General features: G+C 29.0%; 64 protein-coding genes and 4 tRNA genes (1 of these 68 running past the window's edge). 30 read left to right on the forward strand and 38 right to left on the reverse strand.

The features are described from left to right. From J4403_01070 to J4403_01130, 13 genes are all read right to left on the reverse strand, one after another. Positions 1 to 316: hypothetical protein (locus J4403_01070; GenBank protein MBS3166783.1), on the reverse strand; the 316-nt coding region annotated here is incomplete at its 3' end. A 114-nt stretch (positions 317 to 430) separates the two neighbouring features. After that, positions 431 to 4,198 (reverse strand): fibronectin type III domain-containing protein, encoded by a 3,768-nt coding sequence (locus tag J4403_01075; GenBank protein MBS3166784.1) that lies wholly within the window; start codon positions 4,196 to 4,198, stop codon positions 431 to 433. 154 nt (positions 4,199 to 4,352) lie between these two features. After that, positions 4,353 to 5,615 carry a hypothetical protein gene (locus J4403_01080; GenBank protein MBS3166785.1) on the reverse strand — a complete coding sequence of 421 codons (1,263 nt, stop codon included), beginning with the start codon at positions 5,613 to 5,615 and terminating at the stop codon, positions 4,353 to 4,355. 37 nt (positions 5,616 to 5,652) lie between these two features. Further along, entirely contained in the window at positions 5,653 to 6,873 is a 1,221-nt protein-coding gene (locus J4403_01085; protein MBS3166786.1) for a hypothetical protein, read from the reverse strand. A gap of 15 nt (positions 6,874 to 6,888) precedes the next feature. Beyond that, a complete protein-coding gene (locus tag J4403_01090) occupies positions 6,889 to 8,808 on the reverse strand; it encodes a hypothetical protein (protein MBS3166787.1) in 1,920 nt (639 codons plus the stop codon). Between the two features lie 310 nt (positions 8,809 to 9,118). After that, positions 9,119 to 9,226, reverse strand: a tRNA-Trp gene (locus tag J4403_01095). A gap of 168 nt (positions 9,227 to 9,394) precedes the next feature. Then, positions 9,395 to 10,702, reverse strand: a complete 1,308-nt coding sequence (locus J4403_01100) for an AAA family ATPase (protein ID MBS3166788.1) — start codon at positions 10,700 to 10,702, stop codon at positions 9,395 to 9,397. Positions 10,703 to 10,720: 18 nt separating this feature from the next. After that, the gene (locus J4403_01105) at positions 10,721 to 11,623 is read right to left on the reverse strand and encodes a hypothetical protein (protein MBS3166789.1); all 903 of its coding nucleotides are present in this window, start codon (positions 11,621 to 11,623) and stop codon (positions 10,721 to 10,723) included. Between the two features lie 114 nt (positions 11,624 to 11,737). Beyond that, on the reverse strand, positions 11,738 to 12,658 hold the full coding sequence (locus J4403_01110) for a tRNA-dihydrouridine synthase family protein (GenBank protein MBS3166790.1): 921 nt from the start codon (positions 12,656 to 12,658) through the stop codon (positions 11,738 to 11,740). A gap of 99 nt (positions 12,659 to 12,757) precedes the next feature. Further along, positions 12,758 to 12,958 carry a cold shock domain-containing protein gene (locus J4403_01115; GenBank protein MBS3166791.1) on the reverse strand — a complete coding sequence of 67 codons (201 nt, stop codon included), beginning with the start codon at positions 12,956 to 12,958 and terminating at the stop codon, positions 12,758 to 12,760. Positions 12,959 to 13,146: 188 nt separating this feature from the next. Continuing rightward, positions 13,147 to 13,276 (reverse strand) — tRNA-Ser (locus tag J4403_01120). A gap of 9 nt (positions 13,277 to 13,285) precedes the next feature. Beyond that, entirely contained in the window at positions 13,286 to 13,606 is a 321-nt protein-coding gene (locus J4403_01125; GenBank protein ID MBS3166792.1) for an LAGLIDADG family homing endonuclease, read from the reverse strand. Positions 13,607 to 13,702: 96 nt separating this feature from the next. Next, positions 13,703 to 13,960 (reverse strand): hypothetical protein, encoded by a 258-nt coding sequence (locus tag J4403_01130; protein ID MBS3166793.1) that lies wholly within the window; start codon positions 13,958 to 13,960, stop codon positions 13,703 to 13,705. A 122-nt stretch (positions 13,961 to 14,082) separates the two neighbouring features. Here J4403_01130 and J4403_01135 point away from each other — a divergent pair, with 122 nt between their 5' ends. Both J4403_01135 and J4403_01140 read left to right on the forward strand, forming a co-directional pair. After that, positions 14,083 to 15,768, forward strand: a complete 1,686-nt coding sequence (locus J4403_01135) for a cation:proton antiporter (protein ID MBS3166794.1) — start codon at positions 14,083 to 14,085, stop codon at positions 15,766 to 15,768. A 13-nt stretch (positions 15,769 to 15,781) separates the two neighbouring features. Further along, positions 15,782 to 16,708, forward strand: coding sequence for a hypothetical protein (locus J4403_01140; GenBank protein MBS3166795.1), 927 nt, complete (start codon positions 15,782 to 15,784; stop codon positions 16,706 to 16,708). Between the two features lie 5 nt (positions 16,709 to 16,713). Here J4403_01140 and J4403_01145 read toward each other — a convergent pair whose 3' ends face one another. Next, the gene (locus J4403_01145; protein MBS3166796.1) at positions 16,714 to 17,085 is read right to left on the reverse strand and encodes a hypothetical protein; all 372 of its coding nucleotides are present in this window, start codon (positions 17,083 to 17,085) and stop codon (positions 16,714 to 16,716) included. Between the two features lie 104 nt (positions 17,086 to 17,189). Between J4403_01145 and J4403_01150 the strand changes: the two genes are divergently transcribed. Then, positions 17,190 to 17,792, forward strand: a complete 603-nt coding sequence (locus J4403_01150; protein MBS3166797.1) for a L,D-transpeptidase — start codon at positions 17,190 to 17,192, stop codon at positions 17,790 to 17,792. Here the strand turns inward: J4403_01150 and J4403_01155 are convergent, their stop codons facing one another. The 4 genes from J4403_01155 to tuf are packed head-to-tail and all read right to left on the reverse strand — an operon-like array spanning position 17,793 to position 21,679. Further along, complete coding sequence (locus tag J4403_01155; GenBank protein MBS3166798.1) at positions 17,793 to 19,577, reverse strand: hypothetical protein; 1,785 nt, start codon at positions 19,575 to 19,577, stop codon at positions 17,793 to 17,795. Positions 19,578 to 19,612: 35 nt separating this feature from the next. Next, positions 19,613 to 19,921 carry a 30S ribosomal protein S10 gene (gene rpsJ / locus J4403_01160; GenBank protein MBS3166799.1) on the reverse strand — a complete coding sequence of 103 codons (309 nt, stop codon included), beginning with the start codon at positions 19,919 to 19,921 and terminating at the stop codon, positions 19,613 to 19,615. A 25-nt stretch (positions 19,922 to 19,946) separates the two neighbouring features. Further along, positions 19,947 to 20,372, reverse strand: coding sequence for a hypothetical protein (locus J4403_01165; protein ID MBS3166800.1), 426 nt, complete (start codon positions 20,370 to 20,372; stop codon positions 19,947 to 19,949). Between the two features lie 23 nt (positions 20,373 to 20,395). Continuing rightward, the gene (gene tuf, locus J4403_01170; protein ID MBS3166801.1) at positions 20,396 to 21,679 is read right to left on the reverse strand and encodes a translation elongation factor EF-1 subunit alpha; all 1,284 of its coding nucleotides are present in this window, start codon (positions 21,677 to 21,679) and stop codon (positions 20,396 to 20,398) included. Between the two features lie 290 nt (positions 21,680 to 21,969). Here tuf and J4403_01175 point away from each other — a divergent pair, with 290 nt between their 5' ends. Beyond that, positions 21,970 to 22,554: a hypothetical protein gene (locus J4403_01175; protein MBS3166802.1), complete on the forward strand. Its 585-nt coding sequence runs from the start codon at positions 21,970 to 21,972 to the stop codon at positions 22,552 to 22,554. A gap of 53 nt (positions 22,555 to 22,607) precedes the next feature. On the opposite strand, the gene J4403_01180 is transcribed toward J4403_01175, so the two are convergent. From J4403_01180 to J4403_01190, 3 genes are all read right to left on the reverse strand, one after another. Further along, a complete protein-coding gene (locus J4403_01180) occupies positions 22,608 to 24,794 on the reverse strand; it encodes an elongation factor EF-2 (protein MBS3166803.1) in 2,187 nt (728 codons plus the stop codon). Positions 24,795 to 24,847: 53 nt separating this feature from the next. Further along, a complete protein-coding gene (locus tag J4403_01185) occupies positions 24,848 to 25,498 on the reverse strand; it encodes a 30S ribosomal protein S7 (protein MBS3166804.1) in 651 nt (216 codons plus the stop codon). Between the two features lie 142 nt (positions 25,499 to 25,640). After that, positions 25,641 to 26,078, reverse strand: a complete 438-nt coding sequence (locus J4403_01190; protein MBS3166805.1) for a 30S ribosomal protein S12 — start codon at positions 26,076 to 26,078, stop codon at positions 25,641 to 25,643. Positions 26,079 to 27,394: 1,316 nt separating this feature from the next. On the opposite strand from J4403_01190, the gene J4403_01195 reads away from it, so the two are divergent. The 3 genes from J4403_01195 (at position 27,395) to J4403_01205 (ending at position 29,307) form a co-directional block, all read left to right on the forward strand. Further along, positions 27,395 to 27,724 (forward strand): hypothetical protein, encoded by a 330-nt coding sequence (locus tag J4403_01195; GenBank protein MBS3166806.1) that lies wholly within the window; start codon positions 27,395 to 27,397, stop codon positions 27,722 to 27,724. 262 nt (positions 27,725 to 27,986) lie between these two features. Continuing rightward, a tRNA-His gene (locus J4403_01200) sits at positions 27,987 to 28,057 on the forward strand. 8 nt (positions 28,058 to 28,065) lie between these two features. Continuing rightward, the gene (locus J4403_01205; GenBank protein MBS3166807.1) at positions 28,066 to 29,307 is read left to right on the forward strand and encodes a histidine--tRNA ligase; all 1,242 of its coding nucleotides are present in this window, start codon (positions 28,066 to 28,068) and stop codon (positions 29,305 to 29,307) included. Here J4403_01205 and J4403_01210 read toward each other — a convergent pair whose 3' ends face one another. Genes J4403_01210 through J4403_01235 form a run of 6 tightly spaced genes read right to left on the reverse strand, consistent with a single transcriptional unit; the run spans position 29,308 to position 31,880 of the window. Then, complete coding sequence (locus J4403_01210) at positions 29,308 to 30,018, reverse strand: segregation/condensation protein A (GenBank protein ID MBS3166808.1); 711 nt, start codon at positions 30,016 to 30,018, stop codon at positions 29,308 to 29,310. 38 nt (positions 30,019 to 30,056) lie between these two features. Beyond that, positions 30,057 to 30,386, reverse strand: a complete 330-nt coding sequence (locus J4403_01215) for a 30S ribosomal protein S27ae (GenBank protein ID MBS3166809.1) — start codon at positions 30,384 to 30,386, stop codon at positions 30,057 to 30,059. 10 nt (positions 30,387 to 30,396) lie between these two features. Continuing rightward, a complete protein-coding gene (locus J4403_01220) occupies positions 30,397 to 30,735 on the reverse strand; it encodes a hypothetical protein (GenBank protein MBS3166810.1) in 339 nt (112 codons plus the stop codon). A gap of 1 nt (position 30,736) precedes the next feature. Then, the gene (locus J4403_01225; protein MBS3166811.1) at positions 30,737 to 30,922 is read right to left on the reverse strand and encodes a DNA-directed RNA polymerase subunit E''; all 186 of its coding nucleotides are present in this window, start codon (positions 30,920 to 30,922) and stop codon (positions 30,737 to 30,739) included. Positions 30,923 to 30,926: 4 nt separating this feature from the next. Further along, positions 30,927 to 31,499: a DNA-directed RNA polymerase gene (locus tag J4403_01230; protein ID MBS3166812.1), complete on the reverse strand. Its 573-nt coding sequence runs from the start codon at positions 31,497 to 31,499 to the stop codon at positions 30,927 to 30,929. Between the two features lie 3 nt (positions 31,500 to 31,502). Then, a complete protein-coding gene (locus tag J4403_01235; protein MBS3166813.1) occupies positions 31,503 to 31,880 on the reverse strand; it encodes a hypothetical protein in 378 nt (125 codons plus the stop codon). Between the two features lie 100 nt (positions 31,881 to 31,980). Between J4403_01235 and J4403_01240 the strand changes: the two genes are divergently transcribed. Further along, complete coding sequence (locus J4403_01240) at positions 31,981 to 32,397, forward strand: archease (protein ID MBS3166814.1); 417 nt, start codon at positions 31,981 to 31,983, stop codon at positions 32,395 to 32,397. Between the two features lies 1 nt (position 32,398). Next, positions 32,399 to 33,853, forward strand: a complete 1,455-nt coding sequence (locus tag J4403_01245; GenBank protein MBS3166815.1) for an RtcB family protein — start codon at positions 32,399 to 32,401, stop codon at positions 33,851 to 33,853. A 581-nt stretch (positions 33,854 to 34,434) separates the two neighbouring features. On the opposite strand, the gene alaE is transcribed toward J4403_01245, so the two are convergent. Beyond that, on the reverse strand, positions 34,435 to 34,881 hold the full coding sequence (gene alaE, locus J4403_01250) for an L-alanine exporter AlaE (GenBank protein MBS3166816.1): 447 nt from the start codon (positions 34,879 to 34,881) through the stop codon (positions 34,435 to 34,437). Between the two features lie 189 nt (positions 34,882 to 35,070). Here alaE and J4403_01255 point away from each other — a divergent pair, with 189 nt between their 5' ends. Beyond that, positions 35,071 to 36,030, forward strand: a complete 960-nt coding sequence (locus tag J4403_01255) for an Lrp/AsnC family transcriptional regulator (protein ID MBS3166817.1) — start codon at positions 35,071 to 35,073, stop codon at positions 36,028 to 36,030. A gap of 104 nt (positions 36,031 to 36,134) precedes the next feature. After that, on the forward strand, positions 36,135 to 36,830 hold the full coding sequence (locus J4403_01260) for a chorismate mutase (GenBank protein ID MBS3166818.1): 696 nt from the start codon (positions 36,135 to 36,137) through the stop codon (positions 36,828 to 36,830). Positions 36,831 to 36,832: 2 nt separating this feature from the next. Here the strand turns inward: J4403_01260 and J4403_01265 are convergent, their stop codons facing one another. From J4403_01265 to J4403_01290, 6 genes are all read right to left on the reverse strand, one after another. Then, positions 36,833 to 37,555, reverse strand: a complete 723-nt coding sequence (locus J4403_01265) for a succinylglutamate desuccinylase/aspartoacylase family protein (protein MBS3166819.1) — start codon at positions 37,553 to 37,555, stop codon at positions 36,833 to 36,835. After that, on the reverse strand, positions 37,555 to 38,256 hold the full coding sequence (locus J4403_01270; GenBank protein MBS3166820.1) for a hypothetical protein: 702 nt from the start codon (positions 38,254 to 38,256) through the stop codon (positions 37,555 to 37,557). The genes J4403_01265 and J4403_01270 overlap by 1 nt, the downstream gene beginning before the upstream one ends. A 40-nt stretch (positions 38,257 to 38,296) precedes the next feature. Next, complete coding sequence (locus J4403_01275; GenBank protein ID MBS3166821.1) at positions 38,297 to 38,893, reverse strand: hypothetical protein; 597 nt, start codon at positions 38,891 to 38,893, stop codon at positions 38,297 to 38,299. Further along, positions 38,890 to 39,951, reverse strand: a complete 1,062-nt coding sequence (gene trpS / locus J4403_01280) for a tryptophan--tRNA ligase (GenBank protein ID MBS3166822.1) — start codon at positions 39,949 to 39,951, stop codon at positions 38,890 to 38,892. Before trpS ends, J4403_01275 begins: the two co-directional genes overlap by 4 nt. A gap of 81 nt (positions 39,952 to 40,032) precedes the next feature. Continuing rightward, the gene (locus tag J4403_01285) at positions 40,033 to 40,650 is read right to left on the reverse strand and encodes a hypothetical protein (GenBank protein MBS3166823.1); all 618 of its coding nucleotides are present in this window, start codon (positions 40,648 to 40,650) and stop codon (positions 40,033 to 40,035) included. Then, on the reverse strand, positions 40,647 to 41,312 hold the full coding sequence (locus J4403_01290; GenBank protein MBS3166824.1) for a hypothetical protein: 666 nt from the start codon (positions 41,310 to 41,312) through the stop codon (positions 40,647 to 40,649). The genes J4403_01285 and J4403_01290 overlap by 4 nt, the downstream gene beginning before the upstream one ends. Before the next feature lie 97 nt (positions 41,313 to 41,409). Between J4403_01290 and J4403_01295 the strand changes: the two genes are divergently transcribed. Further along, positions 41,410 to 41,541 (forward strand) — tRNA-Tyr (locus J4403_01295). A 43-nt stretch (positions 41,542 to 41,584) separates the two neighbouring features. Here J4403_01295 and J4403_01300 read toward each other — a convergent pair. Then, positions 41,585 to 41,884, reverse strand: a complete 300-nt coding sequence (locus J4403_01300; protein ID MBS3166825.1) for a cupin domain-containing protein — start codon at positions 41,882 to 41,884, stop codon at positions 41,585 to 41,587. Positions 41,885 to 41,927: 43 nt separating this feature from the next. Next, on the reverse strand, positions 41,928 to 42,443 hold the full coding sequence (locus J4403_01305; GenBank protein MBS3166826.1) for a hemerythrin domain-containing protein: 516 nt from the start codon (positions 42,441 to 42,443) through the stop codon (positions 41,928 to 41,930). An 86-nt stretch (positions 42,444 to 42,529) separates the two neighbouring features. Here J4403_01305 and J4403_01310 point away from each other — a divergent pair, with 86 nt between their 5' ends. The 13 genes from J4403_01310 (at position 42,530) to J4403_01370 (ending at position 50,850) form a co-directional block, all read left to right on the forward strand. Beyond that, a complete protein-coding gene (locus tag J4403_01310; GenBank protein ID MBS3166827.1) occupies positions 42,530 to 42,889 on the forward strand; it encodes a helix-turn-helix transcriptional regulator in 360 nt (119 codons plus the stop codon). A gap of 355 nt (positions 42,890 to 43,244) precedes the next feature. Beyond that, positions 43,245 to 43,532, forward strand: a complete 288-nt coding sequence (locus tag J4403_01315) for a hypothetical protein (GenBank protein MBS3166828.1) — start codon at positions 43,245 to 43,247, stop codon at positions 43,530 to 43,532. After that, the gene (locus J4403_01320; protein ID MBS3166829.1) at positions 43,529 to 43,861 is read left to right on the forward strand and encodes a hypothetical protein; all 333 of its coding nucleotides are present in this window, start codon (positions 43,529 to 43,531) and stop codon (positions 43,859 to 43,861) included. Before J4403_01315 ends, J4403_01320 begins: the two co-directional genes overlap by 4 nt. A gap of 54 nt (positions 43,862 to 43,915) precedes the next feature. Next, positions 43,916 to 44,275 carry a hypothetical protein gene (locus J4403_01325; protein MBS3166830.1) on the forward strand — a complete coding sequence of 120 codons (360 nt, stop codon included), beginning with the start codon at positions 43,916 to 43,918 and terminating at the stop codon, positions 44,273 to 44,275. A gap of 586 nt (positions 44,276 to 44,861) precedes the next feature. After that, complete coding sequence (locus J4403_01330) at positions 44,862 to 45,230, forward strand: hypothetical protein (protein ID MBS3166831.1); 369 nt, start codon at positions 44,862 to 44,864, stop codon at positions 45,228 to 45,230. A 248-nt stretch (positions 45,231 to 45,478) separates the two neighbouring features. Further along, on the forward strand, positions 45,479 to 46,201 hold the full coding sequence (locus tag J4403_01335) for a hypothetical protein (protein ID MBS3166832.1): 723 nt from the start codon (positions 45,479 to 45,481) through the stop codon (positions 46,199 to 46,201). A 129-nt stretch (positions 46,202 to 46,330) separates the two neighbouring features. Further along, positions 46,331 to 47,047 carry a hypothetical protein gene (locus J4403_01340; protein MBS3166833.1) on the forward strand — a complete coding sequence of 239 codons (717 nt, stop codon included), beginning with the start codon at positions 46,331 to 46,333 and terminating at the stop codon, positions 47,045 to 47,047. A gap of 85 nt (positions 47,048 to 47,132) precedes the next feature. Further along, the gene (locus J4403_01345) at positions 47,133 to 47,573 is read left to right on the forward strand and encodes a hypothetical protein (protein ID MBS3166834.1); all 441 of its coding nucleotides are present in this window, start codon (positions 47,133 to 47,135) and stop codon (positions 47,571 to 47,573) included. Between the two features lie 305 nt (positions 47,574 to 47,878). Continuing rightward, on the forward strand, positions 47,879 to 48,226 hold the full coding sequence (gene rpl7ae, locus J4403_01350) for a 50S ribosomal protein L7Ae (protein MBS3166835.1): 348 nt from the start codon (positions 47,879 to 47,881) through the stop codon (positions 48,224 to 48,226). Position 48,227: 1 nt separating this feature from the next. Continuing rightward, entirely contained in the window at positions 48,228 to 48,515 is a 288-nt protein-coding gene (locus tag J4403_01355) for a 30S ribosomal protein S28e (protein MBS3166836.1), read from the forward strand. Then, positions 48,512 to 48,679: a 50S ribosomal protein L24e gene (locus tag J4403_01360; GenBank protein ID MBS3166837.1), complete on the forward strand. Its 168-nt coding sequence runs from the start codon at positions 48,512 to 48,514 to the stop codon at positions 48,677 to 48,679. Before J4403_01355 ends, J4403_01360 begins: the two co-directional genes overlap by 4 nt. Positions 48,680 to 48,694: 15 nt before the next feature. Further along, the gene (locus J4403_01365; protein ID MBS3166838.1) at positions 48,695 to 49,192 is read left to right on the forward strand and encodes a nucleoside-diphosphate kinase; all 498 of its coding nucleotides are present in this window, start codon (positions 48,695 to 48,697) and stop codon (positions 49,190 to 49,192) included. 53 nt (positions 49,193 to 49,245) lie between these two features. Further along, entirely contained in the window at positions 49,246 to 50,850 is a 1,605-nt protein-coding gene (locus J4403_01370; GenBank protein ID MBS3166839.1) for a TCP-1/cpn60 chaperonin family protein, read from the forward strand. A gap of 3 nt (positions 50,851 to 50,853) precedes the next feature. Here J4403_01370 and J4403_01375 read toward each other — a convergent pair whose 3' ends face one another. Together J4403_01375 and J4403_01380 are read right to left on the reverse strand one after the other, a co-directional pair. After that, a complete protein-coding gene (locus J4403_01375) occupies positions 50,854 to 51,966 on the reverse strand; it encodes a GDP-mannose 4,6-dehydratase (protein MBS3166840.1) in 1,113 nt (370 codons plus the stop codon). Positions 51,967 to 51,993: 27 nt separating this feature from the next. Continuing rightward, positions 51,994 to 53,100, reverse strand: coding sequence for an NAD-dependent epimerase/dehydratase family protein (locus J4403_01380; protein MBS3166841.1), 1,107 nt, complete (start codon positions 53,098 to 53,100; stop codon positions 51,994 to 51,996). A 233-nt stretch (positions 53,101 to 53,333) separates the two neighbouring features. Here J4403_01380 and J4403_01385 point away from each other — a divergent pair, with 233 nt between their 5' ends. The 5 genes in view from J4403_01385 to J4403_01405 are tightly spaced (at most 51 nt apart) and all read left to right on the forward strand, a layout consistent with a single transcriptional unit that may run on beyond the window. Further along, positions 53,334 to 53,873, forward strand: coding sequence for a 2-oxoacid:acceptor oxidoreductase family protein (locus J4403_01385; protein MBS3166842.1), 540 nt, complete (start codon positions 53,334 to 53,336; stop codon positions 53,871 to 53,873). A 5-nt stretch (positions 53,874 to 53,878) separates the two neighbouring features. Then, on the forward strand, positions 53,879 to 54,160 hold the full coding sequence (locus tag J4403_01390) for a 4Fe-4S binding protein (protein MBS3166843.1): 282 nt from the start codon (positions 53,879 to 53,881) through the stop codon (positions 54,158 to 54,160). Further along, positions 54,153 to 55,283 carry a pyruvate ferredoxin oxidoreductase gene (gene porA, locus J4403_01395; GenBank protein ID MBS3166844.1) on the forward strand — a complete coding sequence of 377 codons (1,131 nt, stop codon included), beginning with the start codon at positions 54,153 to 54,155 and terminating at the stop codon, positions 55,281 to 55,283. Before J4403_01390 ends, porA begins: the two co-directional genes overlap by 8 nt. Beyond that, complete coding sequence (locus J4403_01400) at positions 55,280 to 57,322, forward strand: hypothetical protein (GenBank protein MBS3166845.1); 2,043 nt, start codon at positions 55,280 to 55,282, stop codon at positions 57,320 to 57,322. The genes porA and J4403_01400 overlap by 4 nt, the downstream gene beginning before the upstream one ends. A 51-nt stretch (positions 57,323 to 57,373) precedes the next feature. Then, positions 57,374 to 57,671, forward strand: the 5' portion of a protein-coding gene (locus tag J4403_01405; GenBank protein ID MBS3166846.1) for a propanediol utilization protein. Its footprint extends 284 nt past the window's final position; the window shows 298 of its 582 coding nt (coding positions 1–298); the start codon lies at positions 57,374 to 57,376; its stop codon lies beyond the right edge, outside the window.

The following is a 57,671-nucleotide window of genomic DNA, read 5'->3' on the forward strand; positions in this document are numbered from 1 at the left end:
ACGAATTACTAAAGCCACCAAATGCAAAAAATCCTCCAACAAACAAGATTAAAAATGAAACAAGCAGATATGAAGATAAATTTGTTTTCAAATGTTTAAAAAATCTAAATAATTGATAATTTAAAATAATTTTTAATCTAGATTTTGGTTTAATTTTAAAATTTAGAGCATTTAATGAATTAAAATTTGATGCATTGGATTTTGCATCATGACCAATATATACACTTCTTACCTTGCCATCTTTTCCACGAACACTCTTATAGTAATAAGGACCTATTTTCTTTCCGTTCTTTGTAATATATTTGGTATAAACCACTCAAATCCCTCTTTTAAGCCTTTATTTTAGGTTACCCTACAATTCTTAATTACAAAGACTATTTTCCTTTATATATATTTCTATAAATTTTGGTTGAACTACATTTAAAAAAGACTATACTTTCTTTTCAGCCAAAACTTCTTTTACAGCCTGTTTAACAAATGGTTTGTAATAGCCTGCTTTTAACAAACTATTTTCAACATCTTCAATCAAGAAACCCCTACTTAAATTTTGTTTAATACTCTCTTTTATACTATCTATATGCTTTCTTTGTTTTTCTTCAGGAGTCATAATTTTAGGCTTGACTAATTTAGGCTCAACTTTCTTAAGTTTAGATTCTTCTATTAATAAAGTATTATTTTCTTTCTGTGTTATTTGGTTAACTAATTCAAGCAACTTATTCTGTTTAGCTTTGGATTTAGTTTTATTTTTAGAATAATATACTAAATAAATTATAATTCCAAATAATATCAAAGGACTTATTATTCCTAAAAGAATAAATTTAAATGAGTTTAAATTACTCTTAGGAATCTGATCCAAAATTTCTTTATTTTCAGGTAATAAATTTGCACCTAAAAGTTTAGTAATTTGAACATCTACTTTATTCCTATTATAAATTTCATTTAATTTAAATTGGATATCCGATATTTTATCGCTATTAATATCTATTTTTTTGGATTCACCTTTCTTTAAAGTAAAACTGATCGGTTCTGAATACAAAGTAAACGAAGCTTCTTCTTCACTAATTTTATTTATTTCAAAAATATGCTCTATATTTTCACTTAATTTAATTATATGCCTTCCACCTTCATAATCTAAAATTTGTCCTTTTTCTGTTTCTACCAAGTTTAATTCAGGTAATCTTTGTTTAATTGGTTCTGTAATTGGAATTATTATACTTGGTGTTGTAGATGCAGAACTTCCACCTCCTCCACCCCCACCAGAACTTCCACCACTAGATGGATTGTCCTGACTAGTTGCTGCAGAAGTTGTAAATGTTTCTTGCTCAGAAATATTACAATTTGAATCTATATCACAACTTGAAATATTATAATAATAAGTAGTACTTGCACTCAAACTAGACAATGCAACACTATGTGATATTTCTAAAGTTGCACTTCCAGTTTCAGTTGCTGTATCTACAGTCGTCCCATAATAAACTGTTGAATTTGAATCTTCATCTGTAGTCCAAGTTATTGTTGCTGAACTTGAAGTTATTGATGAATTTAAAAGATTTGTAATTATAGGCGGTAAATTATCTAAAGTCGTAAAATTCTCTTGTTCAGGTATTGCACAATTTGCACCGCCATCACAACTTGAAACATTATAATAATAAGTTGTATTTGCACTTAAACCCGATAAACCCACACTATGTGAAAATTCTAAAGTTGCACTTCCAGTTTCAGTTTCTGTATTTACTGTCGTTCCATAATAAACTGTTGAATTTGAATCTTCATCTGTAGTCCAAGTTATAGTTGCTGAACTTGAAGTAATTGATGAATTTAAAAGATTTGTAATCACGGGCTGTGAAGTATCATAAGTTGTAAAATTATATTGCTCAGAAATATTGCAATTTGCAGTCGCATCACAACTTGAAACATTATAATAATAAGTTGAATTTATATCCAAACTAGATAATGCAACGCTATGTGCCATTTCTAAAGTTGCACTTCCAGTTTCAGTTTCTGTATTTACTGTCGTTCCATAATAAACCGTTGAATTTGCATTTTCAGAAGTAATCCAAGTTATTGTTGCATCCGTTGGAGTAATTGAAGAACTTGCAACTGCTGAAACTAAAGGTGCAATTGCATCTGGCCCAGCAGCAGTTGTAAAGTTTTCTTGTTCAGAAATATTACAATTCTTCCATTTATCACAACTTGAAACATTATAATAATAGACTGTATCAGCACCTAAACTTGATAACACCACACTATGCGAAGTTTCTAAATTTGAACTTCCCACCTGGCTTATTACATCCACATCAGTTCCATAATAAACTGTTGAATTTGCATTTTCGTTAGTTGTCCAAGTTATAGTTACTGAACTTGAAGTTATTGAATCATTAACCAAATTTGTAATTATAGGAACCCCTGCATCAACCGAATACTGAACTGTGATTATTGGTCTCAAAGAAGCATTATATTCAGCAGAATAAAAACTTATGCTTCCTCTATTCCATTCATCACTCAATTTTATTAATATACCTTGGTCTAAATAAGTTCCATTCAAAAGATTATTTAAATATTCTAAAATAGTAAAGTTTACTTCCTCAAGAGCGTTTGTAATAGTAATATTACTCTGATTTATTAAGGAAGTATCCATAAAATCTCCACCAGGAACATCCCAATTTAAACCATAAAATCGTTCATCCCAAGTAGTACCATTAATAGAATTTGAATTCGGTGCGTTTACAGCCACCCCTTCTTCCCAAGATCTATTAATAGGATACAAACTTAATTCTAAATCTTCTGTAGGAAAATGAGATACATACGCAGACCACAAACTAAGAATGGCTTCATCCACCAAAACATTAACGGGTAAATAAGAAGTAATATTATATTTTAATAAAGTTCTATAAGTAATACTAGATCCATAATTGCCCCCTATATATAAATCATCCTCAATCCCCTTATTATAATTAAGAGAATCGTTATAAAAATAAGTATCATCAACTTCATCTGAAAAATTCTGATAAATTTTAACAAAAGTATCATTTGAACCCGGACCTTGTGCACATCCAAATCCAGTTACATTAGTTATCCAATCTGCATGAGTATGAATACATAAATCATCTGAATCTGTAATATTATCCAAATCATCATCTGGAATAATATATAATATTGTGAAGTTAGGTTCTTGTCCAGTAATATCACTAGTATAAATTGCAGAGACATCTGCCCCACCAGTAGCATTAATTCCAAGACCATAATTATCATAACTTTCATTAATCCATCCTTGTGCTATTCCCGCAATGTCTACAGAAAAATATTCATTACTCAAAGTAGGCATGATTATAGACTGAAATATATTTACATCTACATCACTACCATTATAATTCCAATCAGCAGGGTCATTTTCTGAAGTTAAATTATCTATGTTATCACCAAAATATTTTTCTATCCAAGTAGAACCATTTATAGAATCAGAATTAATACCTGAACCAGAACCTGCCCCCTCTTTCCAAAAAGAATCAATTTTGTAAATTGATAAAGTACTTGGTGCACCTACAACATTTAAACTAAGATTTGCATAAATTAATTCAGAATTAGAAGGCAAAGCAGTTAAATTAAATTCTAATAACATCAAGCAAGGGGTATTTCCTCCAGAAAGATATTGATTAGTTCCATAGTTATACTGAGATTCAGGATAATTAGAATCATCAGAACCATCATTATCATAAATAATAGTATCTTTTCCTGCTGCGGCACTTGGTTGAACTGAGTAAGTATCATTACTTCCGACGCTTATTGCACAGCCATCAACATTTACATTACTTATCCAATCAGCATGTGTTTCTGGACAATAATCATCTGCATTTAAAACCCCATCATTATCTAAATCAGTTTCAGAAGCAACTGCAACATCATGCCCAGTAATTAAATTATTATTAGATAAATTCTGCAAAGCAAAAAATCCAAATACAAAAAATAAAGTTAATAATAAAAAAATAAAGTGATGTGCTTTATGCTCATTAGTAAAAGAATTATGAATTTTGCTAATAAACTTTGTAGGAGAACCAAAATTTTTTATAGAAATTAAACTTTTTTTAGGATTTTTTCCAAGATATTTTGTTCTAATCTTACCATCTTTTCCACGCACACTTTCGTAATAATAAGGGCCTATCTTTTTTCCATTTTTTAGAACATATTTTGCAAAAACCAAATTTAACCCTCTTTTTTGTGTTTTAAGCAGGTTATCCTACGCTTAAATCAAAGAAATGCAAACTTTATTTATATATTTTACTAAGAAATTAAGGTTATCCTACTATATTTCTAACTAGAGACTAAAAATAAAAGAAAAAAAGAAAAAAATAGACTTAGTAATAAGTCTGACCAGTTGAACTCTCAGTCATTTCTTCTTCATCATCGCCTTTCAATTTGTTGAAAGCTATGATAAGTCCGATTATAACTAAGATTATTGCTAATACAGCAAATCCAATTTCAAGTCCAGTTTTAACACTGTCCCAGTTGCTTGAAGCTTTAACAACATTTGCAGTTAAGTTCATTTCCTTAGCTACTTTGCTGTCTGCTTTTATTTTAGCTGTGAAAGTTTTTTCACCTAAAGCTGCATCTGAGTTTGCTTTAACTGTAACTTTTATTTCTCCAACTTTTCCTGAAGCAACTTTTACACTTTGGCTAGTTACTGTTGACCATGCATCTGCACCAACAATTTCAACAGAATATTCTTTTTCAGAACTTCCAAAGTTTGTTATTGCAATTGCGTAAACAGCTTCAGTACCTTGTACAATTTCGTTTGAACTAGTTATTGCTGTGATAGCATCTTTTGCTATTGCTTTTGATTCAACTACTTTAACAGTTTGTTTTGAAACAATCTTGTCAAAATATTCGTTGTCATAATTATCACTTGAAACAGTAACAATTACATCGTAATCTTTAGCTTCAGCATCTGCACTTATTTTGAATTGGAACTCTTTCTTGAATTCTTCTCCAGCGTCTAATGCATCAACTTTTTCAGACTCTTTAATATTCAATTCAGGTATAGCAACTTGAACTACAACATCTTCTTCGTCTTCTCTACCATTGTTTTCAACCCATACTTTAGCTTGGAATGTTTTTCCTGCTTCAACAGTTTCTGAACCACTAGTTGAAACTATTTCAACATTTTTAACTTCTAAGTTGTATGCGTCTTTCATAATTTTTAATGGCATACTGAAAACTTTCATTTCACTGTAACCAGAATCAACTACTATATTTATTTCATAGTCTCCTTCTTTAACTTTATCTTCTGGTATTTCTAAGTTCAAAGTTATTTTTTCAACTACATTTTCATATAAGTTGAATGCCTTTGTTGAATCTTCTATATCTCTTTTAGTTCCGTCAATCCATGCTCTAACTTTAGCATCTTTGACATCTGCACTTGATCTTAATTGAAGTTCTATCTTCAAATTTTCACCAAGTCCAGCACCGTATATTCTGCTAGTGCTATATGAATCGATTAAATCACCATCAATTTTAATGCTGTCAACTGTAAATTTGTCTTCTGTAAAGACTGCAGCTTGAGCAACTGATGTGAATACCATCAATACTAATGCAAGCACTGCAAACATTGTTTTTTTCATTTTTCAAAATCCTCCTATAGGTTTTGTTCTATAACAGTTAACTATAAACCTCTAAGCTTGTAAAGTAAAGCTCTCCCTCATAATCTGAATTTGTAACACTTGCTACAACTCCATACTCACCTGGTTGTATATCACTAGGTAAGCTGATTACTAAGTTTATAATATCCGAATCACCTTTCTTCAATTCAGATATTTCAGCTTTTGCTTTAACAGCTAATTCTGGTATATTAACTGATATTTCCATTTCTTCTTCGTCCGCAAATTCGTTTCTAACAAATACTGCAACACTTAAGTCTTCGCCAACCATTGCACTATCTTCAATTCTTACACTATCAATTACAAAATAATGTGGCCTTTTTGCAACTACCCTTATATTTGCAGTTGTAACTGTTTGCCCACCAGCTTTATCTTCGGCTGTTACTGTTATTGCATATTCTCCTGCATCTCCAGCATGAGTTCTCCATCTTCCCTGTTTGTCTATATTTGCTGTTTTTCCTTTAGAATTTGCAACTGGTTTAAAGCTAATTATAACATCATTTGCATCTTCTGCATCAAATGTTCTAACTTTTAATACTGCTTCTTCACCTTCATACACTGTAACATCACTTACTTCTAAGCTTGGAAGTGTATTTTCAGCTGTAAACACTAATTTTTGTGCTCCAGTATTTCCTTTTGTATCCATTGCAACAGCTTCAACTGTATATGTCTTCTTTTCAGTCACTGTAAATTCAGTTTCTAAGACTGAACTTGTTGAACTTACGATTTTATTATTATCAACTTTAATTTCAAGACTTGATATTCCTGATTCATCACTTGCAACTGCTTTAATCTTAATTTTTTGATTTAAAACAGGATTGTTTGGTGATATTGTAAGCACAATTATAGGTGCTGTTTGATCTATTTCAAAAGTTGAAGGATCATCTTTTGTTCCTTCTTCAATGGGATCATTTTTTTCATCAGGTATTTCATCTTCAGCTTGATCACTATCAGTATCCCAGTTTGTACTATCTCCAGGATTTCCTAAATTATCTAATGGATCTAAATCTGTACTAATTGTTTCTCCTTCTTTAGGAAATAACCAATTAACAAGATTATCCCATATTTGACCAATGCTTATTCCTGAATCTGAACTTCCACTATCAGAACTTGAATCTGAATCAGAGTCAGAACCACCTAATGATTCTCCAATTGCTAAAGTACTAACTGTACTTAAGCTAATCATTAAGACTGCTAATATTGTAAATAATATTTTTTTCATTCTTTGAACCCCCACTTAAAACCTTTTTTGAATATTGAAGTTAAGACTACCTACTTTGTTTCCTTTTTTATCTTGTAGTCTGCTATATTTTAGCTTAGCTTCTGCATTCAATCCCTTAAAGCACTTTCCACCTTCAATTTGTATTTGGTTTTGGTAGTTTTTTCCTGTAGCTTCAAAACTTGCTCCAAGTCCACCCATCCAACCATTAGTTGTTTTATAAGCTAAGGCAGCTTGAATAAATCTTTTCTCACTTAGGTCTTGTCTACTTGCAACAGATTGTCTTCCTGCTGCAGCCATCCAAGTTAAACCATCCCACATATCTTGATAGGAATTAAATACATCTAATCCAACTCTATTTGTATAATTTTGAATAGTTTCTTTTATTACTTGATAAGGTATCTTTACTGTGTTTCCACCAACTTCAATAACTGCCTTATTGTCATCAGCTAAAACCAAAGTGTATAGGTTATTACCTAAAATACCTGCAGAAGTAGTTGGCATTTTTCCACCTTTACCATTCATATTTCTTACTGCCGATACAAAAGCATGCTTATCATTTCTTATATATTCTGCCCATCCTTTTAAGTCAACTCCATCTCCAGAAGTATTTATTCCTAAACCCAATCTTCCTTTTTTAAGATCTTTTGTATAACTTACTTTTGTCTTAGGAGCTTTTCTTTGATCAAATAAAACTGAGGCACCAATATTTCCTAATTTTCCCATATTAAACCAGGCACCTAAATCTCCACTTGCATCTTTACCATTTGTTTTAGCTAAAATCATAGCTTCAACTAGATCTTTAACAAATCCATGATAACCTGCATAAAGTGGAAGATTTGCATTTGCAATTCCATAAACTATATCTGCTGTCATTGTTTTTCCATCAGCATCAAGTTTTCCTGCTTTTCCTTCAATTATAGTAACTAAATCTTCTCTTCTATTTGGATATCCAAACAATTCAAGACTTATTCCATTATATCTTTCTATTGAAGTATCTACTTCATCAAATCCAGGTTTTTCTCTTATTGGTTCTACAACAACTGTATCTGATGTTTCTTTGATTTTATGTTTGAAAACATTTGCAATATAACTTTTTGCCTTGCTTAAAAATCCAGGTTGTGATATTTTTGGAGTTTCTGATATGGTTTCTCCAGAAGTATCCTCTACTCCACTTGCTACTGGAGCAATTGGATTTGCAGGTGAATCTGATTTAATATCTTCTTTCATCCTTTTACTTATATCATCTAATTCTTTTACTTTAGCATCAAGATCTTTTTGAGCTTGTTCTAATCTTAACTTTGTATCAGAATCACTATCATCGCTTGATTTTAAAGCTAGTGAATCTCCTTTATCATCATCTGTAGATTCTATTTTTACAACTTGACTTGAAACAAGTTCTGCAACATCTTCAGCATCTAAAACTAAATGATTCTTACCCATTATAATATGATAAGTATCCACTTTAACTGATTTTGATATTTCATCTACATCACCTGTAGCATAAATAGCATTTATTTTATTTGCATCTATAGCATATTTTTTTCCATTACTCAATACTTCTTGTTTGTCTAATTTACTTCTTAAATCATTATTTAAGTTAAATGAAAATACATATCCTTCTAAATTTCCTATTGGATTTTTAACAACAACACCCAAATTTCCATCAGTTATGTCTAAATAACTTATTTCAGAATTCTTTTTATTTTTGTCAGTAAGTGCACTCAAAGGTGATTTTATTTGAGTAAACACATCATTTATTGTTTGATAAACTGCTTGTGTTTTTTTATTGTTCTTAAGAGTATTCATATATTCTTTAACACTTTTTTGACCACTTAAAGTTCTTGCATCTGCAGTACCCTTCATTGATTGATATAAAAGTGCTAACTCTACTGCACCCAATAGAACTTTCTTAACTATTCCATTTTGTTTAATCATTTTAATTGTCCTCCAATTTTGTAAAAACACCCCTCGCTTAAACCTAAAAAAACTTTAAACTTTGTTTAAACAGCCTTTAAAGGTCATTATTAGGATTTTAACTCTAAAGTAATAGCTAAATATGTCCTTACATTTATAAACCTTTCCGTTTGTAATCATTATTGAATAGTAACTTTAACTAAATTCCAATTATTCCTACTCTTTTCAGCAAAACCCATATAAATACTTTTAGATGTTATTACTAAGGTTTACTACACATTTAGAAATCTGTTACCTCAAAACAAGATAACAAAAAAAGCGTTGTAAAAAATGGGAGCACCAGGATTTGAACCTGGATCAGTCGGTTTCTTCCTAATTACCATTAAGGTAACAATCTTAAACTGGAGCCGACGAGGATACCTGATTACCCCATACTCCCATAAATATTTCTTAGAAAGAGGTTATTTATAAAATGTACTGAAAATTAGAAAACTACCTAATTTAATTATATAATCTACTGTTATCTAATTAGTAAATGACTTAAGTAAATTATAAATTAAATGCTTTTAGATTAAGATATGAAAAGAATTAAGTCATTTACTCAATATTAACATACTTCAACGGGTTCTTTATCTGCTTTTAATCCAACAAACCTATGACCAAACATCTTAAGTCTATCTACTAAACTTACATCAGTTTTAGCACATAACTCGATTATTCTCTCAGCAAGAATTTCACTTTGCAAAGTAAGATAAGAATTAGGATATACAATTGAATAAAATTTATTTTGTCTACTTGCCAAAGGATATCTACTATCTTCTATTAATGGAGGTATATCTTCAAAAATTATATCCTTTAAACCACCAAATTTGTCTTCAATATCTTTTTTAACTGATTTTAGAGCTTCTAAATTTGAAGGTTCTTTATATGTCTCAGTTATAAAATCATCTTTATTATCTTTATTAATCTTGCCTTCTAAATCTTCATCTTTTATATCTTTAATAAGAACATAACTTTTAGAACCGAAAAGACTGGTTTTAATTGGAAATTTATAAGAAACTTCTTTACCAAAAGTAAGTTTATTTGTAATCAAAGCTACTCTTAATTTTTTATTAGTTTTGTTTGTCTTCGCATATTCCCAGAGAGAATGCAAATAAATCTTTAAATCTTTTTCACAACTTTCAGATTCATCAGGTAAATCACTATATACTGCCAAAAGTAAATGAGAAGATATTCCAATATTTCTAATAAAGCTATTTTCTCCTGCAGCACCATCAAATACACTCTTAGTATACCTATCTGGAATAAAACGAGTAAATGTAGTCTTTAAAAGAATACGCATAAATTCTTCGCTATTAACATTTTCCTTTTGAGTAGCTAAATCAGATATAGTTCCTGCAACAGGTAAAAGATCTACAGGATATTTAGCACCAGGAATAGAAATTTTTACAAGATTATCTTCAATTACTTTTTGAAAATCAGTAGTTTCACACACTAATTGCATGGCCCTCTTATTTAAATTTGCGTTACGTAATCTTTCCTTTTCAGCTTCATATTTTTGACTATCTCCTTTAGAAGAAAATTTTGCTTGATAATCAATATTATTCATAATTCTTAGCATGTTATCTCTATTTTTAGGATCTTCAAAACTTTCCTTTGCTAATCTTTTCAAATAACCATAATGTTCTTGATAAATTCTGTAACCTTCTTTAGCTAATTCAGATAAACCAACAATTTTATTATGATAAGTTTGACATCCAGTTAGTCTTTGAAGAAGATTACCATTTTCTCTATCTAAATCTACAACTAAAATTTTCTCTCCTCTTCTTGCCAAACCATAAACTGCTTGCCCTACACTAGAAGTTTTTCCAGAACCGCCTTTACCACCTATAATAGTTATAAATTCACAAGTCATATAAACCTACCAATAAAACTATTCTCTCATATCGTCTTCAGGATGTTGAGCAAAGTAACACTGTTCAAGAGTTTTGTATTCTTTGCTTTCTTTACCAAAAACTAATGCTGCAGTTGCAAGATTTCCAGCATTATACCAAGGAGCAACACCTTGTTTAATTTCATTTTGATTTATTCTTACAAATTGTTCAGGTGTTAAACCATTATTTGAAATTCGTGCTAGTTTATATGCTTCAGGTGGAACACTTGCGCTATTGTCCCCATAACCCCATCTATCAAGCAAAGCTAAAAATATTTCATCTGTGTTCACTACAGGATATCTTCCTAATTTTAGGTTTGTTTTTTCTTCTAAAGTTAAACGAGTTAATTTACCCTGATATTTTTTTGCTAGTTTCTCATTTGCTGTGGTAAGTTGAGCTTTTTCTACTTCAACAGTCTCAATTTTATGCTTTTGAGATTTAATATATCTTAAAAGTCCTTGCGCATAATCTGTAACTTGCCCTGAAAAAGCATACCAAAGTAATCCCCCAGCAAGTACACCTGAGGTTATCCAAGTAGTACCAATTCTAAAGTAATATCTTATTTTCTTTGCTTTAGCAATTTTAGTATAATCTTCTAATTCTAAAGCACCTTTTTGAATTCCTATAAATAAATCATCTTCAGTACTATCAATGTTATATTCAACTGCACCCCGAGTATCCATCTTTTCATCTAAAGATGTTTTTTTTTCTAAAGAAGTAGGAGTTTCAAGTGCTTCTTCTGAATTAAATTCAAATTTACCATCTTTTTCTTTTTGTGGCAAAACAATAGGTCTTCCAGATTCAAAAGGTTCTTCACCTAAGATACCTGTTTCTTCAATTGAAAGTCCTTGAGAACCATCATTTAATTTATTTTCCAAATCTTCTTGATCTTTTCCACTCATTTTTGCCTCCGGAAACAATAAATATTATTTTGTAAACTTTAAAAACTAAGATGCTGTGTAAATTATTTAAACCTTTTGAAAGTAATTACAAAATTAATCACCTCTAAGGAATGATTAGTTCTTTTCTTTCTCAAAGATTTCTAGAATTTCTTGCTTAGTTTTTGCCTTAGAAATATTATTTCTTAAATCAGTAGAATTCTTAATCCCTTTAGTAAACCATAAAGCTTGAGTTTTAAAATCAGTTTCTTTTATAGGATATTTTTCAGTTAATTTATAAAACTCATTAAACAATTCAATTTTATCCATCTGAGGAATAAATCTTCCAACTTGTAAATACTCATTTAATCTTGTAAATATATAAGGATTGCCAATTGCAGCCTTTCCAATCATTAAATAATCTGCACATTTTTTGTACTTTTCAGCACTCTTCTCATCAATTATCCCACCATTACCAATTACAGGTATATTCAGCTCTCTTCTCGTTTTTCTTACTATACCCCAATCAACTTTCCCAGAATAACCTTGTTGCGCCGTTCTTGCATGTATAGTTATTAAAGCCGCACCCGCATCTTCAACTGTCTTTGCAATTTTAATTGTATTTTCTAAACTAGAAATTCTTATTTTCACAGAAACAGGTTTTTTTGTTGCCTGAACAACTGCACTTACTAATCTTTTAACTTTTTCAGGTCTTTTAAGTAAAGCAACACCTGCACCCTGTTTAATTATCTTAGCAACAGGGCAACCCATATTAATATCTATAATATCTGCTTTCTCTTCAATAAATTTAATAGACTCAACGAAATTTTCTTCTTTAGTTCCAAACAATTGAAATGAAACAGGTTTTTCTTCATCACAAGTTTCAGTTAATCTTTCTGTAGCCTTATTTCCTCTAGATAAAGCATTAGCATTAATCATCTCAGTACAAACCAAACTTGCACCATATCTTCTGCATAAAATCCTAAAAGGCAAATTAGTAACACCCGCCATAGGTGCAAGAACTAGTTTTCCTCTAATTATATTGGAAATATCTTTCATCTTATTTTATAAAATATTGAGAGTGATATTTATATGCTTTCTGTTATAAAAAATAAAAAAATAGAAATAAGATAAGAATTTATTTAATTTTCATTAAGTTTAATCTTTCTTTGCTAAACTTACATTAATTGCTTTAGGACCTCTGTCTCCAGTTCCTACCTCAAATGTAACTTCATCGTTGTCTCTTATTCTAGCTCCTTCCTTTAATCCGGTTTTATGTACAAAATACTCTTGTCCATCATCTCCAGCAATAAAGCCAAAGCCTTTCTGTTCGTTAAAAAATTTTACTTTTCCATTCATTTTAATTTTCACCTTAAATTTTATCAGAACTAGGTTTCACGCATATTTTAATGATACAAACTCTGATATTATAAGAATTATACCTTCTACTTATAAATTATTCCTTTTTTAAGAAAAATTTAGGTTAATACCTACTATTTTATTGAACTCCTTCAAAAACAAAGAAAACTATATTAAAAAGTAAAAAACGCCACGACTCGGATTTGAACCGAGATACCGATTAAGGTCAGACTCTCTATAAACTGGTTTCCAGGCTTACACATCCTTTAAAAAGATTTTAGAAGGATTCTGTGCAATACCAGGTTATGCGATCGTGGCACAATCTTTTCAAAAATTGTCAAGTTTTTTAAGCTTTGTGGTATGATTAAAACCTATAACTTTTTTATATCTTTCCCTATCTTCTTTTCTACCGATTATTAAAATATGATTTAATTTATGATTCTTATTTTTTGGTTGATATTGATATAGTCTTGAAGATATTTCTAAATTATTTAATAACACCTTAATTTGAGATAATCCATGTAAATTAACAGTTTTAAGAACTATAGCTCTTTTATCTACATAAGCCTCACAATCAAAAAAAGCCCTCAGCCATTCTATTTGATTTTTTCTTGAACTTAAAATCCACGCAGGAATCTCCAAATTCAAAATCCCAAACTTTCCAGATTTCAGCAAATCCAGAACGACAGGTTTTGAATCTAAAGTTACCCAAAAGTAATTCTTTTTCTTTATAATCTTGGCTTTTTATTGTAAGACTTTTAACAAATCTTCATTAAAAGAAAGAACTAAAGAGTAATGATCTGGAAAAAACCTTAAGGTATTATGTTTACATTTTTTTCCATTATTAATTAATATATTTCCCTCACCCATCATAAATCCACAAATTCTTGACTTTAATCCAAAATATTTATTTTGATTTCTTTGGATATATATCTCATCGACACCATGTCTTTTTTTCCAAGCAGATAAGATATTTTGTTTATTTCTTTTTGAAATATTCATTCTAAGATTAAAGATTTTTCTATTTAAAAAGGGTGCGTCAAGATGTCAACATGTCATAAGTCGTATTTTTATAAAGCAAACTTTATAAATAACAATCAGATTAAGACTTTAAAAGAGGGATTATGTCGCAAACACTATTCTTAGAATTAGGGCTTTTAATTATTGTTGCAACAATATTCTCAGGAATAATGCGTGCTTTGAAACAACCTTTAATTATAGGTTATATTCTAACAGGTTTAGTTGCAAGTACTTATTTTTCAAATATTATCCAACACTCAGAAACAATTTCTATACTTTCACAAGTAGGAATAATCTTCTTATTATTTATAATAGGTTTAAGTCTAAATCCAAGAATTATAAAAGGAATAGGATTTATCACTTTACTAATAGGAGTTTTACAAGTAGTTATAACCTTTGGAGTTTCATTAATACTAGAAAAATTTATTTCAATCCCTTTCCCAAGCTCAATATTTATTGCTGCAGCAATCTCATTTAGTAGTACGATTATAGTTCTAAAATTATTATCAGATAAACAAGAAACAGGAACTCTTCACGGAAAAATTTCAGTCAGCATATTAATAATTCAAGATTTATTCGCAATTATTTCATTAATATTAATAGCTGCAACCGCAAAAAATTCGGATATAATAAGTATTGCACTTTCTGGATTTTTAAAAGGAGCAATTTTAGTTTTAATTTTGTTTTTAATTGCAATTTATTTACTTCCAAAACTAAACCAAAGAATATCAAGTTCACAAGAATTTTTGTTTCTATTCTCAATAAGTTGGTGTTTTGCACTAGCAATATTATTCAAACTAGCAGGTTTATCAGGTGAAATAGGTGCTTTAATAGCTGGAATTACATTATCTCTTTCACCCTATCACTATGAAATAAGTTCCAAAGTAAAACCCCTAAGAGATTTTTTTATAATAATCTTTTTTGTTTTACTAGGCTCACAAATAAATCTAGCAAACATTTCAACTATAATTATACCTGCAATTATTATCTCTGCATTTGTAATTTTAATAAAGCCAATAATCATCTTAATTATTATGGGTATTTTAGGATATACTAAAAAAACTAGTTTTATAACCGGTTTAAATCTCGCACAAGTAAGTGAATTTTCATTAATCTTATGTGCCCTAGCTTTTGAATCCGGAAGACTTTCAGAAAGTTTATTATCTATGATTACTTTAGTTGCACTTATTACAATTGCAATCTCAACGTATATGATTACTTACTCAAATTCAATTTATAACATTTTTTCCTCAGTTTTAAGCACTTTTGAAAGAAAAGGAAAAAAACGTAATGAAGGTAATTTCGATGAAAATATCTCTTATAAAACAATAATATTTGGATTCAATAGAACAGGCTCAGCATTACTTTCTGCAATTAAAAAATTATCTAAAAAATATTTAATTATAGAATTTAATCCTGAAATCATAAAAGAACTAGAAAAGAAAAAAATTCATTGTAGATATGGAGATGCACAAGATGTAGAACTATTAAATGAATTAAATCTTTCAAAAACAAAATTAATAATTTCAACAATTCCAAACTTAGAAACAAATATGTTACTAGTTAAAAAAGCAAGAAATTCGGAAAGTAATCCAATAGTGATTGTTGTTACACATCACCACGAAGATACTATTAAGTTATATGAAGAAGGTGCAGACTATGTTATCATGCCTTATACACTTAGTGGAGAGCATGCTGCAAATTTAATAAATAAAATAAAATTCAATAAAAAACTTTTAGAAAAAGAAAGAAAATCTCATTTAAAAAAGATAAGTTTAAATAGTATATAAATAAGTAATTGGCATGAAAATATTAAGTCTTATAAAAGGGGCTGAAGCTAAAAAAGTAGCAAAATTATTAAAAACTATTTCTACCAAATCAGCACTAACAAGAAGTACAAATATAAATATTAACAAAACAAAGTTTAGAATATTTATTAACCTAAAAAACAAAAAAATAAATAATAATCAAGGTGTAGCCGATTTTTTAGAACTTCTAAATCTTCAAGAAAAGATGTTTGAAGTAGTTGAAGGACTTATAGCCCAAACCTTTTTACAGTTAAATAATCTTTATCCTGAACTAAAACAAGGACAAGGAAAAATTATTCAAACTAAAGTTTATTCTATTTTAGTAAATTTAAATTTATATATAAAACAGCTTAATGAAAAAATTGGAGAAGAAAGGAACCTTATAAAGAATGATAATATTAATACTTTGGAAAAAGTTATTCATGAAGAAATTAAAATATATAAATCAATTGAAGCACTTGGAACATCAAAACTAGAAAACATCCAGGAGATTAGACAAAATCTTACTGCTTGTATAAATTCAACCAATAATGGGGAATCTATTGAAAGAATTTGTGCAAATACAGGGGCTATTCTCTTAGGAATAGGTGCTATTTTTACTATTTTCCAAGGAATCTATCAAACAGCCACATTTAATTTTGTGGTTAAGCCGATATTTACAGGATATTTACCCTACGTTGATGATTGCGAGTGTGCTATTCTTGAAAATGGGGGGATCATCCCTCAACAACCAGAAATAGTCGGTGGATTTGTTAGAGGTTTACCCAATCAATGTTTGCCAAATCAATTAGGTAAATTAATTTTAATTTTATCTGCCACGGGATTAATTTTCTTAAGTATAAAATATTTAAGTAATATTTCTAAAGTTTTAAATTATTCAGATATGGATAAAAGAGTTGATAGAATAAGAAAAAGATATTAAATTCTCTAAAATAATGATGCTTCTTGATTTAGATTCATAACTAAATTATATAATCTACCCCCATTAGGTGCAAAATGATATCTAACTTTTTTTCCTTTAAATGTTTCTTCTTTATATGCTCCTAAACTAACTATATATTCCAACAATTCTAGTTCCTTATCATCAGCTAAGCACATATTAGGTAAATAAAGTTTAGGACGAATACGCAATTTATTTGAAATGTTGTATTTTCTTGAATTAGTTAATTTCACTCTACCCATATTAAAATAAAAATCTCTAGCAAGAAGTATATCTTCCGCATGGATATAATATAAAACATCTAAAGATTTACCTTTACCAACATGTCCCAAATATCCTTTAACTCTATACCAATTCATAAACTAACAACCAAGTTTTACAATTTTAAATACTTTCGATTTCGTATCTAATAAGTAGTATCAACTCGATAGTTTTATAAATCTAATATATTAAAAAAGAAAATATGAAATTAGGCACAAAAATCTTAACTTATGTAGCTGCAGGTTGGTTATTACTAAATCCAAATAATTTCAATTCAGAAAATAAGCCACAACAATTATCTGATTTAGAACAAAAAGTAGAAGAAATAGTTAAAAAACAAGAGCGTGTAATAGTAATTGATAAATCTGATTTTTTACTTTATTATTATAATAATGGAAAAGTTGAAGACAAATATACTGTTGCAATAGGGAAAAATACTTCTGGAAAAAATAAATCAAAAATAGGAGATAATCTAACTCCTGAAGGCATATTTAAAATCCAAGAAAAATCAAAAATAGATGAAAATTATTTAGGCAAATATAAAACAGATTTAATAAGGGAATTAGAATATTCATTATTTAACATAATAAGAAGTCCATTTGGAACAAGGTGGATGCGTTTAAAATCTCAAAGTTATAAGGGATTTAAAACCCCTGATTGGAAAGGTATTGGGATACACGGGTTAAGACATAGTCCAAAGATATTTAAATATCAAACAGAAGGATGTGTTGGACTTAACGTCAAAGATGCTCAAAAGTTATACAATAAAGTTGATATTGGTGATTATGTTATAATTAAACCTTAATTATAAATTTGCATGAGTTCTAAGAACTATACGTGGTTCTAATATAAAATTTTTTGATAAATTGTCAATTCTATCACCTTTATCAGAATTTAAAAGAGGTGAATGAAATAAGTGAGCTATTAAAGGGGTCTTCCCATCAAACCCTACAACTAAAACCACGTGAGTGAAATCTTGTCCTGCCTTTTGTGCAAGAGGTAAATACTTGCTCATCCTGTATCTTACTCCAATAATATCTCCTTTCTTAAGAAGAGAATAATCTAAATCACCAGTACCTTTCCAAATTACTTTACCCCCTTTAGCTAAAATATTTGCAGGCATATGCCAAGCATTACCATAAACCCCATTTTTTTGTGCTGAACTAGAACCATACATTTTTTCATAAGCCATTTTTACATAACCAGCACATACCACTTCAGAAGATTTAAAATCCATATAAGATATATCTCCTGTATCTTTGTTAATAATTATTTTAGATGCTAAATCTGGATTTGACTTCAAACTTTCAACAGAAGCAGTATCTTCCTTAAGCAAATAACCATAAGTAGAATAACCTTTTTGAGCAAATCCCGCACCAGCAAAAACAGAGGTAACTAATACTGCTGTAGCCACAGCTTTCTTAAATCTACTACTAAACATACCAATTCTTTTAACATCTTGATGAAGTTGCTTTTCCTCAATCTTTAATTCTTTAATCTCTTTCTTTTCTACTTTCTCAACTTTTAATTCAAATTCTTTTTCAAAACTTCTAATTAATAATTCTAATTCTTTTTTATATTCATCAAATTCTTCAATTCGTTTAGATGCTTGCTGAACTTTAATTTTATTTTTTTCATTTTCTTTAATCCTTTCCTGTTCAACAATAAATTGTTTATAAAAATCTTTTAATTCTTGTTTAATCATTTCTAATTCTCTATACTTATCTTTCTGCATTACTGCTGATTCTATAATCATATGATTTGCTATATCTACCCTACTAATACAAACCTGTATAAGTTCCTTAAACTGAGTCTCAAAATAAGAAAGTCCTCTTATAACCTCAAAAGCAACATTTTGATCTATCTTTTTATTATCTTTTAAAGAAATAAATCTCTTTTCTAATTGTTGGATTTGTGAAATTATCCACTGAACTTTTCCATTTATTTGTTGTTTAGACTTAGCTCTATTCTTTAAATGAGTAACTAAAGCATAATCAGTTTCTAAATTAGGGTTAATTTTATCAAATTCTAATCCTATACTTTTAAAATATTTAAAATCATTTTCTATAAACTGAATTGTTCTTCCAATTAGAGATTCATATTCTTTTTCTATTCCTAATAAAATCATTTGAATTTTTCCAGCAGTAGTTTTATCTAATTGAATTCCTTTCATAACTACTTTTAACCTATTAATAAACTCCTCAAAAATAGTTAAAGGTTGTCTAATATCATACATTAATTCTAAATCTTCATCTTCAATTAATTTTTTAAGAGAATTTATTATTTTTACAATATCATAAATTTGTTTTCTTAATTGCTTTTCATAGCTTCTTATGTCTTTAACAGAAGTTCTTTCTATACTTTTCATTGTGTTAAAATCTAATTCATTAACTCTTTCTAATGCTTTTTGTAAGCTTATAATTTCATTCCGATTCTTAATTCTTGATTGCTTGACTTTTTGATAGTCATATTCAAATCCACCTATTAAATTAGAAATCCGCTGATCTGTATTAGTAATTGTTTTTGGATTTAAAATTTGATCAGCTAATATAGTATTACTTAACTTTAACTTTAAACCAAATAAGTCCATAAAATTAAGAACATTTAAGGAATATATAAACTTTTTTAATCAATTAATTCAATTTCAATATTAACTTCTTCAGGAATAGGAACCCTCATTACTAATCTTAATGCTCTTTCATCAGCAGCTAAATCGATTAATCTTTTATGAATTCTCATTTCAAAATTATCCCAAGAAGCAGTTCCCTTACCACAAGGAGACTTTCTAGTTGTTAATTTAAGCTTTTTAGTTGGTAATGTAATTGGTCCAGAAATATCTACTCCAGTCTTACTGGCTACATCCTTTATTGATTCACAGATTTGATTTAGCTTATCAATATCTGCACTTGCTAAGTTAATTCGTGCTTTTGGCATAGTCTCTTTGATTAAACACTTATATTTAAATTTTATCTTCAGAAGGGTTTTTAAATGTTTCTAAATGTTCAAATAGACTTTCTAAAGAATTTCCTAAATTTCGATTACCTCCATAAATAGACTTTATAGTCTTTATGGGGTCTAAATTCTCTCCTGAATTATCAACTTTTTCAAGCTTTAAATTATAAAAAAAGCCAAAAACTCCATCTCTTAAACTTCTCTGATTAAACATAGCACTAATACTTTTTGGAAACCTTAAAACTAATCTAGTTAATCCCTCATCTTTTAGTTCAAAACCATCCATTACATAAATATTGCCTCCAGCAAAATTTCCACCAAAAATCTTTAAAGAATAAATTGAACCTTTTTTTAAAGAATACATTTTCTTAATAGATTTTTTAAATTTATAATCATTAGGTTCATACTCCAGAATTAAAATATAATTAATCATAAAAAAGAAAAATTGAGAAGGTTTTAAGCCTTCTTTACATAATCAATACACATACCAGCCGCTACTGTTGAACCAGCATCTCTAATAGCAAATGAACTCATATGAGGTATATCTGATTTCTTTTCAATTACTATTGGCCTTGTTGGAACAATTCTTACAATTGCGGCATCTCCATTTTTAAGCATGTCTGGACTTTTCTGTAAAACTTGTCCTGTTGCAGGATCTAATTTACTTACTAATTCCTCAAATCTACACGCTACTTGTGCTGTATGTATATGGAATACAGGTGTATAACCTACAGTCAACACAGTTGGGTGATTCAATACTATTATCTGTGCAGTGAATTCTTGAACAACAGTTGGAGGTGAATCTACTCTACCTAATACATCTCCTCTTGCAATATCTTTCTTTGCAATACCTCTGACATTAAATCCAATATTGTCACCCGGTTCTGCAACTTGAATTTGCTCGTGATGCATTTCAATAGTTTTAACTTCTCCAGTTACACCCTTACCATCTTTTCCAGGTAAAATTATAACTTTGTCTCCAAGTTTTAATTGTCCAGTTTCAACTCTACCAACAGGAACAACACCAATACCAGTAATGTTATAAACATCTTGTATTGGAAGTCTTAATGGTAAGTTTGTTAATTTTTCTGGTTCTTTGAATGTATCTAATTGTTCAAAGATTGTTGGACCAGTATACCAAGACATATTAGTTGATTTCTTGAAAACATTATCTCCAAGCTGTGCACTTGTTGGAATAAAATTAACATTTGCTGGATTGTAACCAACAGTTTTCAATAATTTTGTTACTTCTTCTTTAACAGCATTAAACTTTGCTTGATCGTACTTTACAGTATCCATCTTATTAACAGCAATAGCTAATTGTTTTACACCTAAAGTTTTACACAAGAATAAGTGTTCTTTAGTTTGAGCCATAATACCTTCACTTGCAGCCACAACTAAAACTGCAGCATCAGCTTGTGAAGCACCAGTAATCATATTTTTTATGAAATCTTTATGCCCTGGAGCATCTATGATACTTAACTCATATTTAGGAGTCATAAGTTTTTTATAAGAAAGATCTATTGTAACTCCTCTTGCTCTTTCTTCTTTAAGATTATCCATAACAAATGCAAACTCAAACCCTGCTTTACCTACTTCTTGAGCTTTTTCTTTTAATTTTCTCATTGTTTGCTCATCAATTATACCTGAATCGTAGAACAATCTACCTACAGTTGTACTTTTACCGTGGTCTACATGACCTACAAATACTACATTTAAATGTGGTTTTTCTTTTGCCATATTAAAATATCCTCCTATTTAAGTATGAACAGATATTGGAATAAAAGCGCCTTTTATAAAGGTTTCGTTAACCCAAAGGTTAACAACCATAACCTACAAGGTTATGTTTCGTTGACTCAAGTCTACGAACTCAAACCAAAGGTTTGATTTTCGTTAACCAAATGTTAACAACCATAAAAAGATTATGTTTCATTAAATCAAGCCTTAAAATCTTCCCCAAAAAAAGGCTTCAAATAAGTCAAAATCTTAATAAGAAAACCTTTAAAGACTTAAAGCTTTTTAAGTAAAATATGCAAAATACAGAAGAAATCTTTGAAACAGTAATGCACTGGGGAAATGAAGCTAAATATAATCATTCAAACTTTCCAGATATAATAACAAATAAAGACAAAATTAGAGGTTTCTTTATAGGAACAAGTTATAAAAAAGAAGAAAATAGAAATAATCTTGATTTAATTTCTTTTCTTAAACCTATTACAATATATTCAGACCTTTTTATACAAAATGAAGTATTTGATAAAGCTAAAGATATAACAGAACTTTTCAAAGATTATTCTCCAAAAAGCCAAGTTAAAATAGAGATGGAATCTTTTTTTATAAATGTTGTAAAAATGGGAATATATATTACAGGCTGTTTAACTGAAATCCCTGAATCTATTGTTTTAAAAAGTGAAAACAACTCAAATAAACAAAAAATAGAAGAATTATTCAACATTTTTAATTATTTTTCTTCATTAACTTACCTTAACTATAAGATGAAAAATTCAAAAACCCCCGTAATTGCTTTATTAAATCATGAAAATGTGAAAAAACCTTATGTTTATGAAAATCTTTTTGATAAAGATAATTTAGTTCTAAGACTTTGGAGAGAATAAAAATCTTCAAATATTATTTCTAAAAAATATCAAAACAAAAAGAAAACTAAGACTTACTCTTGAGGTTGTAAATCTTCATCAACTTTAAGACCTTTTCTTTCTCTAACTTGTCTTACAACTTTATCTTGAAGATCAAATGGTAACTTCTCAAATACTTGATCAACAACAAAGTAGTTTCCACGACCACCAGTTGCGCTTCTTAAATCATTACTTAATCCAAACATATTTGCAACAGGCATTTTTGCTTTAACAGTTATGTGCTCTCCTTCTTGATGCATATCTAATAATTGTCCTCTTTTGTTTGAAACTAATTTTGAAATTTCACCCATAAAACTTGCAGGTGCTTCAATTTGTAAAACTTGTAAAGGTTCGTAAATTACTGCACCACCAGCTAACATAGCTTGTTTTACTGCAGACCTTACAGCAGGTAATACTTGTGCAGGTCCTCTGTGAATAGCATCCTCATGAAGTTTAGTATCTAAAAGTCTAATTAACATTTTGTTACCTGGTTCTCTTGCTAAAGGACCATTAACAATTACTTGTTCTATACCTTCTATAACTAATTCTATAACTTCTCCAATGTGTACAACACCTCTTGTATTTTCTACAAATACACATCCATTAATTATGTCTTTAATTTTTCTTGCTTCTTTTGCGTCCCAACCAAATTCCATAAATTTCTGTGCAATTTCTAATTCATTTTTCTTAGTTACTTTTCCAGATGGGATTTCTCCAGCTTTTATAGATTCGTAAATCTCTTCAGGTAAAGGTTCTACTGTGAAATAAAATTTGTTATGTTTATTTGGAGATTTTCCTTCAACTTCAGGTGATGTTTTTGTAACTGATTCTCTATAAACAACTATAGGTGGACTTGTTACAATTTCCAAACCTTTTTCACTTTTAATTCTATTTTCAATAACATCTAAATGAAGTTCACCCATACCATGCATTAAGTGTTCTCCAGTTTCTTCATTAATTTCAATTGTAATGCTTGGATCTTCTTTGTTAACCTGTCTTAAAACTTCAACTAATTTTGGTAAGTCACTTGGTTTTTTAGCTTCAATAGCTTTTGTAACTACAGGTTCAAAAATATGTTTAAGAGCTTCGAAGGGTTCTATTGGATCTGAACTAATTGTTTCTCCAGCAAATACATCTTTTAATCCCATCAAACCAATTATATTTCCAGCAACTGCTTCTTCAACCATTTCTCTCATTGGTCCTTTGTAAACAACAACTTGCTGAATTCTTACTCTTCTCTTAGCTTGATTCATATAAAGTTCCATTCCCTGTCTTACTCTTCCAGAGAATAATCTTCCTGCTGCAATTTCTCCAGCATTTCTATCAATAGTAATTTTTGTACAAGTAAAAGCAACTGGACCTTCAGAATCACAAGTCATTAATGCCTTTCCTTCAACACTTTCTTTATCACCATGCCAAATTTGTGGAATTCTATATATTTGAGCAAATTTTGGATTTGGATGATGTATAACAACCATGTCTAAAACAACAGCATGTAATGGTGCCCAGTCTGCTAATTCCTTATATTTTTCCATATTAGTTTCATCAGAATAATGTTCAATTACAGTTTTAAAAGAAAGATTATGTTCTTTCATGTATGGAAAACTTAATGCCCATTTATGAACAGCAGAACCAAATGCAACTCCACCTTTCTGAACATCTACATTCCAAGTATCTTTAAATTCTTTAGGTGTAATAGAAGAAATGAATTTATTAACATCAGTTATAATCTTTAAAAATCTTTTTTGCATATCTTCAGGAGTTAATTTAACTTCTCTAATTAACCTATCAACTTTATTTATAAATAGAACAGGTTTTACTCTTTCTCTAAGTGCTTGTCTTAAAACAGTTTCAGTCTGAGGCATCATACCTTCAACAGCATCTACTAATACAATAGCACCGTCTACAGCCCTCATAGCTCTTGTTACATCTCCACCAAAATCAACATGACCAGGAGTATCAATTAAATTAATTAAATATTCATCATTTTTATATTGATGAACCATATTTACATTAGCAGCATCAATTGTAATTCCTCTTGCAATTTCATCTTCTCTAAAATCTAAGAAACATTGCTGTCCTGCTAATTGTTTTGAAATCATACCAGCACCAGCCAATAAATTATCTGAGAATGTAGTTTTACCATGATCAATATGAGCACAAATAGCAATATTTCTAATCTTCTCAGGAGTATTCATAATCCTCTTGATTTTATCAATCATTTTTTCGTCTGCCATTTTAATTCCTTAATTATTTAAATAAATATTAATTAGATTTATCTTGAACTATCAGCCTGTCTTTCTACTTCTGATTTCTTTGCAATGGCATTACTTACAGTATTCATTTGATAAGCTGCAATTAATTCTTCTGCTAAGGCATCTGAAGCTTTTTTCTTTTTCATAAAGGATTTTGCATAAGTTCCTGTAGCAATATTTCTCAAAGCTAAATCTACTCTTCTTTGAGGTGAACATTCGACAGCTTTTGGATATCTTGCTCCACCGTATTCAATTGCAGTAACTTCTTCTCTTGGAGCGGAGTTTTCAACTGCCCTAAGTAAAACTTCAATTGGATTTTTTCCAAGCTTCTTCTCAATTTTTTCAAAAGCTTCTTTTACAGTATGAAATAAACTTTCTGTTTTTCCTACATTTCTTCCAGAACTATATCTGTGAGATTTACCTTTATGACCAACAACCATTAGTTTGTTAATTAATCTTTCAACAAGGTGCATTTTATTTCTCCAGAATTGAGTACTTACATTTCTCCCTTGTGTTTTTGGAATTACTATAGGATTCAAATTAATATATCTCTTTAAACCAGGATCTTTAACTTCAAAATTAGATTCCCACAAATTAAATAATTTAATATTTTTATTTGTTAATTTAGGAATTTCTTTAATTTCAATTTTCTGCTCAGGCCTTCTAGGCATAGATCTGAAATCTCTTCTAAATCTTTGACCCCCTGAACTGCCTGAACTATTTCTATTATAATTATCTCTTCTTTCAAAACTTCTTGGAGCACTATTACTTCTTTTATCACTATTTCTAGATCTAGAATTATCTCCGCTCATTTTATCTTCTACCCTTCTCTATCTTACCTTTAATTAAAGCATGTAAAGATTGATCATTAACTTTTATAACTGCCCATCTAACACCCGGAATATCTCCCTTACTTCTTCCTTGCTTTCCACCAATACATTCTACTATAACTTCATCGTGTTCATCAATCATTTTAATAGCACCCATACCTGGTGCAAAAGCAGTAATTTTTTTACCATTTTTTAATAATTGACATTTAACACATTTTCTCATAGCAGAATTTGGTTGTTTAGCTTCTTTTTGAATTTTTTCAAGAACAATTGCTCTTGCTTGAGAACTTCCTCTTAATGGATCAGCTTTAATTCTTAGTCTTCTAATTCTTCTAATATATGTCTTATTAAGCCATCTACTTTGATTTCTTCTCTTTTTCAGCTTTTTTGCTGAATATAAGCCTTTACTTTTATTACCCATTTTCTTAATTTTGGGGTTTAAGTATAGTATTTAAAGCTTTCGCTGTTGGCTGCCAATCTCTGGATTTTATTCAATACTTCAAATTTACTACTAAAATTAACAAAAATTATTCAAAAGCTTTTTAAATTAGCACACTAAAAAGATTTAAAATTAAAAATTACTTGAAATAGAACTGAAAAAACCGAAATAACTCTTTAAAACAAAAAAACAGAGCATATTTCCAAAAAAAGTAAAAACTCAAAAATTAACAAATAGTTATAACTTTCTAAATTCTTAAGCAAAAGCTACAACAATAAAAACAAACCTAAGGAAAATCTGGGAATAACCAAAAAAAAGAATTTAAAAAATGAAAAGTGATTTATAAAATTCATAAATTTTTAAGCTTTCGGGATTCTCTTTTTATAGGGGGCAGTATAAAATTACCTAAGTTGCCCGTAATCTTAGGAATCTGCCCCCCATTTTTATTCCACTTTTTTTAACTTTTTTTTATTAAATTTGATAATTAAAATTTTAGTTTAATAATATTATTATAAATTCATTATAATTCCCCTCGCAGAATTATTAATGAAACCTGGCTTGTAAAATTTTTGATAGTTTATTTTAAACTGTTAAGAAAAACAAGCCAATCTTTTTGAAATTAACTTTTTAATATATATAAGGATAAGGGGCACATTTATAGGCTGCATCCTAAAGAAAGCTTATAGAAATCCTAGGAATAGCACCTCCAAAAGATTTTCAATCCAATTGTTGCCATGCAGCCCTTTTTAAAAAATTTTTAATTTAAAAATTAAAAGGAGAAAATCTATGCTCAACAAACTTTTCTTTAAGATTTTTACTTTTTTAATGGGAATGTTTATTTTATGGAATCTTACAATATTACTCATATGTCTTGCCATAAATCTAAACTCAACAAACACGAACGAAGAAAAAGGTTTAGTTTATGGCTTACTCATTGCATGCATCTTTTTGATAATAACCAGTATAATAAACTTAAATAGAATTTTAAAGTTCATATTCCAAAAATGTATTAATGAAATAAAACAGACCCATCAAACTGAAAATATCAAAGAATTATCCTAAAGGATTCTTCTATTTTAATACCTTCTAAAACGAAGACGGGTTCTATTTATCTGAAGTTAACCTTAATCTTTAGTAAATATTATCTCTGCCTTGTTTTTTTTTGAATTTAAATTTAGGGATTGCTCCTTGCATCTTAAAGCATGTAACACAACCTTTTCTGATAGTAGATTGAAATCATATGCAGGGGGCTTTCCCGACCAAATAGACTAAAATTTTAAAAAAGAGGTGATTTCCCCATGCCAAGAAATTTGAATCTTCAAGTTTGTAGTGATACTGATTCAGGAGGCATAAACATTAATAATTTACTTACTCACAAAGTTCTTTATGATCAAATCCAAATCAGTGGAACAGTAACTGTAGAATGTATTATTCTAATTTCTGATATACCTGAAAAGCTAAATGAAATAGATCTCACCAAAGCAAAAGTTACTTTATTCAAAAGTTACTTAAGACCTCCACAAATACACGCAACTTGTGAAGATTATAAAGGTAAATTAAGCTGCCTTGATGCATTAAAAACTCTACTTCATCAACCAAACCTTAGCATTCCACCCCTTAAAATCTAAATTTAAAGGCCATTATTTTGGCCTTTTTTTCTCTCTCAAATATTAACTATAGTTTATTAAAAATAAACTTAGTTTAATTTTAAGTTAATAAAAACTTTAAAATTAAACTATAGTTAATATTCATAGCAAGGTTTAAATACTATTTATAAAACAAAATAAGTATGATAAACTCAAGAGTTGATTATATTCATTGATGGTCTTTTTCTTAGTTACAAAACTTTTAAAATAAACAACTTATTATCACAATTAAATATAGGAGATGGCGGTGATAGTTCATTGGTAGAATGCGGGCCTGTGGAGCCTGGGAGCCGAGTTCGATTCTCGGTCACCGCCCTAAAAATATGATACAAAAACAAAAAGGAACAAGAGATTTTTATCCAGAAGAAAAACGTACTCAAAACTATATTTTTGAAATCTGGAAATCAGTTGCAGAATCTTTCGGTTATGAAGAAATAAATGGTCCAACAATGGAGCCAATAGATTTGTACAAAAAATCCGGTTCTGAAATTCCTGAACAAATTTATACTTTAAAAGATAAATCAGATAATGAATTTGCTCTACGTCCAGAATTAACTCCAACTATAGCAAGAATGATTTCTCAAAAACAAGGAATTAAAAGACCCATAAAATGGTATGCAATTCCAGATTGTTACAGATACGAAGCACCTCAATCAGGAAGATTAAGACAATTTGCACAATTTAATTTAGATTTACTTGGAACAGAAACTACAACTTCTGATGCAGAAGTCATCACCGTTTTAGTTGAACTACTAAAAGCATTTGGATTTACAAAAAATGATGTGTTTGTAAGAATTTCAAATAGAAAGGTCATAGAATCATTCTTAGATTATCTAACAATTTCAAACAAAAAAGAAATTGCAAAACTAATTGATAAATACGATAAATTATCTCCAGAAGGATTTCAAGAATCTCTTACAGAATTAATTGGATCTAAAAAAGCACAAGAAATAAGTTCATTCTTAAAAATAAGAAATATTTCAGATATTAAATTTGATTTTGATGAAAAAGGAAAACAAGGATTAAAGGAATTAAACGAACTATTTACAAAATTAAAAGCATTCGGAGTTTTAGAATATTGTAGACTTGATTTAAGTATTATGCGTGGATTTGATTATTACACAGGAACAATCTTTGAAGCTTATGATACTAATAAAAAATTCAGAGCCTTAGCAGGTGGTGGAAGATATGATAATTTAGTTGATTTCTTAGGCGGAGAACCCTGTCCAGGAATAGGATTTGGTATGGGTGATGTTATCTTGGAACTATTATTACAATCTAAAAATAAACTTCCACAGTTAAAAAAAGAAATAAAATATTACATTGCGCCTGTTAATGATTTTGTGCTCAATACAGCAATAGAAATTGCTCAAAAACTAAGAAAATATAACAATGTTGAGCTCGAAGTTACTTCAAGAAAACTTTCTAAACAATTTGAATATGCTTCTGAAATAGGTGCAGAAAAGATAGTTATTGTTGGTGAAAAAGACTTAGAAAACAAACAAGTAACAATTAGAGATTTAGAAAATGGTAAAGAAGAAAAAGTAAATATAAAAAATTTGTGATTAATTCACTCTAATCTCAATCTCACCAAAATGTTCTACTTGTTCAAGATTTATTTTTCGATCATTAGATAAGTGTAGTAAAGGAATAAATGTAGCAATCTTATCTTCTTTCCTATCACTTTTAACTAAATCAGTAAATACTAATTTCTTTCCACCATCACTAAAGAAACTCATAATCTTATTATAAACATCTCTCATTATTTTAGTTAAATCTACTTTTCTTTCAGGTATTTTAACTTCGGGGAAATCTAAATCATCTATTCTTCTCAAATATCTTCTTTGATTTACATCTAAAGCTTTTTCAAGTGCTGCAACTAAATCATTAACATTAACTTTTCTTCTTCTTGGTTGAGGAGTTTTTGGAATAATTGTAACTTTATTATCTTTTAAATTTTTCAATTCTATATCATCAAAAGGAATTTCATCATATTCTTCAGGTGGTGCAAACATAGCATCTAACATAGAAATATCTTCTTCAACTAATTTATTGGATTTTATTCTTAACAAAATTGCAGAGGCTAATAATACTTTACCAGAAACCATAAAATTTGCTTCTTTTAATTTCTTAATAGTATCTATATATCTTTTAGTTAAAATAGAAATATCAATATCCCAAGGATTCATCTTTTCAGATTTAATTAATTCATAAATAATTGTCTGCCAAGTAATCTCATCTTGTTGCACTAATAGATTAAATATCTCATCTTGCATTTTATATATAAATAAAAAAGAAAGAATATAAACCTTATCTATTCAAGGTCTTCTTTTATCTTTTTAAGCTCATCTCTCTTAGCCTGTAGAGCCAATCTTTTTGCATCTTCTTCAGCTGTTAAAATCTCTAGTTCTGCAATATCTAAATGCTTTTTCTGGAGTTTTTTCTTTTCAGGAAGTTCAACTGCTACGCTAATTTTCTCTTTAGGAGTTTTAAATTCTGTATATCCACACTTTCCACAAGTTTCCCTATCTTTATGTATTGCTAAATATACTCCAGCACCACACTTTGGACAAGTTCTTGCTTTTGCTTTGGATTTTAACCATTTTTTACTTGAAATTTTATTTTTCTTCTTCTTTTTAGTCATCTTTAATCACTTATTTCTTTTCTTCCTTTTTTTCTTCTTTCTTTTCAGTTTTTTTCTCTTCTACTTTAAGACCCATTTTTTTAGCATCCATTTTTTTGTTTGCTATGGATTCATATTTATTAAAATCATCTTTACTTCCATAAACATTAACTTTTAAAACAGAGTTATTTTGTCCATTACCTGTTCTTATTTCAGAAATAACAAAATGTTCTTTATCTACCTTTAAATTTTCAGAAAGCTTTTCTTTTAAATGTTTATAACTTGGTGTAGCCATCTTTGGATGCTCCACACTAAAAGTCAAAACTTTTCTTTTCAATAATGGAATTTCTTGTGTGTGTATCTGCTTCATTTTACCTAGACTTTATTGCATATTCTCCTTTTACAGTTATTCCAACTTTCTTTGCAATCTCTGATTTCTCAGCATTAATAACATTAATTCTTCCTTGCCATGTTTCAGTAAACTGACCTTCTTTACATAAAGGACATATATCTCCTTCAACAAAGATTCTGCATTTCTTACAAACTTTTTTCTTCATTTTCTTACTTTTCCTTTTCAGTAGTTTTTGTTTTTAATTTTTTTGTTTTTTCTTGATCAATAAATTGTAAACTTCCTAAAAATGGTTGTCTCATTGTTAAACCAATTTTTGGATTTGCCATATCTTTAAATGAAATTGCAACTATTCTTGCTCTACACATATCTCCAGCTTTTAAAGTTCTTTTAGAATCTTTTCCAGTTAATACTCCGGTTTTTTGAAAAGTTACAAAATCATCCATAGTTTGTGAAACGTGAATCATTCCATCAATTGCACCCATATCAAAGAAAGCACCAAAATCTGTAATCTCAGTTATCTTTCCAAGTACAACTTCAGAAATTTCTGGTTTAAATGAAATTACTTTAAAATTAGTTGAATAATATGCAGCACCATCTCCAGGAATTATTACTCCTTCACCAACTTTAGAAACTTCATTAACACAAACAATTATTCCAAAGTGTTTTGAGATTACACCTTCATATTTTAATTTAAGATTTTCTAGAACTGCCTTTTCAACATCCTCTTGAAATGATTTTGGAGGCACTCTTATGTGACTTTTTAATTCTAATTCATAAAACATTTTTTACACCATTTTTACATATTTTTTTTGTCTTAAGGTTAAAACATGTATATCAACTTCTTTTAACCTATTTTTAAGCTCTCTATCTTGGGTTGCAACAACAAAGTTATGCTTTACTGCAGCCTCCAAAAGTAAAGTATCAACATTTTTAATGCTTTCTGTTTTTACGACTTTTGCTTTTTTTACCAGCTCTAAACCAATTCTAGCAGCTGTTCTATCTCTCATTTTACCAGTCTTAGACACCTTTTCCAGTTCTTTTAATGAAACATCCAAAACATAAAAATCAACCTTTTCTTCAGTTGCCTTATCTATGCTTTCAAAGATGTCTACTCTAAACTGCCCCGGAATTAACAAAAAATTAGTATCTAGCAGCACTTTCATCTTATTTATTTAAAAATCGCAGCCTTATATTTATAAAGATTTTGCTTTAAAATCCCTAAAAAACGACAATATTTTAAACGATGCTTATTAATTTAGATATATGTCTTATAAATACCTAGAACATGAAGCTGATTTAGGATTAGAAGCTAAAGGTTCTTCTTTAAATAAAATGTTTGAATATGGTGCTATTGGGTTATTTAATGCTATGTCTGATATTAAAAAAGTAAAACCTCTAAAATCGATTAATATAAAATGTACCGCCGATGAGATTTCAACTTTATATATAGAATTCTTAAACGCTTTATTAGCCCAAAAAGACATAACTGGAATGTTATTTTCAAAATTTGAAGTAAAAGTTTCTGAAAAAAAGCCTTTTTCATTAAAAGCAAAATGTTATGGTGAAAAATTTGATGCTAAAAAACATAAAGCAAAAACAGAAGTTAAAGCTGCGACTTATTTTGGATTAAAATATGTTCATGATAAAGATTATAAAATCATTTGTGTATTGGATTTGTAAAATGGAAAAAATAGAAGTTAAAAAAATAAATGAATATCTTTGGGAAATTCCAAAGCATGGAGAAATGCTAGTTCCGGGTAGAATCTATGGGGATAAACCAATTATTAATCATTTACTTAAAGATATTAAAGAAGGTAAAGAATGGAATGCATTACAACAAATAAAGAATGTTGCATGCCTTCCTGGAATACAAAAAGCTTCTCTAGCCATGGCAGATATTCATCCAGGTTATGGTTTTCCAATTGGGGGAATTGGTGCTTTTGATTTAGACTCTGGAGTAATTGCGGTAGGAGGAGTTGGATTTGATTGTAATTGTGGTGTTAGAGTTTTAAAAACACCTTATGTAAGAAAAGATATAGAAAAAATAAAAGAAAAACTAGCAGATATTTTATTTAAAATAATTCCTGCAGGTTTAGGTTCTGAAGGAGAAATAAAATTAACAATGTCTGAAATTGATGAATTACTAATCAAAGGCTCAGAATTTGCAATAAAAAAAGGTTATGGTACTAAAGATGATTTAGAATTTACAGAAGATGAAGGTAAAGTAAAAAATGCTAATCCTAAAGATGTTAGTAATCTAGCAAAAAAACGTGAATTAAAACAAATAGGAACTTTAGGTTCTGGGAATCATTATTTAGAAGTTCAATATGTAAATGAAATTTATGATGAAAAAGCTGCTAAAAAATTTGGTTTATTCAAAGATCAAATTTTAATTGCAATTCATTGTGGCTCAAGAGGTCTTGGACACCAAATAGGAACAGATTATCTAAAAACTTTAGATCAAGCAAGTAAAAAATATAATATTCCTATAAGCGAAAAAGAATTAGTCTGTGCTCCAATTAAAAGTCCTGAAGGACAAGCTTATTTCTCTGCAACTTGCTGTGGAATAAATTGTGCATTTGCAAATAGACAAGTTTTAACACATCTAACAAGAGAAGCTTTCAAAGAAGCAGATTTAGATAATTCAGAAATAAAAACTTTTTACGATATTGGACATAATACTGCAAAATTAGAAAAGCACGATGTAGATAAAAAGAAAAAAGAATTAATGGTTCTAAGAAAAGGATGTACTCGGGCTTTTGGTCCAGATAGAGAAGAAGTTCCAGAACAATATAGAAGTGTTGGACAACCAGTTTTAGTTGGTGGTACAATGGGAACTTCATCCTATATATTACATGGAACTTCAAAAGGAATGCAAGAAACTTTCGGAAGTGCAATTCATGGTGCAGGACGTTCAATGTCAAGAGCACAAGCAACTAAATCTTGGAGAGGTTCTGAAATTATTAATTCTCTAAAAAATAAAGGAATTATAATCAAAGGCCATAGTTTAGCAGGAGTTGCCGAAGAATCTCCTGGTGCATATAAAAATGTAGATGAAATTGTAAATGTAATGCATAATGCAGGAATAGCAATGAAAGTTGTAGATGTAAAACCATTAATTTCTATTAAAGGTTAGTTTTATATATTTTTTTAGATAAAACAAGAATAGGGATCAATTAGAAATAACTGATAAAATATTGGCTATTGCAAATTCTGAAGAAGAAATAAATTTAGCAATCAATTTAAGAAATAAAATATATGGATATCTAAAATTTAGGCCTTACAATTCGAAGACAGAAAGGCATGAAAAAATTATAAGATGGAAAAGAACAGCCCATTAAATATTTGAAGATGGTTATGTATATCAAGGAAAAGCTTGCACAGATTTAGTCATAGCCTTTTTAGCTTTAGCTAAAGTAAAAAAATTTAATACTAAATTTGTAAAATTATATAATTCTAAACAAACACATTCTGTTGCAGAAATATATATTAATAATAAATGGTATATTTATGATATTTCTTCTAATAACTCAGAACCTTATGTTGGAAGATATACTCAAAATAAAAAGATTAATGATTGGGGCTTATGGAAAAAAGGAAAAGATGCTTGGGATATAAATCTAACAGAATATAAATAAAATTTTACCTAAATAATCTTAAATTCACACCCCCTAAAATATAAAATGACTAAATTCTTCCTTTTATAAAATTTATTATTTAATTAGTATTTGTGGCTCTTTTTTCAGAAGTAGAAACCTTAAATGATTTCCTAAAATAATTCATATATAAACCCATTGTTGGACCTATTAGAGGAGATAATAAAGCTAAGTTTTTGTATCCTTTTATCATTTTATTAAAGTTTAATTCTCCATCTTGAACTAAACCACCAATTCCTACTGCAAGCCCATATATTGGAACCTGAAATATATTAAATGCCACTAAGTCTACGAGATATTTTTTAATTTTAGAACTTTTTTCAGTTGTTTTTGTTTTTTTATATAAAAAATCTCTCCACAACCCATAAGGCCCCCCAGTAACACTATTCATTAACGTAGCCGAAGCCCTTGAACCAATTATTCCTTTAAGAGTTTTTAATCCAGTATAATAATCTAATCCTGCACCCAATATTAAAGAATAACTTATACTCCCTAAAGTATCAACCAAACCTGTATAACCTAAAGAATCTTTATTATTGAAAAATGTCGGTTTTTTTAATTTAAAATTATCTTATCCAATTAAATTAGGTTTATTTATCATACCTCATTTTTATTCTTTAAACTTATATTAAATTTACTTCAAAAATATTGCTAAAAATAAGAATATTTATATATTTATTCTTACTTTTGTTAAATTATGGACAATATAGATAAAAAAATCCTTTTTGAATTAGATAAGAATGCTAGGAAGAGTATTAAGAAAATGGCTCATGAGCTTAAAATGAAAAGGAGTACATTAGCTTATAGAATCAAACAATTAGAAAAAAATAAGATTATTCAAAGTTATTACGCAGTTATAGATTATTCTAAATTAGGTTATAATATTTTAGTTAGGATTTATATCAAATTTCAAAATACTTCATTAGAAATAGAAAAAGAATTTATTGATTATGTTTTATCTCAGAATGAAACGTTTACTGTTTACAAGACAGAAGGAGATTGGGATCTTACGATTGGTTTTCTTGGAAAAAAATTAAGTGAATTTGATAGATTTTATAAAAAAATTAAAGAAAAATATAAAATTTATATTCACTCCCAAAATATTTCTCTTTTTAGGCAATATATTCAATATTATAGAAATTATTTAGTTGATAAAAAAGTGAGAGACTATTCTTCTTTGATTACAGGAGAAGGAGAATTAGTAAAAGTTGATGAAATTGACCTTAAACTCTTAAATCTTATATCCGAAAATGCAAGAATTTCCCTATTAGATTTGTCTAAACAACTTAAAATGACTTCTATGACAACAAGATATCGATTAAAAGGATTAGAGAAAGAAAGGATTTTAATAGGGTATAGAGTTTTGTTAAATCTTTCAAAATTAGACTATGAATATTATAAAATTGATTTAGAAATAGAGGATATCAAAAAGATTAAATTACTCCAACAATTCGCAAAACAGCATCCAAGTATTATCTATGAAGATAGAACTGTGGGAGGATCTGATTTTGAGTTTGATGCTGAGTTACAAGGATATGATGCGTTTTATTCACTAATTGAAGAATTAAAAAAGGAATTTCCTGGGTTAATAAAAACTTATAGGTATTATAAAGCAAAAAAGATTTTCAAATATTCTTTTTTTCCTAAATTTAATTGAACCATTTTTATAATTGAAATTAACCATATTTTGGGTCTTTTTAAGAATCTTCTAAGATTTTTATCAAAATCTTTAAAAATCTTACCCTCTTTTCTAAACAGATTATGAATCAAAAATTAAAATTAGATGATGATGTAAGACCCATTTTAGTGAGGATGGAAGATAGTATAATTCTTGATTTATTTGAAAGGGCACAATTCAAAACTAATGATATTGCTTATACTATTGGTGGATTAGAAATTCCTGAATTTAAGGTAAGCTTTTTTGAATATCTTTTCAGAGGTATAGAAGAAGTACATGCAAAAGCTGGAAGATATGAACATCCCGAAGAACATTCTTTTTTCGATAAAATGCCTAAACCCATTGTTAAAAGAAAGAAAGTAGTTTCACCCATTAAAATCTTTGACATAAATGTAAATGAAAAAATAAAGGAAATATATTTAGAAGCATTAAAAAGTATTTGTATTCCAGGGGATGATGACCATTATGGTTCTAGTATTGTTTTAGATATTAAAACATTACAAGACCTATCAAGAAGAGTTCACTATGGCAATTATGTAGCTGAAGCTAAATTCCAAGAAGATCCAGAAGGATATTCTGAGTTAATTAAAGCGAGAAACACAGAAGGTATTATGGAAAGATTAACTAATTTAAATGTTGAAAGAGACCTTCTCGAAAGAGTGAGAACTAAAGGTAAAAGATATAATGTTAATCCAGTTTTAATAGAATCTTTTTTTAAAGATAAAATAATTCCCTTAACTAAAGAAGTAGAAATTGAATATTTTTATAAATTAGAATAAAATTAAATTAATTCTTCTGGCGTTATTATTTTAGTAGCTAAACATAAAATATTTTTATAGCTTTTTTCATTTACAAAAATTGGAATAAAATCTTTTTCTGCAAAATATTCTTTATTTCCTTTTGCAATAAGATCTCCTTTTTTTACTTCTTTAAAATTAATCATAAAAGGATTAGCATTATCTTCACCATAAATAATATCTATAACCTGGTAAATAATTAAAGGCTCCCTATTAGAAGAATGCTCTTCATTGATATTATTTAACGCCCCCATAACCTCATCAACAATTTCTTTTTTTTCATGAGGTCCAACTTCTAAACTTATCCCACAAGAGACATGATCAATCAATGCTTTACCGCTTGCAAGATTTGAGGGCATAATCACTAATTTACTTAACCCCAATTTTTGTACTAAATTTATTTTTTCTTTACTAAATTGAGTAATAATTCCAAATAAGTCTGTATCACCAGAAGAAGAATGAATATCTATAATATATTTAAAGTCTTTTAGTTTTTCTAAAAGAAAAAAAGCTCTTTTTTCTTCTTCATCTCCAAAAGGATTACCGGGAAAAACCCTATTTAAATCAGAATCGATAGATCTTGTTTTATGTTCAATTGCTTTTGGATTTCCAATAAAAATAGGAATCTCTTTTGAAATCTTATCTATTACTTCTAATCCAAAGAGCTCGTCTCCATGCAAACACACTACGACCGCATAATCTTTCATTATATCATCCCAATACAAACAATAGAATCACCTGCAAGATAGTCTAATTTAAGTATTTTATTAAATAATTTACTTGATTTAGAATGGAAGGGTATATTATTAGCATAAAGAGACTTTCCGTAAGCTCCCCTTACAACCCCCAATTCATCAATATTTGCATTAATTTCTTTTGCAAAATTATTTCTTATATTATATAATTTATTAGAAATTTTACAATCTTCCCCATTTTTACTTGAACATATAATCTCACAATCTAAACTAGGACAAATAGTAGAACATATTTTTTCTAATGCTCTATGCATTCTTGGATTTTGAGTTTTTAAACCTAAAAATTTTTCTTCCCCTCTTTTAACTTGGTTTGTTAAATTTCTAAAAACATCATGTCCTTGCATATCTGGATGAAAAGCTACGCCTTCTACATAAAGTAAGGGTTCGCTAATTATTTTTTTATGCGTATAAAAACCAACTCCTCCAACTTTTTGACCTAAAAATAAAATATAGGTTTCATCAGGACAAATAAAATGAGTTTTAATATCCTCTTCAGTCATTTCACTTCCAAAAGCAGCTCTTACAACATAAATCACCTCTTGAAAAACCTGAGGATTTTTATTAATAAATGAAATAGGTTTGATAATTTTCTCTAATACTCCCCCACAAATTTCTGCAACTTTCAATTTTTCATCCTTAATTGGTAGACTCATATTATACCAAATCAAGAAAAAACTATTTAAAAGTTTCCATTTATGCAGGGGATATAAGAATGTGATTTTTTTGGGTGATTTTTTTAGGAATTTCTTGCCAATAACATTTTCTTTTATTCTCAATTATATACCTTTGCCTAACCAAATCAAAATAATCCGCTTTTTCTTTATAAAGCATTAATCTTGAATCGGGAGGATTCTGAAGATGATATTTAAGGTTTTGATTTTTATGACAACAAGGCATAATTGCAAAAGAGATTTCATTTTCTAAACCTATTTCAATAATTTTATCCCCTAATTCAGAACAAGGATGAATAGCTACTATAAAACTTTTTTCGGTAGAAAGATCCAATTTTTCATAAATACTTTTTTCAATATATTCAATTTCATATTTATCAAATAGTTTTTGCAATTTATGAAATCTTAACGGAATTTTTTTATCCACCATCAAACTCTGCTTAACTAATCCGTTATACAAAAAACCTAAACTACATAATCCACTCCCTGCACACAAATCAATAAGAAGATTATAATTTAAAAAAAAAGGATTAATAGCAGAAATAAAATAAGTAACCTTTTGTAGCTCTTGATTCTTAAAACCTAAATCGAGAAGTTCTCGGGTAGGCAAAGAAATCATTTTTTAGTATAGTCAAAAAGCATATGGGATTTTACTTTACTTAATGTAACAGCTGCAACTTCTCTTGCCTTAACACTACCTTCTTCCAAAATATCTAAAATTTCATTATCTTTATTTTCATAAAAAGTTCTTTTATCTTTATATTCTTCAAATCTTTCTGCTAAAGCTTTTGAAGCCATTTTTTTACAATCTCCACACCCCATATTAGCAGTACGACATTTCTGAGAAATATTTAAGTATTCATCATTTTTTAAATTAAATGCGAAATGCAAATCATAAACAGTACACTTTTCAGGATCTCCCGGGATTATTAAAGATTGTCGAGTAAGGTCTATTTTCATCTTTTTAACGCCAGCCATAATAGTTTCTAAATCATCAGTAGGTAAAATTACATTTCCAAAACTTTTGCTCATTTTTCTTCCATCTGTACCCAAAATTCGTGGAGATTGAGTTAAACTATAATTAGGAATTGTAAAAACCTCCCCATAAAGATTGTTAAATCTTCTAGCTAATTCTTTAGTTAATTCTATGTGAGGAATTTGATCTCCTCCCACAGGAACTAAAGTAGTATTATATAATAAAATATCTGCAGCTTGAAGAATAGGATATGCTAAAAATCCGAGAGAAATTTGACCTTTGGCCATTGCAATTTCTGCTATATCAAATTCCAATTTTTCTTCCTCTCCTTCTTCATAATTTTTTTGTAAAATAGTTGCAACATATCCTTTAAAGGTAGGAACCCTTTCAGCTCTTCCTAAATTAACTAACCTTTCAAGAATTAAACTTAATTCTGCATGTTGAGGCACTTTTGATTGAATAAATAAAACGCTCTTTTTTGGATCAACCCCTGCGGCCAACCAATCCTTAACCATTTCAATAGTATCCTCTCTAATATCTTTTGTATCTGTTTGGGTAGTTATAGCGTGCCAATCAGCAACAAAATAAAAAGTTTTGTTTCCCCCATTTTGCATTTTAACCCAATTATCTAAAGCTCCAACAACATGACCAATATGCAATCTTCCTGTTGGCCTCATCCCGCTTAAAATTCTTTCAACCATTTAATATTAAGAATTATAAAGATTTAAAAAACTTTCCTATATTCAATATTTTAAACATTTAAAAGAGCCAACTGATTTATTTTAAATTCCTGACCAGACATAAATTCTAGCCACTTTTGCATCTGTTAAAGGGTTTACTGAATCATCAGTTGCAACAGCTAACACAACTGACCTTGAAAATATTTGAGCAGTTTGAGACATTTTTGCAGGAACACAATTATCTCCAACTGGATTAACAACAAAAGCATAACTAAACTGAGGTGGGAGTGCTGCACCTTGTTCTGAAATAACTTCTTTAATTTTAGCTTCAACATATTCTCCAAATTCATGAGACGGCGGGGGATTTGTTAAAGGAGTTTTAAGATTTATTTTTTGACAAATACTTAAAAATTCATTATTTTGAATAATTTTATCTGCATTTGGGGGATTATCTTTCTTCCCATCAGGATAATCTACTATTACATTAGAATAAATATAACATTTGTCAGTGTCAAAATCAGTTTTCAAAAAACATTCTCTCATACCTTCATCTTTCAAAATATCATCAAGTATTTTTGTATGAATCTCGCTCACAGCTTCAGAATTTCTAAAACCTAAATTATTAAACTCTTGTGGAGAAATTGAATAAATAAACATAAAAACTAAAATAATTGAAATCACTGCTTCCAATGTCCTAATTACACCTTTTTTATTTGTCACGAATCTTTACCAACCCTACCAGTAGATCTTGATTTACCATTATTTTTAACTTCAACTTTGTCTGTTGCATCTTTTTTAAATGCAATTATAACTATACTTATAGAAAGTTCACATTTATTTGGAGCATCACAAATTATATCTGCGTTTTCAGTCTTGAGTCCAGAATTCTCTTTTAAATCTTCAAGATCAACTTCTCCAACACCTTGAGCATAATTAAACTTAAAATGTCCAGAAGAAATATCTTTATCCCTGCCAATGGGCAGATTATTTATACCAATCTTTGCTTCAATCTTTTCTTTATTTCCAGCAAGATATCTTTTTTTTCCTTGCGTAATAATATAAACTCCTTGCTCTAAATTATTTACAACTGTAGTTGCACCTGTACCTTCATCTTTCATAATCAAAGCACCAGTATCAGGATTACTTCTTTCCATATAACTTACTAAACTTTGAACAGTTGCATAAAAATTAGTTTCAACACCAGGTAAATCTAAATCAACAGCTCTTGATGTTTCAATATCAACATTCTCAATTAGTCCATTTAAATTAGAAATTGTTTTTGTTCTTGAAATAGAATTTGTAGTTACTAAAACACTATAGACAGCTAAACAAATAACAATAGACATAATCAAATACATCTGACCTCTTTTAGATATAAACATAAATTAAATTAAAATCATTTTATTTATAAAGATACCCTCAAATAAATAAAAAAAGAGACATAAATTTTATAAAGCCTCTTTTAAATCTCTAACTTAACCCATCCTAGCTCAATGGTAGAGCACTCGGCTGTAGCTTTAGAGCGCAGGCAAAGTTAATGTCCAAAAGACTAACAATGAAGACCTGACAGCCGATACCGAGTGGTTCCTGGTTCGAGTCCGGGGGATGGGACTAAATACATAAATAATAGTTTTTGCTTATCCAAGTATAAACTTTAAATGAGCACAAGAATAAAAGAGGTGTTTTTTTCGACTTTTAATGAGTGAACTGCATTTTTATCCATACTAATAAACACCCCAGGTAACATGGATATGTCTTTCCCCCCAAGATTAAAAACTCCTTTCCCTTCAGTTATATAAATAAGACCTTGCTTTATTGAAGTATGCTCTAATATCTCAGCACCCCCAGCCATACAAAACAAAGTAACATTTAGTTTGCTATTTTTTATAATTTCTTTACTCAAAATCCCTTGCTTAGGGTATTCAATCATTTTTAAGATATTTTCTGAACTCATTTTTATTTCCTCCAAATTATTTCTCAAATAATATTATTAAATTTTATTTTTTATTAGCGAAATTCTCAAAATTTTTAATTTCATCTTTTCTATCAGAGTTTATTTTTTCAAATTTCTTAAGCATATCTTCTTTAGTTTTATTATCTAAAATCTCGTCAACCATAGGATATAAAATAGTGTCTTCCTTAAAAATATGTTCTCTTATCAAAGAGGTATAATTCTGAGCATTTTCAATAACCTTTTTATTATCTTCTTTATTTATTCCCTCTTCAATACCTTTAACAAATCCTCTTCCAAGCTCATGTTCATATAACATCTGCTCAACTGGATTACAATGCAATTTTTCTTCATTTTTGCAAAACTCTTTAAATAAAATATCTTCTTCTTTTGCATGATGAAATTTATCAGCATAATTTCTTATAAAATTAACAATTTCCAAAATCATTTTTTTATCGATTTTTTTATTTTGCTTTAAAAGCGTACATTCATTATCTAATATATCTGCAACTTTTAAAATATTTTTATGCTCATCAGTTAAAATCTGTATAATTTTACTCATTATTAATCACTCCTTGATTTATATATTTTATATTAAGTATAAAAAAGATACTTATTTAAATAAGTTTAAGTTTCTAAAAAGATACCATGGAATGCACACTTTATAAAACAATGAATTTCATTGCCAAACGTTGGAATTTGCTAATAATTCTTGAGCTTTATAAGGGTGATAAAGAATGGAAAAGATATTCAGAAATTAAAAGACAATTAAACAATATCACTCCAAAAATTCTGTCACTACGTCTTAAAGAACTTCAAATTGAAGGTTTAATACAAAGAAGAGAAGATACCACACATCATCCCATAAAATCAGAATACAAACTGACTTCTTCTGGAAACAATTTTATTCAAGTAATTCAGCAGATAAAAGAATGGACATTAAAAAATAAATTATCAAATCAAACATGCAAAGAAACAGATTGTAAATACTGCACAATATCAAAATAAATCATTAAATTAATATTACAAATAATACCTTAAAAACAAACCTTACCTCAAATTTTAACACTTCCAAACCTGTTTTAACTCGGTTTTGACAAAAACTTAGCCTACCGACGGTGGCTAGTGTTGATAAGGGTTCGCATATTTACGAAGCATTGCGTCAAACCTTAAACCCTATAAACGCTGAATTCTAATTTTTGTCTATCAAGCCTAACGCAATCCACAGTTTTACGAAAGCATTGCGCCAGTTTATTTATATATAAATTAACTGATATTTAAGCTCTTCCCTACTAAAGCGAAAGTGATGCGCTTTCAATTTTAGAAAAGTTTATATATTTGAAGTTATATCTGTTGATATAACATGACAGAATTATTATTAAATCAAGAAAATGTATTAAGATACCCAAGATTAGACACTTTGCTCAATGTAGAAGAATTCATAAGAGTGCATGATGGAGAATTTAAAAAAAGAAAATTATGGGAATCTTTGCCAAAAAAGATGATGTATCAAACATTTTGTGTAATAATTAACTACCTTCTTTACTCAAGAAAAATTTCAATAGACACAGAAGGAAAAATTGGATGGATATACTATCCTGAAGTTGCAAGAGAATATTATTCAAAAACACGTTTAGGTAGAAAGAAATGAAATTACCTTCAGAAATAAGATTTGTAGATGATAATCTAAAAGAAGCATTTTATAGGTTAGAAAAAGGAGATGAACAAGAAAAAGAATTATTTAAATTGTTAAATCAAGCTATGGACAATATAGAAGAAAGTGCATTTTGTGGAATTCAAATTCCAAAAAGATTAATTCCTCAAGAATACTCTAAAAAGGAAATTAAAAATCTGTGGAAATATGATTTGCCTAGAGGCTGGAGATTGGTTTATTCTATTGTAAATGAGGAATTAGTGGTTGTAAGTATAGTCCTTGAATGGTTTGATCATAAAGATTATGAAAGAAGATTTAAGTATTAAAAAATATATTCTAAAAAACCGATATATATATACATCTTTAGTTTATTTAATCCGATGTCAATATTTAAAAAAAGTCCTGAGCAAATTCGCAAACAGGTATTAGAACTTGAGAATCAAGCCACTAAGAGTTTTAATGCAGAGTTTAACGCTTTGAAACAAGAGTCTATAGATTTTGCAAATGTTATGGAGAGTTACGCTATGTTTAAGAGTATATGGATGGAATTTAACATACACCCAAATGAAGATAAGTTTAATCTTGCTATGATTCATTTCGAAAGTTTAAAAAAAGACTTTGAAAAGATTAAAACAAAACGACATAATATAGAACAATTATTTGACTGGCTTAAAGCTCAACTAAACTCCCAAGAATTATTGATTATGAAGATTAAAGCTGCGAGTATGACTATTAAATAAGTAAAAGTATAAAAAATTATTTGTAAACCCCTTTAATAAACAAAATTGTCAATTTTAAACCTCAAAACAGGTTTTGATACGGTTTTGACAAGAATTCAGCTATTTTCGACGCCGCACTTTCACTTTGCCTGCTATTTACGAAGCATTGCATTAAACCTTAAACCCTATAAACGCTGAATTCTAATTTTTATCTATCAAGCCCGACGCAATTCACTTTTTTACGAAAGCATTGCGCCAGTTTATTTATATATAAATCAACTGATATTTAAGTTCTTCCCCCTTTTATGAAACTAGTGCGCTCGGGGGTTTATAAAAGATAGAAAGATTTATATAGTAGTTATGACTACATAATTGTAGTAGGATTGATATTATGGTTTATTTTATAGAAATACAACCAACAGAACATTATATTGAAGAACATGAACAGGCTGTTCCATGGGATAAAGTTATTGAAATAATTTTTAGAACAAAAAAATCCAAAAAAGAAAGGAAATAAATTCGAAATTGAGAAGGATGGATATTATATCCTTTTTGAAATAAAAAATAGTATTTTGTATGTAATAAATGCTAAAAAAGGTGATTAAAAATGAAACAACAAAAATTTGAGAAATTTTTGGGTAATCCAAAATCTAAAAGATCTTTGACATGCCCAAATTGTAGCTCAGAACTAAAAAAAGTGGAAGTTAAAGTACAAGGTGCTAAAAACAAAGCTATTAGTTATCAATGTCCTGATTGTGATTACTTTGAGTTTGAACCAATATCTTCTGAAAAAGTTATACAAGAATTAAAAGACACCCCCTTAAAAATCAAACAGAAAATAATAAAATTATCTCAAGATAGATTAGGGATGTATATTAATCGAGATGTTGCTCGAAGCTTAAATCTTAAAGGCGGAGAAGAAGTATATATCTCTGTACCCGATAAAAAACATTTGGTTGTTAATCTAGCCGATTAATAAACTTAAGGCATAAAACCTATAAAAATTACATTAGTTTTTTAAACATTCTAAGGTTTTTAAGCTTAAAATTAAATATTATGTATCTAAAGACTTGGTCTAACCAAAAACCCTAAAAGGAGGTTATTCCCTAGCTTTTTGTTTTTTGTTAGTTTTTACTTTATTGATTTTGGATTAATTTTACTGATTCTTTGAAATATCCTTGGAGAAGCTTGGATGATTTAATATTTTAAAAAAGAGGTGCTATCATGAAAAGATTATTTTTTGTTTTGATTTTGGGGGCATTAATTTTAGTAACAGGTTGTACGGAAAAAAATCCGATTTCATCTACACCCGCAGTAAATACACAACCCCTATTGCCTTATGAAGAAGGCTCTGACACGTGGATAATTCATATTTATAAGTATCAAATGGGCTTTAAAATGGTGGCCGGCTATACTTTTACTTCGCCCCTTACACAAGTTGATATGGGCGAAAAGATTTATATCAGCCAGCCCTATTTTGAAGCTTCTGAAACAGTCTCTGTAAAAGTTACATTGACTAACTGTATGAACATTTCTAACACGGGAATAATCTCACTTATCGTTGGAGGGTGTAACGAAGAAGTTCCTTTCATTCTCAGACCTATTTCTTATGAAAATGAATTCTCTTTTGAATTACCTGCAGATAAAATTGGGATAGGAAAACACTCCTTCAGTTTTTCAATTTTAGAAAATCCTAACTGGCAAGCAGATGCTTTCACTGGAAGAGTAAGCATAGGAAAAAAATATTCTATTACTGATGGAAGTGTCATCTCGTTTCAAGAAAAAAAACTAACAATAAAAGAAATTTTAGAAACTGGGGAGATTATCATTTCTTATCTAAATGAAGAAAAGGTTATTAATAAAGACTCAATCAAAGCAGTAAAAGATTTGATAATAAAAGTAGGGGCAGATTCTACCCTTGTAGTTTGGGAAAGTATTCTTCCCTAATCCATGGCAATGAGAATTTTAATCGAAAAGAGTTATTTATTCAAAATCAAACTGCCTTGTATAAGTTAAATTATGCAAGGCAGTTTTTTCTTTTTTCAAATCAACTAAATCCAAAGGAGGATTTATTTTATGAAAAAGATACTTTTTGTTTTATCAATTTTTGTTTTACTCTTTGCGGTTCAGAACGCAGAAGCAGAAAATCTCCTTCAAAAGATAACAGAAAAGATGATGAATCTCTATTCTGCAGAAACAGACGTTTACATTAAAAATCGCTTAATCGAAGAGGTTTGTAGCATTCAACAAAAAGAAATAGATTGGGAGTTATTCAATAAAGCTGCTGAATTCTTTACTGATTATAAGTCTGCCTATCCGTTTGGTACAATTCCTATACATACCTGGGAAATATGCAGATTTATGAATAAAAGTGAACAATTAGCACTTATTGCTAATTTTGAGTCATTTGTTCTCTTTCGTATAAACGCGGCCTTACCTAAAGAGGTTTTATTCAGAGAAGAAAATAGATTAGATACTTCTCCCCTCTTTATTGACATATTTATTGATACATTATATGAATTTGATATTGTATTAATCAATAATATTTCTTTATCTGATAGCTGGATTGAATGGACCGATGATAGTAGCACGGAAATTATCAACAGAGACGATTTGCGAGAAGTCGCAAACGTAGCGAGTAATAAACTAATTGCTTATGAGCCTAAGTATTCCGATTGGATTCTTCGAGATAAAGAAAATTTTCCTCGAGGGATTAGATGGCCTATGGAAAAAGAAAACTTACCTTATTTCTTCAGACAATATGAACGCATAAAGCAGTATGCAGGGAAATAAATATTTTAAGGTCGACTCTTTTCTTAATTGATTAAAGCTGACTTTTTCTTTTTTCAAATCAACTAAATCCAAAGGAGGATTATTTATGTTAGAAAGAGGAAGTTTGCTTTTAGGTCTTTCTTTGTGGGCAGTCGAGCTGATAAAAGCCAATAAAACAGCTAGCCTTCTGGATTTTATTGAGAACTCAAGGGAAACACCAATTATTTCTCCTGAAGATCTCGGTGAAATCTATATTACTTTAGCCCAGCAGGGGAGAATGGAAGAAATAGAATTTCTTCACACAAAAACCCCTTATAAGCTTTTTGGAACCCACCCCGGGATTGTTGAGCGAGTCTTAATCATCCTTACTGAAAAGCTGGATTTAAAAAAGCCGTTCTTGGAAGCGTTTAGGGACAGGCTTAATATTTCTAATAATATCAGTAAAGAAATCTGGCAGATTCTTGAGATTATAATCCTCGCAAAAAACGGGAATTATAAGGTGGTTAGAAAGAAACTTCTACCTTTACAAGTACGGGACAAAATCTGAAAAAACTAATTGAAGGCCAATTAATTTTGGCCTTTCTTTTTGTATCTAATGTTAACAATAGTTAATATATTAACCTGATTGTATAAAAAATAAAATAAAGAAACGCATCAGTTTCGTTTTATCTTTCAACCAAAGATTAATAAGGATTACCTCAAATTTTAACACTTCTAAACCTGTTTTAACCCGGTTTTGACAAGAATTCAACAAAAATTTATGTACTACTTTCATTTTACAGTCTTATATGGAAAAGTATTTAAACATACCACTTATTTTCTTTTCAAAACCAATGAAACGAGGTAAATAAAATGATTCTAGAAAAAGAAACACCTAAACAAACTGCTGAAAAGGCTTTAGAAGCAATAGAGTTAGCAAGAACAACAGGAAAATTAAAAAAAGGCGGCAATGAAGTTACAAAAGCTGTAGAAAGAGGCACTGCAAAATTAGTTGTAATAGCTTCAGATACAAACCCTATAGAAATTGTAATGCATTTGCCAGCATTATGTGCTGAAAAAAAGATTCCAATAGTTGAAGTATCTAAAAAAGAAGAATTAGGAACTGCGGCTGGACTTCCTGTATCAACAACTGCTGTAGCAATTACAGAAGAAGGAAATTCTAAAGAATTAATAAGTGAAATTTCAGAAGACTTAAAGTAAAATGGGTAGCAAAATAATAAGAAAGAGAAAGGACGAAGAAAATACCGAACAACAACAAGCAGGTAATGTAAATTTTAAAGATGCAGTTGCCGCGCAAGTTGAAGAAGTTGTTGGAAGAACAGGTATGCGTGGAGAAGTTACCCAAGTCAGATGTAAAATTCTTTCTGGTGAAGATCAAGGAAAAGTAATAAGAAGAAATACTAAAGGTCCTGTAAGGCTTGGAGATATATTAATGCTTCGTGAAACTGAAATTGAAGCTAGAAAATTAATCCAGTCAAGGAGAAAATAATGAGATGTTCCTTTTGCGATTCAGAATTTGAATATAATGGTAAAGTCTTTGTAAAAAAAGATGGAAAACCTTTATTTTTTTGTTCAGGTAAATGTCAAAAAAATATGCTTAAATTAAATAGAAAAAGTCGTGACTTAAAATGGGTTACGAGCAAAAAGAAATAAAAACATTCCAAAATGATTGAACAAACCTTAGTTATCATCAAACCAGATGGACTTCTTAGGTCTTTAACAGGAAATATAATAACTGCGCTTACAGAAACAAGATTAAAAATTGTTGGTGCAAAAATAGTTAAGGTTTCTGACGAACTTGCAAAAGAACATTATAAAGAACAAATAGGAAAACCTTTCTTTAATGAACTTGTGCAATATATTAGAGGGCAATTGCACAATCAACCAAGAGTACTTGCAATGGTCTATCAAGGGGAAGGTGCAATTAAAAAAGTAAGAGATATTTTAGGTTCAACAAATCCAGAAAATGCAGATACAGATACTATTAGAGCAAGATATGGCAGAGTAAGAACCTCTGGCCTATGGGAAAATGTAGTTCATGCATCTGATTCTCCACAAACAGCAGAACGTGAAATTAAATTATGGTTCAAACCAAATGAATTAGCAGAAACCATATATCCTTCAAAAGAAGTTTCCCAAATAACTAAAGTCTATCTTTGGGATTAAATCCTTAATAAAGTTTTATAAGCCTTACACCTCTATATTTAAAAGGAGTTAAAATGACTGATAAACAACCGGTATATATTTTATCTGAAAACACACAAAGAAGTTCAGGAAGACCAGCTCAAAGAAACAATATTCTAGCTGCAAAAATAGTTGCAGAAACTGTTAGAACTACATTAGGTCCTAAAGGCATGGATAAAATGTTGGTTAGTGCTATGGGTGATGTAGTTATTACAAATGATGGTGTTACAATTCTAGAAGAAATGCAAATTGAACATCCTGCTGCAAAAATGATAGTTGAAGTTGCAAAAACTCAAGAAAATGAAATTGGTGATGGAACAACTACTGCAGTAGTAATAGCAGGAGAATTATTAAAAAATGCTGAGAAATTAATTGATGATAATATTCACCCAACTGTAATAATTAAAGGTTTTAGAATCGCTTCAGAAAAAGCGATTATTATTCTTAATAATATAGCTGAAGATATTTCTAAAGATAATCTAGATCTACTTAAAAAAATTGCAATAACTGCAATGACTGGAAAAGGTGCAGAAGCTTCAAAAGAAGTTCTTTCTGAAATCGTAATTAAATCTGTAAAAGCAATTGCAGAGGGAGATGATGCAGACATTGAAAATATAAAAATAGAAAAGAAAATTGGTGGTGGAGTTGAAGAATCAACTTTAATTTCTGGAATTGTTTTAGACAAAGAAAGAGTTCATTCAAATATGCCAAAGAAAATTAAAAATGCAAAAATCGCTTTGTTAGATTGTGCAGTAGAAATTAAAAACACAGAAACAGACGCAAAAATACAAATTAATGATCCTATGCAAATGCAAGCTTTCTTAGATCAAGAAGAAAGAATGATTAAAAATATGGTTGATGCTATAGTAAAAACAGGTGCAAATGTAGTTTTCACTCAAAAAGGAATTGATGATTATGCCCAACATTTACTTGCAAAAGCAGGAATTTACGCTTCAAGAAGAATTAAGCAATCAGATATAAATAAAATAGCAAGAGCAACAGGTGCTAGAATAGTTTCTAACATAAAAGAAATAAGAAAAGAAGATTTAGGAGAATCAGGTTTAGTTGAAGAACAAAAAACAGGTGATGAAGAAATGACCTATATTAAAGAATGTAAAAATCCTAAAGCTGTAACTATACTTATTAGGGGTGGAACAGAGCATGTTATTGATGAAGTTGAAAGAGCAATTAAAGATGCACTTGGAGATGTAATCGCAGCAGTTAAATACAAAAAAGTAGTTGCTGGTGCAGGAGCTCCAGAAGTAGAAGTTGCAAGAAACTTAAGAGAATTCTCAAACACTTTAAGTGGTAGAGAACAATTGGCAGTTTTAGCCTTTGCAGATGCAATGGAAATTATTCCAAAAACACTTTCAGAAAATGCAGGTTTAGATCCCATAGATATTTTAGCAAACTTAAAACAAAAACACGACGAAGGAAAAAAATGGGCAGGAATTGATGTTTATACAGGTAAAATCTGGGATGCTTGGAATGCTGGCGTAATTGAACCTCTAAAAATTAAAACTCAAGCAATAAAATCTGCATCAGAAGTTGCAACTTTAATCTTAAGAATTGATGATGTTATTGCCGCTTCATCATCAAAAAATATGCCTTCTCCAGGCGATATGCCTGAAATGATGTAAGAACTAGATTTTATAATTCAACCTTTCTTCTAATTTTTTTGTATGTTCAGAAGTAATAGGTTCCATTACACTCATATAAGATTTATTAGAATTAAAATATTCTATAAATTCTTTTGATTTTCTAAGAGGTATCCACCATCCAGGATTTTTAACATACCAATCTACAACTTTTCCCAACATTTCAAAAAAATCAAGTTTACTTTGTATACTTGGTTTAAAATTAAATGTCCTTTCAATTTTAGTCGTATCTACGGAATATCTTCTATCATGATCTTGTCTATCCAAAGTATTAACAGTTTCAGCTTTAATACCATAATTTTTATCTAAATAATTTAAAATATAATTTAATACATCTATATTTTCTAATTCATTCTTTCCACCCATATTATAAATTTCATAAGGTTTCCCTTTCTTAACAACTTCCCATATTCCTCTACAATGATCTTCTACAAAAAGCCAATCTCTAATTTGCTTTCCATCCCCATATATAGGAACTTTTAATCCGCATACAGCATGAGTTATTGCAGTAGGAACAAACTTCTCAGGATATTGGTGGGTTCCAAAATTATTTGTTCCTCTTGTAATATTCCAAATTAAATTTGGAAATTCTTCAACTAAAACTAATTCACCCTTCATTTTAGAAACAGCATAATTACTTGATTTAGTTGGATTTACTAAATCAATTTCTTTACTAGAATGAAGAATTTGAACAGGGCCATAAACTTCATCAGTTGAAACTTGTAAAAATTTCTCAATACCTACTTTAGAAGCTTGCTCAGCCAAATTTCTCACACCCTCTACATTTGTTTTATAAAAAATATCTGCTTCTTGCAAACTTCTGTCAACATGAGACTCAGCAGCAAAATTGATTATAGCATTAATATAATAATCTTTTAAAATTTGAACTACTCCCTTATCATCAGTTATATCTCCATTTAAGTCAATAAATTTTTCTTTGTTTAAAACAACAAATCTGTTAAAATTTCCACCTCTACCAGCATAAGAATGATTGTCTAAACCAACAACTTTGATATTCTCATCTTTATCTAAGATATACTTGACAAAATGACTTCCAATAAAGCCATGATGTCCTGTAACTAAAATATTTTTAGACATATTAGTATAAAAATAATAAGGTTTAAATTAGTTTTGATTAGATTTATTAACTAATTGAACAGCTTCTTTCCCATAGGTTTTGGCATACCACTCTTTATACTTAGAACTACAAAGTTCATTTTCCCAAAACCAAGTATTATCCCTATACCAATCTAAAGTTTTGTTAAGAAATTTATTAAATTCTTCTCTGTTATCTGAATTTGGATTCCAGCCCAAAAGTTTAAGATTATCTGAATTGATAGATCTTTTCGCTCTATATTCCCTTCTTTTATTCTTACTTAAATTAAAAGTGGATACATTACTTGAATAGTAATTAGAAATATAATCTAAAAGCATACTATGAGTTATTCTTGATTCTTTATCGCTTCTTCCTGCCAAATTATAAACCTCGGCTTTAAATTCTTTACAATATTTTTGCCCAATACCCTTCTTTACAACTAGACTTAATCCATCAAGAACATCATCTAAATACACCCAATCCATCCAAGTGCCCTCCGGATATAATGGTGCTTCCTTATCTACCAAAGTATTCACTGCATAAATTGGAATTAAATAATATAATGGTTGAGCAGGACCAAAATAATTAGAAACTCTAACTATGGCTGCATTTTCATAATCTCCATCAAGCAAAATTTTTTCTCCTTCATATCTTGAATAAGCATAAGGAGATTCTGGATTACAAAAACTCTCTTCTTTACATTGAAGATCTTCTTCTCCTTCAAAATCAAGTCTACCATACACTTCTGCAGTAGAAACATGAATCAATTTAATTCCAGTTCTCTTAGCGATTCCATACAAATTTATAACACCATATTTATTTGTTCTACCCAAAGGTGAAGAATCTAAAAAATCATAATCTATTTGACCACCTAATTTTTTTGATAGGGGATTACTTCGCACTGCAGCAAAATTAATTAGGGTATTATACTTACCATTTTTAACTATATTTTCTATATTTTTATCATTTATATCTCCAGAATAAAAATTATCCATAGAACCTAACAAATCAGGTTGAATAGGAGAAACTTGATCATAAACAGCCACTTTAAACTGAGGATTCTCACTTTTAAACTTCTTAGCAAAATTACTTCCAAGATATCCTGAGCCACCAACAACTAAAAGATTATTAATCATACAAATTTTCCACTCAATTTGCTTTATTAAGATTATTATTCTCTATTAGCTACTTTCAACAATATAAAAAAGTAGAAAACGACATAATTTGGTTATATAATCTACCGTTTTCTAGTTAATAAATAACTTAATTCTTTTTATATCTTAATTTAAAAGCATTTGATATTATAATTTACTTAAGTCGTTTACTAAAGAATATAAACCTTTATAAATATCATTAAAAATGTATAATCATGAACTTAAATATTATAATCTATGGGCGCGGAGGTCAAGGCGCAAAAAGTGCAGGACAAGTACTTGCAGAAGCATTTGCTCTAGAAGGAAAATATATCAAAGCTTTCCCAGAATATGGTCCTGAAAGAACAGGTGCGCCAGTAAGAGCATACATAAAAGTTTCAAACAATTTTATAAAAGATTATGAACCCATAACCTCTGCAGATTATATCCTTGTAATAGATAAATTTATTGCACATTCAGAAAATTTTTATCAAAAAACAAAAAAAGAAACTAAATTTATTTTAAATTCTACAAAGATTCCAAAAAATAAAGAATTTAAAAATTATTTAATAAATGCAAACAAAATTTCACAAGAAAAATTAGGAGATATAAAACCAAATACAATCATGTTAGGTGTATTTATAAAAATAAGCAATTCAGTAAAATTAGATTCAGTAAAAAAAGCATTCACAAACTTATTTAAAGACAAATTAGATGAACAAAAGATAAAAGCGAATTTAGATTTAATAGATTTAGGATATAATTCAATAAAATAAACAAAATGATACTAAAAAAATCATCAGAAATGGAAATTGGAGGTTTGCTTAACTCAAACACTTCTAAAGAATTTAAAACAGGAGATTGGAGAACAAAAAAACCAATTTATAATAAAGCAAAATGTACTAAATGTCTAAAATGCGTAGTTTACTGTCCAGAGTCATGCATTTTACAAAAAAAAGGAGTTATCACAAAAATAGATTATGATTATTGTAAGGGTTGTGGAATTTGTGTTACTGTTTGTAGTTCTGGGGCCTTAACAATGCAAGAAGAGGATTTTGAATAAAATGGTAAACAAAATATTAACTGGTGCAGAAACCAGTGCAGAAGCAATGCGTCAAATAGCCCCAGATGTAGTTTCAGCCTATCCTATCACTCCTCAAACCCATATAATTGAAAAATTCTCAGAATTTATTGCAGATGGTTTAATAGACACAGAATTGATTAGAGTAGAATCAGAACATAGTGCCCTAAGTGCTTGTGTTGGTGCTTCAGCAACAGGTGCAAGAACAATGACTGCAAGCTCATCAGCAGGCTTAGCCTTAATGTTTGAAATATTAGGAGTTACCTCGGGATTAAGACTTCCAGTAATTATGAACATTACAAATAGAGCATTATCTTCACCAATAAATATTCATTGTGATCATTCAGATTCTATGAATTGCAGAGATTCTGGTTGGATTCAAATATATTCTGAAAACTGTCAAGAAGTTTATGATTTCAATTTAATAGCAGTAAAACTTGCAGAGTCGATAAATCTTCCAGTAATGATCATGCAAGATGGTTTTATTGTTTCTCATGGTGTGGAAAATTTATGCATTCTAGAAGACAAAAAAGCAAAATTATTTATAGGAAATTATAAACCAAAGTTTTCTTTACTTGAATTTAAAAAACCGAAAACCTTTGGTGCCTTACAACTAACAGACTATAATTTTGAAACAAAAATTCAAATTTCGCAAGCAATGGAAAAAGCAAAACAAAAATATTTAGAAATTTCAAAAGCATATTCAAAAATCTCAGGAAGAAATTATAATTTCTTTGAATATTATGGAAATAAAAATACAAAAGATGTAATTGTGGCTTTATCTTCAACAGCAGGAACAATAAAAAGTATGATTGATGAAGGTTTAAATCTTGCCCTATTAAAAATTAACTTATTTAGACCATTCCCCCATGAAGAAATAAAAAATATTCTAAAAGATAAAAAAAGAATTATAATCTTAGATCGTTCAGAAAGCTATGGTTCTTATCCACCCCTATATTCAGAAATCAAATCTGCACTTTATGATCTAAAAGAAAAACCTGAATTAATAAGTCATGTATTTGGAATTGGTGGAAGAGAAATTTACAAACAAGATATAAAAAATATTTTAAATAATTCAAAAAAATATATAGGTGTAAGAGAATGAAAGATTTAACAATAAAAGAACTGGCTCAAAAGGATACTCAGTTTATATCAGGGCATAGAGCTTGTGCGGGGTGTGCATTCCCAATTATCGTGAAAACTATTCTCGCATCAACAGATAAAAAAGTAGTTGTCTGTGCTGCAACAGGTTGTTTAGAAGTTGTCTCAACAATTTACCCTTATTCTTCATGGAAAGTTCCATTTATTCACAGTGCATTTGAAAATGCAGGTGCAACAATTTCAGGTGTAGAAACTGCATTTAAAGCATTAAAGAAAAAGGATCCAAAATTAAAAAAAGAAGACGTTAAATTCATTGCCTTTGCTGGAGACGGTGGATCTTACGACATTGGACTTCAGTCTTTATCAGGAACATTAGAACGTGGGCATGATATAGTATTTGTAGTTTATGACAATGAAGCTTATATGAATTGTCTAAGCTTAGATAGCCTAATTATGACTAAAGAAGGGTTAAAAAAAGTAATGGATGTTAAAGTTGGAGAATTGATCTATGCTTTTGATGAAAATGCTCATAAACTGATTACTAAAAAATGTATAGGTAAATTTAATAATGGTATTAAAAAAGTGTATGAACTTAACACATTTCATCATTCAATAAAAACAACAGATAATCACCCTTTTCTAATATTAAAACGAAATGGGCGAGGTAAAAAAGCTCAATTTATTTGGAAGAAATTAAAAGATTTAAAAGTAGGCAATGAAATTATAACTTTAAAGAAAATAAATAATGAAAAAAGTTTCAGTTTTGATAAAATAAAAATATCTAAAAAAGGAGATTACAAAGTAAATAAAATAAATGAGATAAATTTACCAAAAATAAGTTCTACAAATTTAATGGAATTTTTAGGATTATATATGGGCGATGGATGGATAAGAGAATCTAAGGCAGAAGTAGGTTTTGCACTACCCCGCAATAAAAAAGGGCGCGAGAGGTTAATAACTCTCTATAAAAAAATATTTAATATATCGCTTAAACCAAAAGATAAAAACTATGTTTATATTTATTCTTTAAATTTAGTAAGATTTATAGAATCTTTAAAATTTAATAAAGGTGCAAAAAATAAAATAGTGCCTGCTTGGATATTCACTCTGCCACTTAAAGAAAAAGAAGCTTTTATACAAGGATTAATGCTTTCAGATGGATATCAAATAAAAAATAGTAAAAGATATATATCTGCGAGCATCGATCTTTTAAAAACCTTAAGATTACTTCTGCAAACCTGCAATTATAGAGTAGGAAAAATACATTTACAAAAAAAATTAAAAGGAACGCATGTAGTTTATAGAAAATTGTTAAAAGATTCTACTTATGGTTATATCTGTTTTAGTAAAAAAAAGAGGTTATTAATTGATAAATATATCTCTCAAACAAAACAAAAAGACTTTTTTGCAGGAAATAAAAATTTTGGAACTGAAAAAATAATTTCTATTAAATTTATAAAAGAAGAATCAACAATTGATTTAAGTGTTGAAGGAGCACATAATTTTATAGCCGACGGAATTGTAGTCCACAATACAGGGGTTCAAGGATCAAGTTCAACTCCTTTCGGTGCTACAACTACAACAACACCAGATGGAAAAATTCATCATGGTAAAGAACAAATCAAAAAGAATTTAATGGAAATTGTAATCGCACATAAAATACCTTATGCTGCACAAGCAAGTGTCTTTGATTTGGAAGATCTTTCAAGAAAAGCAAAAAAAGCATTTGAAACAAAAGGCCCTAGTTTCTTAAATGTTTTATCACCCTGTAATTTAGGTTGGAAACATCCACCAAACATAACAATTACAATTGCAAAACTAGCAACAGAAACAAATTTCTGGCCATTATATGAATATGAAAATGGAAATTATATCTTAAATTATAAACCACAAATTCAAAAGAGTGTAAATTCTTATTTAAGACTTCAAGGTAGATTTAAGCACCTTTTTAAACCAGAAAATAACTTACTTCTTGAAAAACTGCAAAAATCAACTGATGAACAGTGGGAAAAACTGTTAAAAGTCTCTAAAAACCTTAAATAAAGCCAAATAAAACAAAAAGTTTAAAAACAAATAATTTATTTTTCTATATAGATGGCATTAAAAGTTAAAATTGAAATTTCAAATAGGCACATACATTTATCAGAAGAAGATTTAGATTCTTTATTTGGAAATAATTATAAACTAAAAATAAAAAGAAAACTATCTCAACAAAATGATTTTGCAGCAGAAGAAACAGTTACTATTTCTAATTTATTAGATTCTGAAAAACAAATAAAAGAAATTAGAATTGTAGGTCCTGCAAGAGCCCAAACTCAAGTTGAAATTTTAAAATCTGATTTATCTAAATTAGGATTAAACGAAGTTCCATTAAGAATTTCTGGAGACATAA

The organism is Candidatus Woesearchaeota archaeon, from assembly GCA_018302225.1.
GTDB lineage: Archaea > Nanobdellota > Nanobdellia > SCGC-AAA011-G17 > JAGVZY01 > JAGVZY01.

What these genes read in the sequence shown, in the direction of transcription:
- J4403_01325 (MBS3166830.1), top strand. Translation starts at nt 43,916, where the DNA reads ATGTCAATATTTAAAAAAAGTCCTGAGCAAATTCGCAAACAGGTATTA.
- J4403_01375 (MBS3166840.1), bottom strand. Translation starts at nt 51,966, where the DNA reads ATGTCTAAAAATATTTTAGTTACAGGACATCATGGCTTTATTGGAAGT.
- J4403_01300 (MBS3166825.1), bottom strand. Translation starts at nt 41,884, where the DNA reads ATGAGTTCAGAAAATATCTTAAAAATGATTGAATACCCTAAGCAAGGG.
- J4403_01290 (MBS3166824.1), bottom strand. Translation starts at nt 41,312, where the DNA reads ATGTTTATATCTAAAAGAGGTCAGATGTATTTGATTATGTCTATTGTT.
- J4403_01205 (MBS3166807.1), top strand. Translation starts at nt 28,066, where the DNA reads ATGATACAAAAACAAAAAGGAACAAGAGATTTTTATCCAGAAGAAAAA.
- J4403_01355 (MBS3166836.1), top strand. Translation starts at nt 48,228, where the DNA reads ATGGGTAGCAAAATAATAAGAAAGAGAAAGGACGAAGAAAATACCGAA.
- J4403_01220 (MBS3166810.1), bottom strand. Translation starts at nt 30,735, where the DNA reads ATGAAGCAGATACACACACAAGAAATTCCATTATTGAAAAGAAAAGTT.
- J4403_01085 (MBS3166786.1), bottom strand. Translation starts at nt 6,873, where the DNA reads ATGAAAAAAATATTATTTACAATATTAGCAGTCTTAATGATTAGCTTA.
- J4403_01215 (MBS3166809.1), bottom strand. Translation starts at nt 30,386, where the DNA reads ATGACTAAAAAGAAGAAGAAAAATAAAATTTCAAGTAAAAAATGGTTA.
- J4403_01165 (MBS3166800.1), bottom strand. Translation starts at nt 20,372, where the DNA reads ATGATTAATTATATTTTAATTCTGGAGTATGAACCTAATGATTATAAA.
- J4403_01370 (MBS3166839.1), top strand. Translation starts at nt 49,246, where the DNA reads ATGACTGATAAACAACCGGTATATATTTTATCTGAAAACACACAAAGA.
- J4403_01180 (MBS3166803.1), bottom strand. Translation starts at nt 24,794, where the DNA reads ATGATTGATAAAATCAAGAGGATTATGAATACTCCTGAGAAGATTAGA.
- trpS (MBS3166822.1), bottom strand. Translation starts at nt 39,951, where the DNA reads ATGGTTGAAAGAATTTTAAGCGGGATGAGGCCAACAGGAAGATTGCAT.
- J4403_01140 (MBS3166795.1), top strand. Translation starts at nt 15,782, where the DNA reads ATGAAAATATTAAGTCTTATAAAAGGGGCTGAAGCTAAAAAAGTAGCA.
- J4403_01270 (MBS3166820.1), bottom strand. Translation starts at nt 38,256, where the DNA reads ATGAGTCTACCAATTAAGGATGAAAAATTGAAAGTTGCAGAAATTTGT.
- rpsJ (MBS3166799.1), bottom strand. Translation starts at nt 19,921, where the DNA reads ATGCCAAAAGCACGAATTAACTTAGCAAGTGCAGATATTGATAAGCTA.
- J4403_01155 (MBS3166798.1), bottom strand. Translation starts at nt 19,577, where the DNA reads ATGGACTTATTTGGTTTAAAGTTAAAGTTAAGTAATACTATATTAGCT.
- J4403_01260 (MBS3166818.1), top strand. Translation starts at nt 36,135, where the DNA reads ATGAATCAAAAATTAAAATTAGATGATGATGTAAGACCCATTTTAGTG.
- J4403_01115 (MBS3166791.1), bottom strand. Translation starts at nt 12,958, where the DNA reads ATGAATGGAAAAGTAAAATTTTTTAACGAACAGAAAGGCTTTGGCTTT.
- J4403_01175 (MBS3166802.1), top strand. Translation starts at nt 21,970, where the DNA reads ATGCAAAATACAGAAGAAATCTTTGAAACAGTAATGCACTGGGGAAAT.
- J4403_01185 (MBS3166804.1), bottom strand. Translation starts at nt 25,498, where the DNA reads ATGCCTAGAAGGCCTGAGCAGAAAATTGAAATTAAAGAAATTCCTAAA.
- J4403_01100 (MBS3166788.1), bottom strand. Translation starts at nt 10,702, where the DNA reads ATGACTTGTGAATTTATAACTATTATAGGTGGTAAAGGCGGTTCTGGA.
- J4403_01150 (MBS3166797.1), top strand. Translation starts at nt 17,190, where the DNA reads ATGAAATTAGGCACAAAAATCTTAACTTATGTAGCTGCAGGTTGGTTA.
- J4403_01330 (MBS3166831.1), top strand. Translation starts at nt 44,862, where the DNA reads ATGAAACAACAAAAATTTGAGAAATTTTTGGGTAATCCAAAATCTAAA.
- J4403_01130 (MBS3166793.1), bottom strand. Translation starts at nt 13,960, where the DNA reads ATGAATATTTCAAAAAGAAATAAACAAAATATCTTATCTGCTTGGAAA.
- J4403_01245 (MBS3166815.1), top strand. Translation starts at nt 32,399, where the DNA reads ATGGAAAAAATAGAAGTTAAAAAAATAAATGAATATCTTTGGGAAATT.
- J4403_01240 (MBS3166814.1), top strand. Translation starts at nt 31,981, where the DNA reads ATGTCTTATAAATACCTAGAACATGAAGCTGATTTAGGATTAGAAGCT.
- J4403_01080 (MBS3166785.1), bottom strand. Translation starts at nt 5,615, where the DNA reads ATGAAAAAAACAATGTTTGCAGTGCTTGCATTAGTATTGATGGTATTC.
- J4403_01320 (MBS3166829.1), top strand. Translation starts at nt 43,529, where the DNA reads ATGAAATTACCTTCAGAAATAAGATTTGTAGATGATAATCTAAAAGAA.
- J4403_01105 (MBS3166789.1), bottom strand. Translation starts at nt 11,623, where the DNA reads ATGAGTGGAAAAGATCAAGAAGATTTGGAAAATAAATTAAATGATGGT.
- J4403_01310 (MBS3166827.1), top strand. Translation starts at nt 42,530, where the DNA reads ATGGAATGCACACTTTATAAAACAATGAATTTCATTGCCAAACGTTGG.
- J4403_01345 (MBS3166834.1), top strand. Translation starts at nt 47,133, where the DNA reads ATGTTAGAAAGAGGAAGTTTGCTTTTAGGTCTTTCTTTGTGGGCAGTC.
- J4403_01090 (MBS3166787.1), bottom strand. Translation starts at nt 8,808, where the DNA reads ATGATTAAACAAAATGGAATAGTTAAGAAAGTTCTATTGGGTGCAGTA.
- J4403_01145 (MBS3166796.1), bottom strand. Translation starts at nt 17,085, where the DNA reads ATGAATTGGTATAGAGTTAAAGGATATTTGGGACATGTTGGTAAAGGT.
- J4403_01235 (MBS3166813.1), bottom strand. Translation starts at nt 31,880, where the DNA reads ATGAAAGTGCTGCTAGATACTAATTTTTTGTTAATTCCGGGGCAGTTT.
- J4403_01315 (MBS3166828.1), top strand. Translation starts at nt 43,245, where the DNA reads ATGACAGAATTATTATTAAATCAAGAAAATGTATTAAGATACCCAAGA.
- rpl7ae (MBS3166835.1), top strand. Translation starts at nt 47,879, where the DNA reads ATGATTCTAGAAAAAGAAACACCTAAACAAACTGCTGAAAAGGCTTTA.
- J4403_01340 (MBS3166833.1), top strand. Translation starts at nt 46,331, where the DNA reads ATGAAAAAGATACTTTTTGTTTTATCAATTTTTGTTTTACTCTTTGCG.
- J4403_01390 (MBS3166843.1), top strand. Translation starts at nt 53,879, where the DNA reads ATGATACTAAAAAAATCATCAGAAATGGAAATTGGAGGTTTGCTTAAC.
- J4403_01190 (MBS3166805.1), bottom strand. Translation starts at nt 26,078, where the DNA reads ATGGGTAATAAAAGTAAAGGCTTATATTCAGCAAAAAAGCTGAAAAAG.
- J4403_01230 (MBS3166812.1), bottom strand. Translation starts at nt 31,499, where the DNA reads ATGTTTTATGAATTAGAATTAAAAAGTCACATAAGAGTGCCTCCAAAA.
- J4403_01335 (MBS3166832.1), top strand. Translation starts at nt 45,479, where the DNA reads ATGAAAAGATTATTTTTTGTTTTGATTTTGGGGGCATTAATTTTAGTA.
- J4403_01210 (MBS3166808.1), bottom strand. Translation starts at nt 30,018, where the DNA reads ATGCAAGATGAGATATTTAATCTATTAGTGCAACAAGATGAGATTACT.
- tuf (MBS3166801.1), bottom strand. Translation starts at nt 21,679, where the DNA reads ATGGCAAAAGAAAAACCACATTTAAATGTAGTATTTGTAGGTCATGTA.
- J4403_01275 (MBS3166821.1), bottom strand. Translation starts at nt 38,893, where the DNA reads ATGATTTCTTTGCCTACCCGAGAACTTCTCGATTTAGGTTTTAAGAAT.
- J4403_01135 (MBS3166794.1), top strand. Translation starts at nt 14,083, where the DNA reads ATGTCGCAAACACTATTCTTAGAATTAGGGCTTTTAATTATTGTTGCA.
- J4403_01385 (MBS3166842.1), top strand. Translation starts at nt 53,334, where the DNA reads ATGAACTTAAATATTATAATCTATGGGCGCGGAGGTCAAGGCGCAAAA.
- J4403_01255 (MBS3166817.1), top strand. Translation starts at nt 35,071, where the DNA reads ATGGACAATATAGATAAAAAAATCCTTTTTGAATTAGATAAGAATGCT.
- J4403_01305 (MBS3166826.1), bottom strand. Translation starts at nt 42,443, where the DNA reads ATGAGTAAAATTATACAGATTTTAACTGATGAGCATAAAAATATTTTA.
- J4403_01195 (MBS3166806.1), top strand. Translation starts at nt 27,395, where the DNA reads ATGCCAAGAAATTTGAATCTTCAAGTTTGTAGTGATACTGATTCAGGA.
- J4403_01400 (MBS3166845.1), top strand. Translation starts at nt 55,280, where the DNA reads ATGAAAGATTTAACAATAAAAGAACTGGCTCAAAAGGATACTCAGTTT.
- J4403_01110 (MBS3166790.1), bottom strand. Translation starts at nt 12,658, where the DNA reads ATGAAAGATATTTCCAATATAATTAGAGGAAAACTAGTTCTTGCACCT.
- J4403_01225 (MBS3166811.1), bottom strand. Translation starts at nt 30,922, where the DNA reads ATGAAGAAAAAAGTTTGTAAGAAATGCAGAATCTTTGTTGAAGGAGAT.
- J4403_01265 (MBS3166819.1), bottom strand. Translation starts at nt 37,555, where the DNA reads ATGAAAGATTATGCGGTCGTAGTGTGTTTGCATGGAGACGAGCTCTTT.
- J4403_01380 (MBS3166841.1), bottom strand. Translation starts at nt 53,100, where the DNA reads ATGATTAATAATCTTTTAGTTGTTGGTGGCTCAGGATATCTTGGAAGT.